The organism is Luteimonas sp. 100069, assembly GCF_003813845.1.
In the GTDB taxonomy this organism is placed as follows: Bacteria; Pseudomonadota; Gammaproteobacteria; order Xanthomonadales; family Xanthomonadaceae; genus Luteimonas; species Luteimonas chenhongjianii.
This window is the reverse complement of sequence record NZ_RPFN01000001.1, coordinates 1,029,516-1,085,891: the sequence shown is the minus strand read 5'-3', so window position 1 is coordinate 1,085,891 and position 56,376 is coordinate 1,029,516. Positions and strand designations below refer to the sequence as shown.

The following is a 56,376-nucleotide window of genomic DNA, read 5'->3' as shown; positions in this document are numbered from 1 at the left end:
CGCTCGACCAGACGGGTGAAATCGGGCAGCCCGCTGACCAGGGGCGCGGCGGACGTCGATGACACGCTGGCTGCGGTATCGGCAGGCGTCTGCGCAGCGGACTGCGCGACGGCATCAGGCATGAGGAAAGCAGTCGTCGCGGCCGACAGCGCAGCGACGAGGGACATCGTGAGCAGGGACTTTTTCATCGAGGTCATGCTGGACTCGGTGGAATGTGGAATGGGACGGAATCACGCTCGCGGGAGGCGCGCCGGCGCACGCCACCGTGAGCTTTCAGGGAACTCAGGGCAGCATCTGCGACGCGCCGGGAACGGACGCGGCATCGGCGGGATCGACCGGGAACCGTGGCAGTACCGTACTGGTCTGGGTTTCCCGCGCATCCCACGACGGCGCAGCGAACCGTTCGCCCTGACGGACGGAGAAGCTGCTGTTGGCGGAAAGGGACGACGCCCTCGGCCACGGGCGGGCAACGGCCGGCACGTCGGAAAAGCCCGGTTCGGCCGCTGCGGCGCCAGCCATGGCCATGGCCACGCCGACGCCGGCATGTGCGCCAGCGCCCTCGCCAGCACGCGTCGCGGGAGACGAAGCGACCGCGCGCGTCTCGGCCGGCTGAAGGCCCTGGCCGACACGCACCGCGGCGCGCTGCGACTGGCCGCGCGAAGCACGCTCGGTGGCGCCGCGGGGTGCTGCTGCGGCGACCGCCGCCGGCGCACTTTCCTGCAGGTCCGCCACCTGCATGGACGCATCCGCGATCGCGTCGACCGCGACCGGAGCAGGCGTCACCGGCGCGGCATTGGCCACCGCCGGCGTCGCAGTCACGGGCGCATCGACCGCACCCGGGCGGCCGACGAACAGGGCCACCAGTGCGACCGAAGCCACGAGCGCAGCCCCGCCGCCCCAGCGCAGCAGACGCGGGCGCCTGGCGTCCGCGATGACCACGGAGACAGTGCCGTCAGTGGCGATGCCACGCGCCACGCGTTCGGCGAAGTCGGGCGGCAACAGCGAGACATGGCGACCGCGCAGCACATCGCCACAGACCTGCCACCGCTCGAAGCAGCCCGAAAGTTCAGCGTCGTGTTCGAGCCGGCGGCGCAGGAAGCGCGCCTGGTCGTGCGACAGTTCAGCGTCGAGCATCGCCGACAGCTGCTGGCGGTGGAAGCGCTCGAGCTTGTCGGGATCGGGACCGGGCTGCAGGATTTCGATATCGTCGACTGTGTTCATCGGGTCACGCGCTCCACTTGTCTCTCGTTGTCCATCAAAGGCCGCAGTTCGCGATCGATCGCCTCGCGGGCCCGGAAGATCCTTGAACGCACGGTGCCGATCGGGCAGCCCATGCGTTCGGCGATCTCTTCGTAGCTCAGGCCGTCGACCTCGCGCAGGCTGATCGCGAGCCGTAGTTCCTCGGGCAGAGCTTCGACCGCGCGCATCACCGTTTGTTCCAGCTGCTGACGCATCAGTTCACGCTCTGGCGTGTCGCTGTCGCGCAGGCGGATGCTGCTGTCGAATTGCTCGGCATCCTCGACGTCGATGGCGTCGGTCGGCGGGCGCCGGTTGTGGGCAACCAGGTGGTTCTTCGCCGTGTTGACCGCGATGCGATGCAGCCAGGTGTAGAACTGGGAATCTCCGCGGAAGTTCGCCATCGCCCGGTAGGCGCGGATGAAGGTTTCCTGTGCGACGTCCTGCACTTCGCCCCAGTCCGAGATGTAGCGACCGATCAGTGCCGCGATCCGGTGTTGGTATTTGCGCACCAGCAGATCGAACGCCGCGACATCTCCGCCCTGCACCCGTTTGACCAGTTCCTCGTCCAGTTCAGTTCGCTCCCGGCTGTCGCTGTGCTCGGCCATCGGACCGGATCTCCTCAGAAGAAGCCCGGCCTGGCACGGGCAGTAAGACAGGCCGCTGCGCGAAAAGTTCCTCACAGCCGGTGTGGCAGTGTTGCCGCGCACCAACGCATGGTCTGGGGGCGATGCCCGCGTATGCCAAGTCGCAGGCGGTGCCCCGATGACACGCTTTCCGCTGATCCAGTCGGCCGCTGTTTTCAAACGCCGATTTGACGGCGCCGAAGCAACCTCGGGATCATAGGCGGATTCCCATACTCCAAAGAATGGTGCCGTATGTTCGCAGGTCTCGACGGGCTCCGCTTCAGTCACTGGCAAGCCGAATCGCGCGACGACGGCGTGCTCGTCCTCGCATTCGACCGTGCCGGCGAATCGGTCAACACCTTCGCGCAGGACGTGTTGATCGAACTCGATGCGTTGCTCGAACGCCTTGCCCTCGATCCGCCGCGTGCGCTGGTCATCCGCTCGGCCAAGGCCAAGGGCTTCATTGCCGGCGCGGACATCCGCGAGTTCCAGGCGTTCGATGCCAAGGGCACGATCGGCGATTCGATCCGTCGCGGACAGATGGCCTTCCAGCGCCTGGCCGAGCTGCCCTGCCCCACGGTGGCGGCGATCCACGGCTTCTGCATGGGTGGCGGTACCGAAATCGCGCTGGCCTGCGATTACCGCGTCGCCAGCGATGTCCCGTCGACCAGGATCGGCCTGCCCGAGGTCAAGCTGGGCATCTATCCGGGCTGGGGCGGCAGCGTTCGGCTGCCGCGGCTGGTCGGCGCGCCGGCGGCGTTCGACATGATGCTGACCGGCCGCGCGCTGTCGGCGAAAGCCGCGCGCGGCATCGGCCTCGTCGACAAGGTGGTCGATCAGGCGCTGCTCGTAGATGCGGCAATCGCGCTCGCGCTCAAGGGTGCCGAGCGTCCTTTCAAGCAGCGTTTCATGGGCTGGGCGACGAACATCTGGCCGGTGCGCCAGGTGCTGGCTCCGGTGCTGGTCAAGCAGGTCGCGCGCAAGGCGAAGAAGCAGCATTACCCGGCCCCGTACGCGATGATCGAAACCTGGCGCCGCGCGTCGGGCGATACCCGCGCGAGGCTGGCGGCCGAACGCAAATCGGTCGTCAAGCTGGCCGGCACGCCGACGGCGCGCAACCTCACCCGCGTGTTTTTCCTGATGGAGCGGCTCAAGGGGCTCGGCGGCAAGGCTGCGGGCGGCCAGGCTCCGATCCGGCGCGTGCACGTCATCGGCGCCGGTGTCATGGGCGGAGACATCGCGGCATGGTCGGCCTACAAGGGCTTCGACGTGACCCTTCAGGATCGCGAGCAGCCGTTCATCGACAAGGCGCAGGCACGTGCCGCAACGCTCTTCGAAAAGAAGGTCAAGGACACTGCCAAGCGGCCCGAGGTGGCAGCGCGCCTGCGCTCCGACCTCGCCGGTGATGGCGTGGTGGACGCGGACCTGGTGATCGAGGCCATCATCGAGAACGCCGAGGCCAAGCGCAGCCTGTACGCGGATATCGAACCCCGCCTGCCCGCGGACGCGCTGTTGACCACCAACACCTCCTCGATCCCGCTCGACGAACTGCGTAGCGGCATCGCCCGGCCCGGGCAGTTTGCCGGCCTGCACTATTTCAATCCCGTCGCCTCGATGCCCCTGGTGGAGATCGTCCACCACGACGCCGTCGACGAGGCGACCACGCAGCGCCTGGCTGCGTTCTGCAAGGCGATCGACAAACTCCCCGTTCCCGTCGCCGGCACCCCCGGCTTCCTGGTCAACCGTCTGCTGTTCCCCTACATGCTCGAGGCCGCGAGCGCGTACGCCGAGGGGATTCCCGGCAAGGCAATCGACAAGGCCGCGGTCGACTTCGGCATGCCGATGGGGCCGATCGAACTGATCGATACCGTGGGCCTGGACGTGGCGTCGGGCGTCGGCCAGGAACTCGCGCCGTTCCTGGGCCTGCGGATTCCGGCGTCTCTGGCATCGCCACCCGAAGCGGGCCGGCGCGGCAAAAAGGACGGCCAGGGCCTCTACACCTGGACCGACGGCAAGGCGCAGAAGCCCGAGCTGCCGAAGAACTATCGCGCGCCCGAGGATCTGCAGGACCGGCTGATCCTGCCGCTGCTCAACGAAGCCGTAGCCGCGCTGCACGACGGCGTGGTCGCCGACGCCGATCTGCTCGATGCGGGTGTGATCTTCGGCACCGGCTTCGCGCCGTTCCGTGGCGGCCCGATCCAGTACATCCGCGAAACCGGCGCCGATGTCATCGTCGAACGCCTGCGCACGCTGCAGGCGCGCCACGGCGATCGCTTCGCACCGCGTCCGGGCTGGGACAATCCGGCGCTGCAGCCGGTGCCGCGTACCGCCTGATACGCGCATGGCGCGACGCCCTGTCGCGCCGGGCCCTGAACCCTGGATAGTCGTTCGGGGCCACTGAATCCGGGCCCACCGCACCGGTAATCCGATCCGATCCGCGCGCGGCTGCGTCGCGCCGTGGGGACGCCCCTCAGCCGGGATGCCGCGCCGCCAGCGCGGCGGCGCGCGTTTCCAGTGCTTTGATGAGCGCCTTGCGCTCGGACGCGGTCAGATCGAGCATCTCGAAGGTATCGCCGAAGAACAGGCCGTCCAGGGCCAACGTCAAGATGAGCGCGTCGACGAAATCCGGGCCTAGCGCACGCAGGCGTTCGATATGCCCCCGCGCCTGCTGGCGGGGCGAGTCCATCAGTTCGGGCGCATTGACCGCCGCGGCGATGAGGGACTGGGTCGCCTTCGGTCCGTGCAGTTTGGCTTCCATGCCCTGACGCTGGGCATGCACGAAGGCCTGCAGGTAACCGCCCGGACCCGATGGAAACATCGCTTCGGCGGTCTCCAGATTGCTGCGTTGCTGATCCATCTGGTGCTCGACCACACCCTTGAGCAGCAGATCCTTGCTGGCGAAGTGGTACAGCACGCCGCCCTTGCTGACGCCTGCTTCGGCCGCCACCGCGTCGAGCGTCAGATGCGCCGCGCCCACCCGATCGGATACGGCAAGCGCCGCATCGAGAATGCGCCCGCGGGCGTTGCTGGCTGGCTTTCGGTTAGCCATGACACGCACCGTGACGACGATCGGGGAGTTCCGGTTTATACCTCCCGGCCGGTTTGGAGAACCTGAGGATCCGCATCCAGGCCCTTCCAGGTCCGCCACAGCGCGAATCGCTCAGGGTAGCCTGCGGTGCCGGAGGCCTATGCAGCCATGGGCCGGATCAAGAAGCTCTCCCGACCGGCGCGTCCGCGATCCAAGAAGGCGATCCAGGAAGAGCACGACGAGTCACTGCCCACGGCTGAGAGGACGAACTGCTGCGTCGCGTTGGGTCTGCGCGGGGGCTACCTGTTCCATCTCGTGGAAATCCGGCACCCCGCCTTGCGCGCGATGCGCGACGACGCGCGCTGAGCGCATCGTCCCTGACACGCGGCCCGCGCGATGCGGGCGGCGACCGACTCACATCGTGTGGGTCGGCTTCTCCGACTGCAGCGTCCCGGCGAGCAGCGTCTCGATCCGGTTCTTGACCGCCTCGCCTTCCGGGGTGTCGGCAAACTGCACGCCGACGCCTGCGGTGCGGTTGCCCTGCGCGCCGACCGGCGTCACCCAGACCACCTTGCCGGCGGCCGGCAGGCGATCGCTGGACTCGGGCAGGGTCAACAGCAGGAAGACCTCGTCACCGAGGAAATAGCGCTTGGAGGTCGGCACGAAGATGCCGCCCTGCTTGAGATAGGACATGTACGCGTTGTACAGCGCGGCCTTGTCCTTGACGGCGAGCGACAGGATGCCCTGACGTGCGCCTGCGGCGGTTGCGCTCATGGCTTGCGATTCCAGCGAAGAAGTCAGTTGCGGGCGATGGCGCCGCGCCATGCGAGCAGCAGCTCGGCAATGGCGAGGTCCGCACGCACCGTGGTCCTGAGCAGGTCACGGGTGCGATTGGCGGAATCGAACCACGCGGCCAGCTTCCCGATTCCCGCGACATCGGTCAAGCCGGATGCACGGGCGAGCGCGAGATCGGCAGCGTGCGCGACGCGTTCCGCGGCATCGTCGCCATTGGCCCAGCGCTGTGCGGTGGCGACGATGGCAAGCTCGCCCTTGGTCACGCCGGCAAGATCCTTGGCCACTTCCCGGCGCAGCGCCATGCCACCGCTCTCCAGCCAGTCCGCAGCGAGGCCTGGATGTCCGCGGGCAGCGTCGAGCGCTTCGACGGCATCGGCGTCGCGATGTCCCAGCCCGCGCAGCCACGCCAGCGCCTCCTCGCGTGGCGGCAGGCGGAACTCGATGCGCTGGCAACGGCTGCGGATCGTCGCGGGCAGACGCAGCGGATTGCCCGCGACCAGCCAGAGGTGGCGCCCGGGCTGCGGTTCCTCGAGGGTCTTGAGCAGCGCGTTGCAGGCGGCGGTGTTGACCGCGTCCGCGGGATCGACGATCGCGACCTGGGCGCTGCCGTACTGCGGCGTCAGCGACAGCTTGGCCGACAGTTCGCGGATCTGCTCGATGACGATCTCGGTCCGCAGCTTGGTGCCGTCCTTGGTCGGCACGAACGAGACCGCATGGAAATCGGGATGGGTGCCGGCAGCGAGCAGCTGCGCGCTGCGCACTTCACGATCCAGGCCCAGAACATGCGCGGCGAGCGCATCGGCGACCGCGCGCTTGCCCAGCCGCGCCGGCCCGCAGAACAGCAGGGCGTGGCCGAGCCGACCGCTGTCGAGCGCCGCGCGCACCTGCTCGTGGATGCGTGCCTGCCAGGGCGCGAAGGCGACTTTCGCGCTCATGCCCTGCCCCGCGCCGCGGTGAGCGCGCGTACGGCGTCCTCCGCGACAACGTCTGCGGGGCGCGTGGCGTCGATCACGTGGACACGCTGCGGCTCGGCCTGCGCGCGGGCCAGGAACGCACGTCGGACGCGCTCGAAGAACGCGTCCTGCTCCGCCTCGATCCGATCGGGAAACGCATCGCGTCCGCGGGCGCGTTCGCGGCCCTGGGCGACGCCCAGATCGAGCAGCAGCGTGATCGCCGGCGCGATCCCGACATGCGCCGCTTCCAGCGCGGCGATACGCGCCGGGTCGATGCCACGTCCGCCGCCCTGGTAGGCATAGCTGGAGTCCGTGAAGCGGTCGCTGACCACCCAGGCGCCGCGTTCGAGCGCGGGCAGGATGGTCATCCGCACGTGCTGGGCGCGCGCGGCGAACATCAGCAGCAGCTCGGTGTCCGGCGCCGCCGGCTCGTGCCCGGGATCGAGCAGCAGGCCACGGATCAGTTCGGCCAGCGGTGTGCCGCCGGGCTCGCGGGTACACACGACGTCGTCGCCGCCCGCCGACAGCGCCTCGCGCAGGGCGTGCAGCACCGTGGTCTTGCCCGCCCCTTCGCCGCCTTCGACCGTGACGAAGCGCGGATACGTACGCAATGCGCTCACTCGCTGTCGTCCGCGCCGATGGCGGCTTCCACTTCGACCTCGTTCGGCGCTTCCTCGGCCGCTGCGGCAGGGCTGCTGCCCGCGTTGCCGCCACCGTGGCGCGCGCGGTAGCGGCGCACGTAATCGCGCACGGCGACGTTGTGTGCGGCGTAGGTCGGCGAGAACACATGGCGCCCGCTGCCGTCCCCGACGGCGACGAAGTACAGCGCGTCACCGTCGGCGGGATGCGTGGCGGCCTGGATCGCCGCGGCGCCCGCCATGGCGATCGGCGTCGGCGGCAGGCCATCGCGGGTATAGGTGTTGTAGGGCGTGTCGGTCTGCAGGTCGCTGCGGCGGATGTTGCCGTCGTAGGCGGTGCCCATGCCATAGATCACTGTGGGATCGGTCTGCAGGCGCATGCCAAGCTTGAGGCGGCGGTTGAACACGCCCGAGATCGCAGGGCGTTCTTCTGCGATGCCGGTTTCCTTCTCGATGATCGAGGCCAGCACCAGTGCCGCTTCGCGATCTTCGAGCTTCAGTCCCGGCGCGCGCGTCTCCCAGGCCTGGTCGAGGGTGGCTTCCAGCGCGGCGTTGGCACGCCGCAGCAGGTCCACGTCGCTGTCGCCCGTGGTGTAGAGATAGGTTTCGGGCAGGAAGCGCCCCTCCGGATGCACGCCCGGCTTGCCGAGCGCCGCCATCAGCTCGGCATCGTCGATGTCCTGCAGGGTCTGCACCAGCGGCGTCGCGCGGGCCAGCGCTGCGCGCAGTTCGCGGATGTTCCAGCCTTCGACGATCGTGAAACGGTGATGGATGACCTTGCCGTCGCGCATCCGGATCAGCAGCTCACGCGGCGTCATCGACGGGGCCAGCGGGTACTCGCCGACCTGGATCCGGGAATCGGCGCCCAGCTCGCGTGCGAGCACGCGCCATTCCAGTTCATGCCCCTGGGTCGCGCCGGCCTCGCGCAGGCGTCCGAGCACACGCTGGAACGAGTCGCCGCGCGCGACCACCAGGGTGCCGGCATCGGCCAGCCCGGTCATCGGTCCATCGGCAAAGCGGGTGTAACGCGCGTGCAGCAGGAACGCGGCGACGCCGGCGAGCAGCGCGATCACCACGACCCCGCTCAGCAGGACGGGCAGGATGCGGCGGCGGGCGCGGGGCGTTGCGGAATCGGTCATGGGCGGCGGTGGCCGTCACTGTGGAAGCGGGCGGGCAGGATACCGTGGCAGGCCGGCGGCCATACAGACACCGCCGCGACCGGGCGGCCTGCGCCCGTCGCCCTGCGATCAGCCCGACAGGCCGAGTGCGCGCAGGGTGCCGCGCGCCTTGGCGCGGGTTTCCTCGAGTTCGCGATCGGGATCGGAGTCGGCGACGATCCCGGCCCCGGTGCGGAAGCGCGCGGTATCGCCCTCCACCTCGGCGCTGCGGATCAGGATGTTCAGGTCCAGGTCGCCATCACGGTTCAGCCAGCCCATCGCGCCGGTGTAGGCGCCGCGTCCCTGCCCTTCGAGCTCGGCGATGATCTGCATGCAGCGGACCTTGGGACAACCGGTGATCGTGCCACCGGGGAACACCGCGGCGATCGTGCGGCCGGGCGTGGTCCCGGGCCGCAGCCGGCCACGCACGTTGCTGACGATGTGGTGCACGTGGGCATAGCTCTCCACGCACATCAGTTCATCGACCTCGACGCTGCCCGGCACGCAGACCCGGCCCAGATCGTTGCGCTCCAGATCCACCAGCATCACATGTTCGGCGCGTTCCTTCGGATGGCCGACCAGTTCCTGCACACGCGCCGCGTCATCGTCGCCATCGAAGCGCGCGCGGGTGCCGGCGATGGGTCTGGTCTCGGCCAGATCGCCCCGCACCGAAACCAGCCGCTCGGGCGATGCGCTGGCCACCGCCCAGCCGTCCCCCTGCAGCAGGCCGGCGAAGGGCGCCGGATTGTGCTCGCGCAGCCGCGCATACAACGCCGCAGGATCCAGCGGGCCGGCGAAGCGGGCCCGCCAGCCGCGGGAGAGATTCGCCTGGAAGACGTCGCCGGCGGCGAGGTAGTCGAGCACGCGCCGCACCCCGCCCGTGAAGCGTTCAGGGGCGTCCTCGTCGAGCGCGACCGGCGCCTGCCAGTCGGGCGCGGCAGGGACCGGCTGCCCGGCTGCGGCCACGAGTGCCGCCAGGAGCGTCTCGGCGCCGGCTTCGGCGACCGCGATGCACTCGCCACTGGCATGGTCGCGCAGGATCGCCGCGGGGCAGCGCCAGGCGACCGCGACCGGCAGCCCGCCACTTGCGTCCGGCAGCGTCAGGACCGGCTCGACCTGGGCCGCCAGCTCATAGCCCAGATACAGCGCCCAGCCGCCCCGGAACGGCCAGCGCGGCTCCTCGCGGGGCTGGCGCAGTGTCCGCCATTGCGCATCGAGAGCGTCCAGAAAGCCGCCATCGAGCGGCGCACCGGCCGCGTCACGGGTCACCCCGTCGGGGTCGAGCTGCAGACGCGTGCCGTCGGTGGCCAGCAGCAGGTCCCAGCGCGCATGCGCTGTGCCGTGGGCCACCGATTGCAGCAGCAGCGGGTGTCGCGTCGGCGCCGCGCGTTGCAGCGCCAGCAGGTCGGTCCCGGGGGCAAGCGGATGGGTGATCAGCACGGCGGGATCCTGTGGGCTGCGGTCATGCTGACGTGCGCGGACGCCCGGCCGCTTCAGGCGTCGAGTTCGGTCCAGCGCTGGTATGCGGCGTCGAGCGCTTCCTGGGCTGTCCGCAGCTGTTCACCATGCGCGGCGATCGCGGCCGCATCGCGCTGGTAGAACGTGGCGCCCTGCATCTCGCTGGTCAGGCGGGCGATCTCCGCCTCCAGTTGCTCGATGCGACCCGGCAACTGCTCGAGTTCGCGCTGATCCTTGTAGCTGAGCTTGCGGCGGGTCGCGGTTGCGTCGGCCGGCGCCGCGGTCGTGGCGGCCTTCGGTGCCAGCGTGGTGGCCGGCAACGCGGTGCCGGGTTGCGGGCGCTGCCGCAGCCAGTCCTCGTAGCCGCCGATGTATTCGCCGACGTGGCCGTCGCCTTCCATCACCAGCGTCGAGGTCACCACGTTGTCGAGGAAGTCGCGGTCATGGCTGACCAGCAGCAGGGTGCCGGGATACTCGGCCAGCAGCTCTTCCAGCAGCTCCAGCGTCTCCACGTCGAGATCGTTGGTGGGTTCGTCCATCACCAGCAGGTTCGACGGCTGCGCGAACAGCTTGGCCAGCAGCAGGCGGTTGCGCTCGCCGCCCGACAGCCGGGTGATCGGCGCGCGCGCGCGTTCCGGCGTGAACAGGAAATCCTGCAGATAGCCGATCACGTGCTTGCGGGTGCCGTTGATCTCGACGAAATCCTGGCCTTCGGCGACGTTCTCCAGCGCGTTCCAGTCCTCGCGCAGCGTGGCGCGATACTGGTCGAAGTAGGCGATCTGCAGCTGGGTGCCGGCCTTCACTTCACCGGACTGCGGCTGCAGCTCGCCGAGCAGCAGCTTGAGCAGCGTGGTCTTGCCGGTGCCGTTGGCGCCGATCAGGCCCACCCGGTCGCCGCGGAAGATCGTGGTCGAGAAGCCATCGATCAGGCGTCGCTCGCCGAACGCGAACGACACGTCCTTCAGTTCGATGACCTTCTTGCCCGAGGCATTGGCCTGCGCGGCGGCCATGCGCACGTTGCCGGTCAGATCACGGCGCTGGGCCCGTTCGTTGCGCATCGCCTCGAGCCTGCGCACGCGGCCTTCGTCGCGCGTGCGACGGGCCTTGATGCCCTGCCGGATCCAGGTCTCCTCCTGGGCCAGCAGCTTGTCGAAACGGGCCTGTTCCTGGGCCTCGGCATTGAGCCGCTCCTCGCGCCGGCGCACGTAGTTGTGCCAGTCGCCGGGCCAGCTGGTCACCTTGCCGCGGTCGATCTCGACGATCCGGGTCGCCAGCGCACGCAGGAAGCGCCGGTCATGGGTCACGAACACGATCGCGCCGGGCCACTGCTTGAGGAAGCCCTCGAGCCAGTCGATCGCGGCGATGTCGAGGTGGTTGGTCGGCTCGTCGAGCAGCAGGATGTCCGGCGCCGACACCACGGCGCGCGCCAGCAGCACGCGGCGCTTCATGCCGCCCGAGAGGCGGGTGAACTCGGCATCGCCGTCGAGCTGCAGGCGCTCGAGCACCTCGGTCACGCGCTGATCGATGCGCCAGCCGTCGAGCGCTTCGATGCGCGCCTGCACGTCGGCCAGCGCGTCGTAATCCTCGGCATGCAGCAGCCGGTGATATTCGGCCAGCGCGGCGCCGGCTTCGCCCAGCCCCCCGGCGACCACGTCGAACACGCTGCCGTCCGCGCCGGCGGGCACTTCCTGCTCGAGGCGGGTGACGCGCACGCCCTGCTCGCGGCGGATCTCGCCGTCGTCGGGTCGGATCTCGCCGTCGATCAGGCGCATCAGAGTGGATTTTCCGGCGCCGTTGCGGCCGATCAGCGCGACGCGCTCGCCGCGCTCGATCGCCAATTCCACACCGTCCAGCAGCAAGGGTCCGCCGACGCTGTAGTCGACGTCATTCAAGGTCATCAAAGGCATCGGAGGATTCTACCGGGTCTGGACGGCTGCGGCTGCGTGGGCGAACGCCCGCGCTTGCGGCGTCTTTAAGCCCTCCCCCGCCTGCGGAGAGGGCTGGCGGGGGCGAAGCCTCCGTGTCGAAGCAACCTCAAGGCGGTCGTCGGTGGGACACCCTGACACCAGACATCCCGGGGCGGGCCGATGGCCCTCCTCCCAAGCCTCGCCCGCTATGCCTCCCCCGCCATGCAGGGGAGGGCCTCGATGGGCGTCGCTCGCGAGGGCGTGGGAGGAATTCCGGGAAAGCCTGCCCTCACCCCACCATCGGCGTCCGCCGATGGTCCTCCCCTCTCCCGTGGGGAGAGGGGCGTCGGTGTTCCGCCTGCGGCGGAACGCGACTTGTCACGAACTACACGACAGCATCGAACAGCCGGCCTTCGTGCGCGCCCAGTCCGGACGCCTGGCGGCAAACGCCTCACGACCCGGCTGCTCGTCGTAGGGGCGGCGCATGACATCGAGCAGTTCCGCGATGGCGTCGGGGTCGCCGGCCTCTGCCCGGTCGATCGCCTGTTGCGCAAGATAGTTGCGCAGCACGAACTTCGGATTGGCGGCGTGCATCCGCGCGCGCCTGTCGGCGGCCGGCTCGCCGGTCTCGCGCAGCCGCGCCGCGTACTGCTGCAGCCACGCCTCCAGCCGCGTGCGGACTTCGTCGCGCGCAGCCTCGTCGTAGAACGCGTCGGCGACGACATCGAGCGTGGGCGCCTGCGGATCCAGATCGGCGAGCCCGCGGAAGAACAGGGTCATGTCGACTTCGCCCGCCTGCAGCAGCCCCTGCAGCGCACGCATCGCATCGCCGTCGCTGTCGCGGAAGTCCGGCAGGCCGAGTTTGGCGGCGGTGGTCTCGCGCTCGAGCCGCGCGTAGGTTTCGGCATAGGCATCCAGTCCGGCCTGCAGCGGCGCGACGTCGTCGAACAGCGGCGACAATGCCTGCGCAAGCCGCCCCAGGTTCCAATGCGCGACCCGTGGCTGCCAGCCGAAGCGGTAGCGGCGACCCTGGGCATCGGTGGTGTTGGGGGTCCAGTCGGGATCGTAGTTGTCCACCCAGCCGTAGGGGCCGTAATCGATGGTGAGCCCGAGAATCGACATGTTGTCGGTGTTCATGACGCCGTGGACGAAGCCCACCCGCATCCAGCCGGCAATCATTTCCGCGGTCCGGGTGCAGACTTCGGTAAACCACGCGCCGTACAGCGCCTCGCCGTCACCTTCGAGATGGGGGAAATCGCGCGCGATCGTGAAGTCCGCGAGCGCGCGCAGCAGATCGATGTCGCCGCGCGAGGCCGGCAGCTCGAAATGGCCGAAGCGGATGAACGAGGGCGCGACCCGGCACACGATCGCGCCGGGCTCGGGCGCGGCATTGCCGTCGTAGAACATGTCGCGCACGACCGCATCGCCGGTTGCCACCAGCGACAGCGCACGCGTGGTCGGAATGCCGAGATGGTGCATGGCCTCGCTGCACAGGAACTCGCGCACCGACGAGCGCAGCACCGCGCGTCCGTCGGCCGTGCGCGAGTACGGCGTCGGACCGGCACCCTTGAGCTGCAGCTCCCAGCGCCGCCCGTCGTCCGCCACGCCTTCTCCGAGCGTGATCGCGCGTCCATCGCCAAGCTGACCCGCCCAGTGCCCGAACTGGTGGCCGCCGTAGTTGGACGCGAACGGCATCATGCCCGGGGCCAGCGCATTGCCGCCGAAGACCTCGGCGAACATGGGTGAGGCGACCGTCTCGGCGTCGAAGCCGAGCGCGCGCGCCATTTCCGCCGAGTGCGCGAGCAGGCGCGGGCGCGCGACCGGCGTGGGCAGCACCGGCGACCACGCCGCGCCCTCCACCTGCCGGCGCCGGCTGCCGGACTCCGTATCGCCGGGCAGCGCGTGCACGAAGCGGTTGTCGAAGCGCAGCCCGTGGGCCAGCGCAGCGGATGCCGGGCCGCTCACCGGCCCAGCTCGAACGGCCCGCCGGCCTCGACCGCGCGCAGGTATGCGGGGCGTGCGTGGATCCGCTCGACGAACCGGCGGATGTTCGGACCGACCAGGTCCGGAGCGCGTGCGACGGCCGCTTCCAGGGGAAAGCTCATCTGGATGTCGGCCGCGGTGAAGCGGTCGCTCGCGAACCACTGGTAGGCGCCCAGCTCGCGATCGATGTACTGGAGGTGGGTCTGCAGCTGCGGGGCGATGAAGGCCTGCGTGACCTTGTCGGCGATGCCGCGGGCAACCGGCTTCACGAAGAACGGCATCGGCGCGCTGCGCAGGCGGGAAAACACCAGCGACAGCAGCAGCGGCGGCATCGCCGAGCCTTCCGCGTAATGCAGCCACTGCCGGTAGCGCAGACGTTCGTCTTCATCCTCCGGGCCCGGAGAAATCGCGTGTTCCGTATCGAAGCGCTCGATCAGGGCCTCGATGATCGCGCCGGATTCGACCAGGCGGCGCCCTTCCAGCTCGACGATCGGCGCCTTGCCGAGCGGATGCACGTCGCGCAGCTCCCGGGGCGCAAGCATCGTCTTCGGGTCACGCGCGTAGCGGACGACCTGGTAGGGCTGGCCAAGCTCTTCGAGCAACCACAGCACACGCTGCGAACGCGAGTTTTCCAGATGGTGGACGCGGATCATGAGGGGGTTTCCGGTGCGATCCTGTTGCAGATGGGGACGCGGCCGCACGAACCGAAGGGTCGCGCCGCTTCGCCCCCAGGGACGTGAACGGCAGCCATCGCGGTCGCGTGACGGCGCCGTGATCGAATCCTTCGCCCGCCCGCCCGGTTTAGACTATGCGGTTCCCCGCCCGGCCCTGCGCCGGCGCTATGAGAGACCGCACTATGAGCGCCGAGACGCCCATCACGCCCGACGAATCCCCCAAGTTCACCGACCTCAACCTGCCCGAGCCGCTGCTGCGCGCGCTTGCCGCGGTGGGCTACGAATCACCCTCCCCGATCCAGGCCGCGACGATCCCGCCGCTGCTGGCCGGCCGCGACGTGCTGGGCCAGGCCCAGACCGGCACCGGCAAGACCGCCGCGTTCGCGTTGCCGGTCCTGGCCCGCATCGATCCCGCGCAGCGCAAGCCCCAGGCGCTGGTGCTGGCGCCGACCCGCGAACTTGCGATCCAGGTGGCCGAGGCCTTCCACAAGTACGCGGCGTTCATGCCCGGCTTCCAGGTGCTGCCGATCTACGGCGGCCAGGGCTATGCCCAGCAGCTCAGCGCGCTCAAGCGCGGCGTGCAGGTGATCGTCGGCACGCCGGGACGCGTGATCGACCATCTCGAGCGCGGCTCGCTGGACCTGTCCGAACTGCGCGCGCTGGTGCTCGACGAAGCCGACGAGATGCTGCGCATGGGCTTCATCGACGACGTCGAGGCCGTGCTGAAGAAGACGCCCGAGTCGCGCCAGGTCGCACTGTTCTCGGCGACGATGCCGCAGCAGATCCGCCGCATCGCCCAGACCTACCTCAAGGATCCGGTCGAGATCGCGATCAAGTCGACGACGACGACCGCGGCCAACATCCGCCAGCGCTACTGGATGGTCAGCGGCGTCAACAAGCTCGACGCCCTGACGCGGATCCTCGAGGCGGAGCCCTTCGACGCGATGATCATCTTCGCCCGCACCAAGCTGGGGACCGAGGAACTGGCACAGAAGCTGGCGGCGCGCGGGCTGTCGGCCGCGGCAATCAATGGCGACCTGGACCAGAAGCAGCGCGAGCGTGCGATCCAGAACCTCAAGGACGGCCGTCTCGACGTGCTGGTGGCGACCGACGTGGCCGCCCGCGGCCTGGACGTCGACCGTATCAGCCACGTGCTCAATTACGACATTCCATACGACACCGAGAGCTACGTGCACCGCATCGGCCGCACCGGCCGCGCGGGTCGCAGTGGCGAGGCCATCCTGTTCGTCGCCCCGCGCGAACGCGGCATGCTCGGCGCCATCGAGCGCGCCACGCGGCAGAAGATCGAGCAGATGCAGCTGCCCAGCGTCGAGACGGTCAATGAGGCGCGCGTCGCCAAGTTCCTCGAGAAGATCACGACCGCGCTGGAGAGCAGCGACCTGGGCATCTTCCGCGACTTGATCGAACGCTACGAGCGCGAACACAACGTGCCCGCGGCCGAAATCGCGGCCGCACTGGCCAAGGTGGTCCAGGGCAGCACACCCCTGCTGCTCGAGCCGCCGCGCAAGCCGGAAAAGCCGGCATTCGAGCGCGAATACGTCGAACGTCCGGGTGGCCGCGAAGCGTCGCGTTCGGCGCGCGAACCGCGTGAGCCCCGCGAACCGCGCGCACCGCGTCCGGACACCGGCCCGCGCGACCCGGACGTCGGCATGGAGACCTTCCGCATCGAGGTCGGCTACGTGCACGGCGTGCAGCCGGGCAACATCGTCGGCGCGATCGCCAACGAAGCCGACCTGGAGAGCAAGTTCATCGGCCGCATCGACATCCGCGACGACTACAGCCTGGTCGACCTGCCCGAAGGCATGCCCAAGGAGCTGCTCGAGCACCTGAAGAAGGTCCGCGTCGGCGGCCAGCCGATCCGCATCCGCCGTGCCGAAGACGCCGACATGACCGCCGCGCCGCCGCGTGCCAAGCGCCCGTTCGGCGCCAAGCCGCCGGGGAACAGGCCGGGGGGCTTCAAGCCGGGTGGCCCGCGCAAGGGACCGCCGCGTCGCGACCCGCGCTGAGCGAGTAAGCGGTAAGCGGTAAGCGGTAAGCGAATCTTCGAATCCGGCGGGGCGGATGCCCTGCCGGTCGCTGCGGCAGGGCGCGGGCCGGCCGCAGCATATGCGCCCGAGGACCCGTAGCGCGGTCTCCGGCACAGTCGAGTCGCATCCACCGTCGCGGCGCATGCCGCGACCCGGATGCATCGGCAGCGGCGCAGCTTCAAGAGCTGCACCTTCGGCGTCCTGCACGCCAGCGAATCGACGACACGCGATCAGGCAACCTGCGCGGCCGCCTCACCTGCTCCCTCACTTGAACGCCAGCCCGGCGCGCGACCGCGCGTTGCCGGGGCCGATCATGCCCGGCAGCCCGGTGCATGTGGGAGCGCCCTCGACTGGCCCTCATGCCCGCAGCGGGAATGTCCTGCGATCAGCGTCCTGCCCGTGCAGCTCCGACGACTGCGGCAGAGCCGCTTCACGGCAATGCACGCGTGGCCGGACCATTTCCCGCGGCGTCGCCGTGTGCGCCTGGCCGCCGGGATCAGGGCAGGCCGAGTTCCGGCAGCGCGATGTCGGGCACCCGCACATCGGGCCCCAGCACATGGAACAGCTCGCCCAGGGTCGGCCAGCCGAAATACGGGGCCAGCCACCAGTAGGCCGCGATGACGATCAGCACCGTCACGATCAGGCGCAACACCACGCCGGCCACCTTGAAGGCCAGCCAGATGCCGAGGATCACCAGCACGAAGCCGAGCCAGCTCATGCGGCGACGCCATCCTGCAGCGGACGCAACTGGGGATCGAGTGCCACGCGCGCGTCGAACACGAAACAGCGGCCGTCGTAGCCGAAGCCGCCAATCTGCTCGAAATAGCCCAGGATGCCGCCGTCGAGCTGCAGCACGTTGTCCATGCCGTCGGCGCGCATCCACAGCGCCGCCTTTTCGCAGCGGATGCCACCCGTGCAGAAGCTGACCACGGTCGCATCGCGCAGTGCCTCGCGGTGCGGCGCCAGCGCGTCGGGCAGCTCGGTGAAATTGTCGATCGGCAGAGTCAGCGCGCCCTCGAACGTGCCGTGAGCGAATTCCTCGCGGTTGCGCGTGTCGAGAAGCACGAGTCGCCGGCCGGCATCGTCGTGGCCCTGGGCGATCCAGCGCGCCAGCACCGCGGGCGCGACCTCGGGCGCCCGCGCGGGCGCGGTGAGCGGCATGGCTTCAGGCTTGCGGAAGCTGATGATCTCGGGTTTGACCTTGACCTTCAGGCGGCCGAAGGGCTGCACCGCACTACCGCTGAGCTTGGCCTGCAGCGTCCCGAAGCGGACATCGGCGCGCAGCGCGGCGAGCAACGCGTCGATCGCCTCCGGCGCTCCGGCCAGGAACAGGTTCACGCCTTCCGGCGCGACGAGCACGGTCCCCAGCAGGCCGCCTTCCACGGCGAGACCGTGCAGCCACGCGGCGACGTTGTCGGGATCGTCGATCGCGACGAAGTGATAGGCGGCGAGGTTCTGGATCATGGCGCCATTGTAAGGTCGGGATCGCCGCAGCGATCCGCGACCCCGCAGCGGTCGTCAGCGCTCGTGGTTGTCGCGGACGAAACGGTCGAAGAGGCGCACGCCGTAACCCGAAGCCCCCATCGGAACCGTCGATACCTCGCTGCCGTCGCGCCAGGCCATGCCGGCGATGTCCAGGTGTGCCCAGGCACGGCCGGCATCGACCCACTCGCCGATGAAGTGCGCCGCGGTGCCCGAGCCCGGACGCCCGCCGCCATTGCGCAGATCCGCGATCGGCGACTCCAGCATCTTGCCGTAGCCCGGATGCATCGGCATGCGCCACACCGGCTCACCGGCCGCCTCGCCTGCGCGCTGCAGCTGCGTGGCCAGCGCGTCGTCGCGGGTGAAGAGGCCGGCATAGTCGTTGCCCAGTGCGGTGACGATAGCGCCGGTCAGCGTGGCGATGTCGACGATCACGGCCGGGTTGTCCTGGCGCTGCACGTACCAGAGTGCATCGACGAGGACCATGCGGCCCTCGGCGTCGGTGCTCATGATCTCGTAGGTGCGGCCGGAGGCGGTGCGCACCACGTCGCCCGGGCGCGAGGCGGTAGACGACGGCATGTTCTCGGCCAGCGCCGCGACCGCGACCGCGTTGACCCGCGCGCCACGGCCGGCAAGCGCGAGCACGGCGCCCGTGGCGCTCGCCGCGCCGGCCATGTCGTACTTCATCCGCCACATGTTCTCGCTGCCCTTGATCGAAAGGCCACCCGAATCGAAGGTGATGCCCTTGCCGACGAAGGCCACCGGCGCCTCGCCGCGCGCGCCACCGTTGTAGCGGACGAGCATCAGGCGCGGCGGCCGCACACTGCCCTGGCCGACGGCCAAGAGGCTGCCCATCCCCAGGCGCTCCATCGCGGGCACGTCCAGCACCTCGATGCTGACGTTCGGCTTGCCCGCGAACGCAGCGCGCGTACGTGCGACGAATTCCTCCGGATACAGCGCGTTCGCCGGCTCGGTCACCAGGTCGCGCGCGAACGCGACGCCTTCGGCGACCGCCTGCCAGTCGCCATCCCAGCTGCGTGCGGCCGCGGCGCCTTCCGGGCTGCGCACGACCAGGCTGCCCTGCCCCGCCGGCGAATCCTCGCGCTGCTTGCGGTAGGTATCGAAGCGGTACTGACCCAGCGTGGCGCCGAAGGCCAGCTGCGCCGCGGCGCCGGGCTCATTTCCGTCCCAGACCACGTCGACCTGGGGCGCGCGGCTGCGCGCCGCAAAACGCCCGACATGGCCGCCCACCTGTTCGATGCGCTGCGCATCGGCGGGCCCGCTGCCGGCACCCACCAGGAGGATATGGTCGTACCCGGCCATGCCGGGCAGCTCGAGCTGGCTGCCGAGCTTTCCGCTGAAGCCTGCCGACGCCGCCGCGCGGGTCAGCGCGCCATTGCTGGCGGCATCGAGCCGGGCGAATGTACCCGCGCGAGACGCGCCCTCGGCCACTTCCTCCACCGCCAGCACGAGGGTGCCGGTGGCCGGTGCGCCATGCGCATCGAAGCGGACGTCACGCTGCGCAGCGGCTGGCAGGGAAAAGGTGGCGATCAGGCTGGCGAGCAGCAGGGGCTTGAGCGGGCGGAACGAACGCATGGCAACTCCAGACAACGGCGGGACGTGCCCCGGGGCGGGCACTGGCAACCCGCGACCATAACAACGCCTGCTCGCGCGCGGGCCTGCCGGAGGTCATGGCGGTGGAAGGTCAACCATTCGCTGCGCCACCCCGGCTGGCGCAGACATCGGTGACTCGCGGCAAGGGGCGTTCCGTCCACGGCTGCGCGAAACTGGCCGCCGATCGTGCGCGGCGTACGCAGCGCGAGGTAGCTGCCCTTCGGGCGCGAACGCAGCAGCAGAGCCAGCTCCCGGGCATCGCCCATCCACGTTTGCTCAGGTGTCCGCGAGCGGGCGGCTGAGATCGGAACGCAAGCGCCGGCTTCGTCCGGGCTGTCGCGGATTGGTCGCGGTCATCAAGGACCGGCGCGCGATCGATAGGCGCGGCTGCGAGACCGCGGATCTGCGCAGCAGACGCAACGCGGACCGCCAGGGCGTCTCAGCGCGAGAGCATGTAACCGGGAACCGCCATCAGCCCGATCAGGAAGATGATCGCCAGCACGATCATGACCAGCCGCACCGGATCGGCGCGCGCGATATCGGCAAACGTCTCCGTGGTGCCCTCGCGCTCGGCACGTTCGCGCGCTGCGCGTGCCCGCGCCTGGCGCCCGCGCTGGTACTCCGCCATCAGGCGCTTGGCCTCGGCGAAATCCTCGTTGTTGCGCAGCCAGATGCCGCCATGCGAGATACCGAACGGGCTGGGTCTGGTCTGGTACCACTCCATGCCGGCGGCATCGAGGAAGTCGCGCACGTCGGCGGCTTCATCCTCGGGAACGTAACGCAGATTGAGCAGCAGCTTGGCCATGTGGCGATGATAACGCGGGGCCGCGCGGCCCAGCCCTGTGTTCAACGCTTGGTGGTCACCGCGCGTCGCAGGTTGTGGCGGGCCTGGGCGTCGAAACGCGCATGGAACCCGTCGTCGAGGAAGATCCGTTCGCGGGCCAGCAGGCCCTTGAGGAAGCGGCGACGGCCCAGCGCATACGTCCAGCGCGGCACATGCCGGTATTCGGCGGCGATGCCGCGGTCGTAGGCATCGAACGCCGCGGGCGACGCGCCAAGAATGGCCATGTCGCAATCGAGGAACCGGCGGGTGTCGTCGCCGCGGGGATCGCGGGGAAAATCATCGGCGACGAGCTGGCCATGCCGCGCCGTCAGCTCGATGAGCTCGGCCACGCGTGGAATGTCGATCCCCGCATCCGGCAGCCAGCGCGCAATCTCCGCGGCGGCCATCGCCGCCGAGCGCGCCTCGTTGTCGTCCCGGCGCGCGTCGTAGATGGCGTCATGGAACAGCATCGCCAGATAGACCTCGCGCGGCTGCGCCCAGCCGGGGCCCTCGGCCACCTCGTCGTAGAGACGCAGCAGCGCTTCGATGTGATCGAGCGAATGGTAGGCACGCGGCGGATTCCCATAGGCGTCGACCAATGCCGCATCCAGGGGCTCGGGCAGTACGAGCGGCGAGCGCGCCGGGACCAGTGCACTCACGCCGTGCCCCACGGACGCACCACGAGCAGGGCACCAACGCAGACCAGCGCCGCGCCTGCGAGGCGCACCGCATCGACGGGCCGCGGCGTCGACAGCACGCCGAGGTGGTCGACCACGAGCGAGCCTACGACCTGGCCGAACACGATCAGGCAGATCAGCGAAGCCGCGCCCAGGCGCGGCACGAGGAGGGTGCCGCAGAACACGAAGACCGCGCCGATGATTCCGCCAAGCCACAGCCCGGGCGGCAATGCCGCCAGCTCGCGGAACGACGGCCAGGCCGTGCGCGCCACCACCAGGACCATCGCCAATACCAGCGTGCCCACCGCGAACGACACGAAGGACGCGAACAATGCGCCTGCAGTGAGGGCGCCGAGCCTCGCATTGAGCAGCGCCTGCAGCGGCAGCACCATGCCGACGATGGCAGCCAGTGCCGCGCTGCCCAGCAGCCAGAGGTTCATCGCGGTCTCCCGCCAGACAAGAAGAAGCCCAGTCTAACGCCGGGCGAAAACGCACTCGCCGCCAGTCTGGAGCTGCACGCTGGGCGGCCTGCGAGCGTCCGGGGCCGCCATATCAACAGCGCCTGTGACCTCGATACCGCCCTGCACCACGCGGTGCGCTCGCCTACCCGGCTCAGCGTCCACTGCATGTTCCAGCTGACGCGGATGCCCCGCGGCGATCCGATCTCCGGCGGATCTCGGCCGGGGTCGCAAGAGCCCAGCGCGAATGACGTGCGCCGCGCCGTGGCCGACGCCAGCGGCAGCGGCAGCGGCAGCGAAAAACCCATGCTCGCGCGGCGGTGGTTTTCACTCAGCCAGCGTCGGGTTCACGCAGGTCGGCCGGGTTGCCGACGCCGTCGATGGCCCGCAACGCGGCCTCGCCGAGTACCGACTCGCGCGACCAGCCGGCCAGCGACGCCGCCGCATCCACCGCGTGCGCCCAGGTGCAGCGGTTGGCGAAAAGCATGCCAGGCACATCGAGCGTGCCACCGCGGCTGATGTAGCCCAGCGCGGTCATCCTGGCCGGCCCCTCGTCGATCCGGCGCAGCACGCCGAGCATGGGTTCGGGCCGGGTGTGGCTCAGCAGCACGCGCGGCAGCCCCGGCGGGAACAGCGCCTGCAGCGCGGCGTCGTCGAGCACGAACCCGGCCTCGATCGCATCGCGCGGCGCGCGCAGCCGGCCCGGTTCCAGCACCACGGTCACGCAGGCACGGCGACCGTGCGCGGCCAGATGCGCATGGGCCTTCATCGCTTCGTCCAGCTGGTAGGCGCCGATCGCGACCAGTTGCACCTCGGCATTGAGCGGGCTGCCGATGGCGACAGCGGCGCCGCGTGCGACGGCCATCTGCGCCGCATCTGCGGCAAAGTGCTGGACCACGTCGCGCTTGGACACCACCACGCACGCCACCTCGCCGCGGCCGCCGTAGATCGCGCGCAGGCCCGCGGTGGCGGTATTGCCGTCGACCGGAAACAGCACGCGCGCGGTGTCCGACATCTCGCCCAGCAGTGCCTCGCCGATCGTGGGGTCCTGGTGGGATTGCTCGTTCTTGGAGTTCTCCCAGGTATGCGACGTGACCACGAGCGGCACCGATATCCAGCCCGGCGACTGCCCCAGCTCGCGCTGGCGCCGCGCGAACACCACCTCCTGGCGCAGCAGGCCCAGCATCTTCATCGCGAAGGCCTCGTAGCTGACGATGAGGTTCAGCCCGCCCTTGTTGCCGAGCGCGGCCGCGGCGACCGCTTCCTCGTTGAGCGCGGTGATCACTGCCCCGTGCAACGACTCCGCCACCCCCGGCTCCGGGACGTTGACCCGGTGCTTGAGCCGCGCGAGGGTGCCACCCATCTTGTTGCTGGCCAGCTCGTCCGGGTTGCCCACGCGTACGCGCAGGCCCGGGTTGGCCTCCACGAGCGCCACGAACCAGTGATCGATCGAGACCATCGCACTCCCGATGGCGCGCGGCGTCTCCCACTGCGGCTCGGGCAGCAGCGGCGCCGGCGGTCGACGATGCGCCATGGCATGGGCACTTTCGGGTGGCCGATGCTGGCGCCGATGCACGGACAGGGTGTCGAGTGCCGCGTCCAGCTCGGCGGGCGCGACATGCAGCGCCTGCGCGCCTGCATTGAATGCCGCGCGTGCGTGCGCATCCGCGTGCGGATTGCTGGACAGCGGCAGGTTGTGCGCGGCATTGGTGCCCGCACCAGGGAATCCGAAGCCCTTTTCGGTCTCGGCTATGACATAGGGCAGCGGGGCCGGATAGCGACGCTCGTGCTGCTCGGCGAATGCCTGCAGGGCGGCCTCGGCCTCGATGATCGCGCAGGCGATGGCCGCCGGATCATGTCCATCGACGATGACCGGCGCGAAATCGTTATGACGCAGGTCCTCCGACAGCCAGGTCGCGCCGCCCTCCTGCACGATCTGGGTGCGCTGCTCGATGCGCCGGCCGTTGAGGATCATCACCGGCACGGCCATCCCGCAGTCCTCGGCACGCCACCATCGCGGCGCCCAGTCCGAGCCACGCTGCTCTTCGAACGCACCATCGCTGAGGAAGGCCACCAGCCGCTCGCCCGGCAGCGGCATGTGCACGTACTGGAGTGCGGCGAAGCCGAGGTAGCCGCCCTCCGACACCGCGCCTGCGGTATTGGGGCCGGCGTGACTGCCGACGGGCACCGCGGACCGGCCGTCGGCGCCGATGGCGTAGGAGTAGAAGTCGCAGATCAGCTTGGACAGACTCGCCTCGCTGCGGTCGTAGCGGCCCCGTTGCGTCGCCGAAACGTCGCCGGTCAGCGCATTGACCGCCTCGATCGCGGCGACGCAGTGGCCCTGCCCCATCAGCCACCCGCGCGTGGTCGAGGTCAATGCGTTCGCCAGCAGGTAACCGACGAACGCCGGCACCATGTTCAACGCACCGCCGGTGTGGCCTTCGGGCACCGGCTTGAAGTCGATCGCCTCGAGCGGTGCGCCGGACAGGTCGATCCGACGTGCATAGGTCATGTGCGCGACCACGCTCATCGCCACGCAGGCCACCCGGTCGGCCGCCGCCAACAACGCCCGGGCCGAGGCGAGGTCCTCGATGCGGCCTGCGGCATGCAGCCGTATCAGCAGCCGTTCGACGCGTTCGATGGTCTCGGGGCGATGCACGATGGGGCCGTGGCCGTCGTGCCAGCTCGGTTGCAGGGGGGCGTTCGAGACCATCGGGAATCCTCCAGGGGAACGTTCGATCCGAATTGCGGTTTGCGAACCGGCCGCGGGCTGTCCCGATCCGGCGTCTCGCCCTGCGCGCCAGGCGCACGGTTGCCGGTCAGTCAGCCACGCAGCCTGTAGGACGGCCTCCGGCGGCGCTGCGGACTGCAGGGTGCGGCGCTGCCCTCTTGGACATGCTGCGCGCGCGGACCGTGCCGGAGCGCGAAGGAACCCGCCGCAATCGCATCGCTATGACCGGGCCGGTGAGAGACCTGTGCGCGGGCGGGCGGCCCTCCGCCCGGAACGCGCGCCGAGCCGCCCCCGGCCGAGTCCGGGAGTTCATACACCGGCGCACCCGCCGTTCGCCCGGCACGTCTGCTGCCGGATACAGACAACAGGGGCGGCGGCGTGCGCGCTTTCATCCCGTTACCAGTCGCCGCGCATGGCTCGCGGCAATCCATTCTTCGTTGGTCGGCTCGACGCCGACGATGACCGCGCTGGATGGCGCCGAGATCGTGGTCGCATCGGCTGCATTGGCCACGGGGTCCAGCGCCACCCCCAGAAATGCCAGGCCATCGCAGACCCGCTTCCGGATCTCCGCGCTGTGCTCGCCGACGCCCGCGGTGAACACCAGCAGGTCGAGCCCGCCGAGCACCGCCACCTGCGCGCCGATCTCGCGCACGATGCGCCGCACGTACAGCGCCAGCGCATCGCGCGCACGCGATGCTTCCGGCTCGTCCCCTGCCTCCAACGGCAGCAGCACGCGCGGCTCCGACGAGATGCCCGACACGCCCAGGAGTCCGGACTGGTGGTAGAGCACATGCGCCACCTCCTGGAGCGAGAGCTTCTCGATCTCCATCATGTAGAGCAGCGCCCCCGGGTCCAGAACGCCGGTGCGCGTGCCCATCATCAGCCCGTCGAGTGCGGAGAAGCCCATGGTTGTCGCCACGCTCCGCAGTTCGCGCATGCCGCACAGGCTTGCGCCACTGCCGAGATGGGCGACGATGGTGCGGCCGCGCGCGAGCGCGCCATGGCGCTCGGGCAATGCGACCGTCATGTAGGCGTACGACAGGCCGTGGAAGCCGTATCGACGCAGGCCGCGCTCCCAGGCCGCATACGGCAGGGGCAACTGTCTCTCCACCTTGTCGAGGGTGTGGTGGAACGCGGTGTCGAAACACGCAACCTGCGGAATATCGGGGCGCTCGCGCAGCAGGATCTCCATCGCTTCCAGCGCGAAGGGCTGGTGCAGCGGCGCGAGCGGCACATAGGAAATCAGATCCGCGAGCACCGCCGCGTCCACCCTGATCGGCGCTGCATATTTCACCCCGCCATGCACCACGCGATGCGCCACGGTGACGATGCGCCGGCCTTCGAGACGGACGGCAAGACGCTCGCTGATGATCTGCAGCGCCGCGCGATGGGGGTCGCTTGCGTCCAGCGTGACCGCGAACGGTGGCACGCCGGTTTCACCGAAATCCGGCGTCGAGCCGCCGATGCCCTGGACCTTGCCATTCCAGGCCGGTACGCGCGCCGGTGGTCCCTCGCCGGCTTCGAACACGGCGAACTTGATGCTCGACGAGCCGCAGTTCAGCACGAGAATCAGGTCGGATCCGTGTCCGCTCATCGTCGTCGGCTCAACGTGCCGTGTAACCGCCATCGGCGAGCACCGCGCTGCCGGTCATGAAACTGGCGCCCTCGGACAACAGGAAGGCCACCGCGTGCGCGATCTCGTCGGGGGCGCCGAGCCGGCCGATCGGATGCTGACCGACCAGCGCGTCGCGCGTTTCCGGATCCAGGCCATCGAGAATCGCTGTATCGACGTAGCCCGGATGGATGGAATTGATGCGGATGCCCTGCGCCGAATACGCCAGCGCCGCCGAACGCGTCAGGCCGGTCACCCCGTGTTTCGCAGCGACGTAGGCCGGTGCATTGGCATCGCCCACTACCCCGAGGATCGACGACATGTTGACGATCGCCCCGCCGCCCGCTTCGAGGATCGCCGGCACCTGGTACCGCATGCCGTACATCACACCGCTCAGGTTGATGTCGATGACGCGGCGCCAGTCTTCGGGCGACAGTTCGCCTACCGGGGCGAGCGTGCCGCCGATGCCGGCGTTGTTGAAGGCGAAGTGCAGCCCGCCATAGGTCTGCGTAGCGCATTGCACCGCGGCTTCCAGATCGGCTTCGCGCGAGACGTCGGCGACGTTGGCGACCGCCCTGCCCCCTGCGGCTTCGATCTGCGCCACGACCCGCGCCACCGGCTCGGGGCTCACGTCCGAAGCGACGACAGCGAGACCATTGGCAGCGAGCAGACGGGCCGTGGCCGCACCGATGCCGGAACCCGCGCCGGTGACCAGAACCACGTCGCCTGAAAATGTGTATTGCATGGGAAGCTCCTGTGTCGGGAAACGATGGCGCGCCGCCAGGGCGGCTCGCACCAGCAGTGGATCAACAGCAACGCGTTCACCCATGAGGCGATGCGATTCATGGTGGCCGGCGCGGCTGGTCTTCACGAACAACCCGGCTCGGGCGCAGGCCAGCATGCCCCGCCGCGACGCGGCAGCCGCGGCTGACACCGCCCCGGGATCGGACGCACAGCTCGCGCGACTCATCGCGCACCGTCCGGGCGGAGTTCTTCGAACACATCGAGACGGCGCAGCAGCCATTTCTCGAGTTCCAGCACCAGCAGCAGAGCGACACCCACCAGCACGATCACCACTCCTTCCAACAGCGGCACCGGTCGGGTGTCGAAGGCCATCTGCATCCACGGCAGATAGGTGAAGGCCAGTTGGGCCACGACCACGCCAGCCACTGCCCACAGCACGGCAGGCGTGCCGCGCAGCCCGCGCAGCGAGAAGGAACTGGCATGCAGATAGCGCAGGCTGAAGAGGTAGAAGATCTCCAGCACGCACAACACGTTGACGACCATGGTGCGCGCAGTGGCGACGTCGTGCCCACGTGACTGGGCCCAGCTGAAGATGCCGAAGGCGCCCGCACAGAACAGCAGCGACACGAGCACGATACGCCACAGCATGAAGGGCGAGACCAGAGGCGCATCGGCGTGACGCGGCGGCCGTCGCATGACGCCGGCTTCGGGGGGCTCGAAGGCCAGTGCCAGCCCCAGGGTGATGGTGAGCACCATGTTCACCCACAGGATCTGCGGCGGGGTCATCGGCAGTACCCAGCCGAAGGCGATCGCCATCACCACCGCCAGGGCCTCGCCGCCATTGGTCGGCAGGGTCCAGGCGAGCACCTTGCGGATGTTGTCGTAGACCGCACGGCCCTCGTACACGGCCGCGGCGATGGACGCGAAGTTGTCGTCGGCCAGCACCATGACGCTGGCTTCCTTGGCCGCTGCGGTGCCTTTTCGACCCATCGCGATGCCGATGTCGGCCTGCTTGAGCGCCGGCGCGTCGTTGACGCCGTCACCGGTCATCGCCACCGTATGCCGACGCGACTGCAGGGCACGCACGATACGCAGCTTGTGTTCGGGCGTGGTGCGGGCGAACACGCTGGCCGCCTCGGCGAGTTCCGGCAGCTCGTCATCGGACACGCTGTCGAGCGCCTGGCCGGTGACCACGCGCACCCGGTCGGCGAGCTTCAATTGACTGGCGATCGCGGCCGCCGTGGCAGCGTGGTCGCCGGTGATCATCTTCACCGCGATGCCGGCGCTGCGGCATTCGGCCACGGCGCGCACGGCCTCCTCGCGGGGCGGATCGATGAACCCGACGAAGCCGGCGAACACCAGCCCGTGCACGTCCTCCAGCGCGAAGCGCGACGGTAGGCCGCCGAGACGCCGCCATGCGAAGCCCAGGACGCGCTGCCCCTCGACACCGGCGACATCGATGGCGCGCTGCCATAACCCGGTGTCGAGCGGCGCCTCGGAGCCATCCGCCGCCGCTTGGGCCCGACTGAGCAAGAGCACCTGTTCCGGCGCACCCTTGACGCAGATGAGGGCGCCATGACCGTCCGCCTCGGCGTGCAGCGTCGCCATGAAACGATGCCCGGCGTCGAACGGCACCTCGTCGATTCGCGGGTACCGGCGGGCCATGGCGGCAGCATCGAGTCCGGTCTTGCCGGCCAGGGCCAGCAGCGCCCCCTCCATGGGATCCCCGACGATGCGCCAATCCGTCTCCCGGCCATACAGGCGGGCGTCGTTGCACAGCAGTCCGAGGGTCGCGACCCGCGTTCCGGCGGTCAGTGCCGCACCGCCGCCGGTCTCGGCCAGCACCTCGCCCCGAGGCGCATAGCCACTGCCGAGGACCCGCAGGCGGCCGGCGCTGGTGCCGATGCTGCGCGCGGTCATCTCGTTGCGAGTCAGCGTGCCGGTCTTGTCCGAACAGATCACCGTGGTCGCGCCCAGCGTTTCCACCGCGGGCAGGCGCCGCAAGATGGCATCCCGGGCCGCCATTCTGCGCACGCCGATCGCCAGCGTGATGGTGATGACCGCCGGCAGGCCTTCGGGCACCACGCCGACCGCCAGCGCCACCACCACCAACAGCGCATCCATCCACGGGTAGTCGCGCACGGCGACCGCGAACACGAACAGGACGACGGCCGCGACCAGGGCGACCGCAGTGAAGCCCCGGCTGAAGCGGGCGATCTGTCGCAGCAGCGGCGTGCTCAGCGTCTCGACCTGGCCGAGCAGCGCACCGATGCGACCGATCTCGGTCGCGGAGCCCGTCGCCACCACCAGTGCGGTGGCCTGCCCCGCCGACACCAGGGTGCCGGAATAGAGCATCGACGTGCGACTGCCCAGGTCCGCGCTCCCGGCCACTGGCGCAGCGGATTTTTCCGCAGGCACCGATTCGCCGGTGAGTACCGACTCATCGACGCGCAGCCCGCGCGCGTGCAACACCCGCGCGTCGGCGGGAACGCGGTCTCCAGCCTCGAGCATCAGCACGTCACCGGGCACCAGCGTGCCGACTCCCACCTGCACGCGTCCGCCGTCGCGCAGCACGCAGGCGGACGGCGCGAGCATGGTACGCAGCACCGCAAGCGACTGCTCGGCGTTGCCCTCCTGCACATAACCGACCACCGCGTTGACGGTGACCACCACGACGATGACCACCGCGTCCACCACCTGACCAACGAGCAACGCGATCAGCGCTGCAGCCAGCAGGACCAGGATCAACGGATCGTTGAAATGTCGCAGGAAACGGCGCCAGCCTGGAGTCGGCGTCGGTGGCGGCAACGCATTTTCCCCGTATCGACGAAGCCGCGCAGCGGCGTCTGCACTCGCCAGACCTTCAGTGGTGGCAGCGAGCAACCGCAGGCAGGCCTCCGCGTCCAGCGAATGCCAGGGCGTGACCGTCGCCCCGGCCGGAGACGGCGCCGATCCGGGTGTTTCAGCCATCATGCTCACGGTCTCTGCCGACCGCGCCAAGCGGTTGAGCGGAGACCGGAATCTCCTTCCAGGGTTCGGACATCGCGTGCCGGGTCAATCCGGGAGTGGCGTTGACGGCGGCGAGCGCTTCACTGCCCGCGCGCTCCCCGGTCCGCCCCGCGGTCGCGAGGCCGATGGCGAACGCCTTCTGCACGATCGTCGCGGCCCGGGCCAGGCCCTGGCCGTCGCCGAGCCGCCTCTGTACCTGCCGATACGGCGCGCTGGCGGTAAGCGAGGTCAGGGCGTGCCAGTCACCGCTGCCGGGTAGTTCGCGGACCTCGCGGTCGAGCGCAACGATTTTCTCCCCGATCACGTGGGCCGCGAACTCTGCCCAATGCTTTCCGCCCTGATGTCGCAGGCGCGCCAGCTGCGGAGGGAGTTCGGGATTGGCGTGCAGGAACTGGAGCGGCAGTGCAGCCTGATCGGACATGTCCTTGCCTCCGGTTCGAACGATTGGCAGGCGCGGTGCCTGGCCGGAGGACGGTCGCAACCGCCCGGTCGTGCGCGGAGCCCGCTGCGCGTGCGCCTCAGGCGCATCCATCATAGCCACGCCCGGTGAGGCATGGACGCCCTTCGCGATCGCCCGTGCAGCCGACCTGCGCCCCGCGGGCCGGACATGAGAAAGCCCCGGCATCTGCCGGGGCTTTCCATGGATCGACGAGAGTGCGCTATGGGCACGGTGTTGCCTGTGCACCGGGCGCAGCGCCTGGGTCAGCGCGCGTTCTTCATCGCGAGCTTGCGGGAGCGCATCACGTCGTGGCATGCGCGCACCTCCGGCATCAGACGCACGACGATGTCACGCGCCGCAGGCGGCGTGTCCGCATCGCGCGAAACATGGTCGAAGGCTTCCAGCAGACGGTCTTCCGACTCCTCCAGCTCGGCCACATAGCCGTATTCCTTGTCGCCGAGCGCGGCGCGGATCTTGCCGTACATGTGCTGCATGCTGCCGACGAACGTGCCCGAGTCCTCGGGCTTGCCGCCGGCCGCCTGCACCGCGCTGGACAGCTCGTTGACGATCTGAGCCTTGGTCGTCGCCATGCGTGCGAACAGCGTACGCAGTTCGGTGTCGTCGACCTTCTGCGCGGCCTCTTCGTAGAACTCCTTGCCGTCGCGGGCAATGGCGATCAGGTCGTTGAGGGTGTGTGCGGTCTTGTTGGACATCAGGCTCTCCAGTTGGAAAAAGTTGGCGGCGTGATCTCAGCCGTATCGACCGCCTGCATGCATCCTGCCGTCGGAATCTGGCGGCGTGCGCGGCGGAAATCGATGAGGGGACCTTATCGGCGCACTCGGCAACGACGCGTGATGCGGAGGCGACGATCCCGTGAACAGCTGCGGCGTACGCGCAAACCATTCCCGGGTCAGTCGTCGTGGCTGTTTCGGCGAGCGGGTTCAGCTTCGCCAGGCCCTCGGCAGGCTTCCGACTGCGCTGGCCAAGTTCACAATGAGGCGATGTCGGCTGGAGGATTTACTACGTGGCTTACGGGTCTCCACAAGGCGACCCCCTCGCCACGACCGGCATTCAACCCTGAAACCTGCCTCGCCTGCCCCCCGATTGCCGATGCAGCCGCGTCAGTTCAACCGCGCATCCCGTCCAGCAGACGCCAGACGATCAGGACGAAGCCATCGTGGATCAGCAACGTGGCGATCGTCTCCAGGGCCAGCGCAATCACCACCACCCAGCGTACGGGCAGGCCCAACGCGATTGTGAACCCGAGCAGGGCGAAGGCGGTGTCCGCGAGCGAATTGAGCACGCTGTCGCCGCGATAGTCGGGCGCGGCGTTGGCCGCGTTGTTCAGCACCAGGACTACCCAGGGCGTGTTCTCGATCATCTCCCAGATGGTGCTGCTGATCAGCGCGAGCAGCGCCCGGTCGATGACTGGCCATCGCGGGCGAAGCCAGGAGAAGACGAGATAGAGTCCCATGCCGAAGGCGACGTGCAGCGACGAGTACGCGTCGGCGATCTGCTGGGAGTTCTGCGAGGGATCCGCTCCGGATTGCCACAGCGAGACCACCCCGCACGGGCAGGTCAGGCTGCGTCCCATCCATAGCAGCCACCACACATGGACCGCGAGGGTCGCCGCCACGACCACTCCGACATGGCGAAGCCAGCGCAGCCGGGGAAAGGCGAGTCGCGCGTCCCTGTGCCAGCCGGAACGTCGCGTCATGCGGGAAGACGCCGCATGGGCGCCGCCGCGCACGTGCCACCGCAGGGTCGCCCTGCGCTCGGTGGCACCGCCGGCCTCGCCCCGATGCGGGCCCACCCTGCTGGGGCGCGCGCCGACGCGGCAAGGCCTTTCATATCGCGCTGACGCGGTGCTTCATGTGCGCTGCGTATCATCCTGCGTCCGCTGTCGGTGTCGCCCATGTCCATTCTGACGAACGTCGCGGTTTTCCTGTGCAGCCTGGTGGCGATGGAGCTGGTCGCCTGGGGCGCGCACAAGTACATCATGCATGGCTGGGCCTGGGGCTGGCACCGCTCCCACCACGCGCCGCGACGCGGCTGGTTCGAGAAAAACGATCTCTTCGCGCTGGTGTTCGCAGGTCTGGCCATCGCGTTGATCTACCTTGGCAGCCGCGGCTGGCATCCACTGGAGTGGGTGGGCGCCGGGATGACCGCCTATGGGTTGCTCTACTTCGTCGCGCACGACGGGCTGGTCCATCATCGCTGGCCGTTGCGCTACGTGCCGCGCAAGGGATATCTCAAGCGTCTCTACCAGGCCCATCGCATGCACCATGCGGTGGATGGCAGGGAGGGCTGTGTCTCGTTCGGCTTTCTGTGGGCGCCCTCCGTGGAGCGGCTCAAGACCGAATTGCGCCGGATCCACGGCGGGCCCATCCGCAGGCCCGGCGCCGGAGCTTCAGGCGAACGCGACTGACGGCCGTTGCCACAGCTGCGCGGGCCTCGGTGCCGCGGCCTGCCACCTGGAGCGCAGCGCCATGCCGGTGGCGCGTGCCAGCAGTCGCAGTTTTGCGGCGCCGGAAGTGGTGACGCGGCGATCCCAGGCGTGCGTGCCCTGCGCCCGGACCCGCAGCCCGATTTCCCGGTAGACCCCATGTGCCGCGCCCACCGCCCAGGCGGAGCGGAGCGGCAGCGCGGCGAGCCCGCCGTGAGCGGACGCGTAGTAAGGCTCCGCAGCGTCGATCAGCTGCGCCGCCAGTACCGCGAGCGCGCCGCGATGCGGAGGCGCGTCGAATCCGCGCCTGGGCAGGCCACGCGCGTCGAGCCAGCTCTCGGGCAGATAACAGCGGCCGACCGCCGCGTCGTCGACGATGTCGCGCGCGATGTTGGTGAGCTGGAAGGCGATCCCGAGGTCACAGGCACGATCGAGCGTGGCCTCGTCGTCGACCCCCATGACGCGCGCCATCATCAGTCCGACCACGCCGGCCACGTGGTAGCAGTACTGCAGCGTGTCGTCGAAGGTGCGGTAGCGGTGGCCTGCGGTGTCCATCGCGAAGCCGTCGAGATGTGCCAGCGGCAGTTCGACAGGGATGCCATGCGCGTTCGCCACCGCCTGCAGCGCGGCGAACGCCGGCTCCGCCATCGGCTCGCCCGCACAGGCCTGGCGCGTCCGTGCGTACAACCGGCGCAGCCGGTCATCGCCGTCGGCGACCGGCGCCGGCGCCGGCGCCGTCGCCGTCGCCGCGAAGCCATGCTGCTGGCCATCGACGACGTCATCGCAATGACGGCACCAGGCGTAGAGCAGCACCGCGCTGCGCCGGGTCGCGGGAGCGAACAGCCGCGAGGCGGTCGCGAAACTCCGGGAGCCGACATCGATCGATCGATAGGCATGCTCGAGCAGCGCCGTGGTCACCGGCCGACCTCCTCGAGCATCAGCCCCGCGGTGGCCTTGGCGGAGCCGACGACACCCGGCACGCCGGCCCCCGGATGGGTACCGGCCCCCACCAGATAGAGATTGCGGATGTCCGCGTCGCGGTTGTGCGGGCGGAACCATGCGCTCTGGGTGAGCACGGGCTCCAGCGAGAACGCAGATCCGTGATGGGCGTTGAGCGTGTCGCGGAAATCGAATGGCGTGATGAACCGGCTGGTCACGAGGTCGCGGCGCAGGCCGGGCATGTAGAAGCGCTCGAGATAGTCGAAGATCCGGTCGCGATAACGCGGACCCTCGACGTCCCAGTCGATGTCGGCGTTGCCCAGGTGCGGCACCGGCGCGAGCACGTAGTGGCTGCCACATCCGGGCGGCGCGAGCGAGGGATCGGTCACGCAGGGCGCATGCAGGTACAGCGAGAAATCGTCCGCAAGCGCCGGCCCGCTGAAGATCTCGTCGATGAGTCCGCGATAGCGTTGGCCGAAGCAGACAGTGTGATGGCGCAGCTGCGCATGGTGCCGGCTCAGTCCGAAATAGAGTACGAACAGCGACATGCTGAAGCGCTTGCGCTTGAGCGTCGCGGCCTGGCGCGCGCCGCGCGGGTGGTGCCCGAGCAGCCGGTCGTAGGTGTGCACCACGTCGGCATTCGATGCCAGCACGTCCAGCGTGAACGTGCGCCCGTCGGCCAGAGCCACGCCCGCCGCGCGGTCCTCCACCACCTCGATCCGCGCCACATCGGCGTCGAGTTCGATGCGACCTCCCAGATCCGCGAACAGCCGCACCATGCCGCGCACCAGAGCGCCGGTCCCGCCGCGCGGAAACCACACGCCCCACTCCCGCTCCAGCGCGTGGATCAGCGTATAGATCGATGAGGTCCGGAACGGATTGCCGCCGACCAGCAGCGAGTGGAACGAGAAGGCCTGGCGGAGCTGCTCGTCCTGGATGAACCGCGAGACCATGCCGTAGACGCTCTTCCAGGCCTCGAGCTTCGCGAGCTTGGGGCCCGCCCGGAGCATGTCGCGGAACGACAGGAACGGGACCGCGCCCAGTTCGATGTAGCCTGCCTCGAATACCGACTTCGAATAGGCCAGAAACCGGCGGTAGCCGGCGACATCGGCAGGATTGCGGGCATGGATCTGGCGGTCGAGCGATTCCTGGTCGTTGACGTAGTCGAAGTGCGATCCGTCCTCCCAGCACAGCCGGTAGAACGGATCGACCGCCAGCAGCTCGACGTAGTCGGCCATGCGCTTCCCCGACAGGGCGAACAGTTCCTCCAGCGCCAACGGATCGGTGATCACCGTGGGGCCGGCGTCGAAAACGAAGCCCTGGTCTTCGTACACGTAGGCGCGCCCACCGGGCTTGTCGCGTTTTTCGAGCAGCGTGGTGTCGAAGCCGCCGGCCTGCAGCCGGATGGCGAGCGCCAGCCCGCCGAAGCCCGCGCCGATCACCACTGCGCGCTTGCGTGCAGTCATCTGGAATTCCTGGTCTGGACAGGGTCGGCGCGCATGGCACGCCATGCCTGACCGACCGGGACGGGGGGTTTGCCGGCCACGATCCTGAGCTTGTCGAGCAGCGTCAGGCGGTCGGCATAGAACCGGGCGATCAGGCCGTCGGACAGCCCGTAGAACCGCTGCATCACGCGCCAGCGATCCGCGGGCCGGCCGGCCATGAACAGCATGCGGTTGAGCAGGCGGAAATACCCCTGGCGGCGCCAGCTCGCGGCGGCTTCGTCGCGGGTCAGCGCATGCAACCCGGCCGCATCGAGCTGCATGCTGGCCGCGATCCGCTCGGCGAGACGGACCGCATGCGGCAGCGAATAACCGGTGGTGGCATGGAACAGGCCCGCGGCCAGCCCGGCGCGCGGCTGCTCACCACCCTCGCTCCAGAAACGGTCGAAATCGCCGCCGAGCACGATCGGCAGCACGCCATGCTCCTCGCGCAGCCACTCGGCGATCGCCCAGCCGTGGCCACTTGCATAGCCCGTGATGTTGGCGCCCAGCGCTTCGAAATCCGCTGGCGCCTCGTCGACGTAGTGGGTGTCCTCGATGAGCAGGACGTCTTCCGCGAACGGCAGCACGTAGACGAAGCGGTAGCCCTGCCCCTGCGTCACATCGGCGTCCATGATCAGCGGCACGTCCACGCCATGCGGCTGCGCAGTGCGCACGACACGGCCCAGGAATGCCTGGTAGCCCAGAGCGACATGCGGACTGGGGCGCGCGCCACGTCCGTCGATCACCGCGCCCGCGCTCAGCACGCGTCCGTCGCCGAGCGTGACGGAGGTCGGCGTGATTGCGCTGACGTCCGCTCCACACCACAGCGCATCGCCGAGCGTGGCCTGCAGCTCGGCAGCGAGATCGCCCGACAGCATGCTGGCGTAACCCCCGTCGAGCCGGCGCTGGCGCTGCGGAAAGCGCACCGCATGGGCAGGCCAGCGATGGCGGACCAGAGGTGCCAGCCACCGGTGCTGGGCGGGCGTGAGATCGGTCGAATGGAACGACCAGGTGTGCTCGCCACAGGGCTGCGCCGCGCGCTCGAGCATCAACAGTCGCATCCCGGGGCGCAACGCCCTGAGACGCAGCGCGATCAGTGCATTCGCCAGCCCGCCGCCGACGAGGATCAGATCGTACCGGGTGTCCATCAGGCCGCCGACGCCAGGACCGGCTGAGCGGTCCCGGCGACCGATTCGATGATGTCGGCCGCGCGCTCCGCGCCGCCTGCCGCAGCCACCGATCCACCCAGACTGCGCGCGCGCAGCGCGAATGCGGATTCGTCGAGCAGGCGCGTCAGGCGGGCCCGCAGCTGCCCTGCCGTCGCCAGCCGCGCCGATGCCCCCAGACCGATCCCGGCGTGGATCACGCGCGCGGCGACGCCGGGTTGATCGAACGCGATGGGCAGCGCCAGGATGGGCGTGCCGGCGACGCAGGCATCGAGCACCGTATTGAGGCCGGCATGCGAGACCACGGCATCGGCGCGCGCCAGCATCGCCCGCTGCGGGACCGACTCCACGACCTGGACGACGCCGGGCACCGCGAGCGATGCGACCTGCGCCGGGGTGAGCCCGCCGCAATGCGCGATCACCAGTTGCAGGTCCCGCTGCCGGCAGGCGCGGGCGATGCGGCGGAAGATCGACAGGCGCTGGCCCTGCAACGTGCCCAGCGATGCGAAGACGACGGGCCGGTCCGGCGCCAGCGGCAACGTCAGCGCGGGATCCGGCGCGCGGTCACGCAAGGGCCCGACATGATGGAAGTTCGGCGGCAGCTGCCTGCGCGGGAACTCGAGCTCGGCCACGGTCTGGCTGACCTGCGCATACGGCGACAGGCATTCGTGCAGGGCGCTGCGCGGCCGCAGGCCGAACACCGCAGCGTGGTGCGCGATGACCCGTGCATGCGGCGCCATCATGTAGTCGTAGACACGGCTGCTTGCCGCATAGAGGTGACGCGCCTGGTCGCTGTCCGCGAACCGCCATGGCATCACCGGCAGGGGAACGCCGGGCTCGCGATCGACCGGCAGCGCACAGGCCACCGAGATCCAGGGCAGATCCAGCGCTTCGGCAACCAGGCCCCCCGCGGCCTCCATCTGGTCGCTGACCACCGCCTCGATCCCAGCGCGGGCGAACGCGTCGGGCAGCGCTCTGCACAGCATGTCGGTCGCAGCCGCGACGTCGGCGATCACGCGCCGCAGCCCCAGCGGACCGCCCGGCCGCGCCGCGCGTTGCAGCACGCCCGCCAGCGCGCCGCGCGGATGGCTTGCCCTGCCGACCGCGCGGAACGCGATGCGCGGATCCTGCAGCAGCGAAGCCGCGTCGGCCTGGTGGAAGAAGGTGACGCGGTGACCGCGCTCGACCAGCACGCGCGCCACTGCCTGGAGCGCGCGCATGTGGCTCGGAAACGGGGGTGCGACGAAACCGAAGTGGGTCATGCCGACGGCGGCACCTGGATCGGAGGACGTCCGTGCAGCGTAGCGGTCCGCAGCGCCCGCAAGTCGGCGCTGCCGGTGCAGAAGCAGGCAATCCGCAGCTGGCGGATCAGCACGTCGAAGTGCGAGATGACCGATTCGGTGGACACCACCGCCTCGGCCAGCAGCGAGGCCGCCTGGCCGACAAGGTCCGCTCCCAGCGCGAGGGCCTTGGCCGCATCGACGCCGTCACGGATGCCGCCCGAGGCGATCAGCAGGGTATCCGGCAGGGCCGCGCGGGCATCGATCAGCGCCCGGGCGGTCGGAATTCCCCAGCCGGTGAACGCCATGGCCACGGCGCGATCGGCCGGATTGCAGGCACGTTCGCCTTCGACCGCGGCCCAGCTGGTGCCGCCGGCACCGGCAACGTCGATCACCGAGACGCCCGCCTCCACCAGGCGACGCGCCACCGCCGGCGACAGGCCCGCCCCGACTTCCTTCGCCACCAGCGGCACGTGCAACTGCCGCGCCAGCCGCTCGATGGCCTCGAGCACACCGCGCCAGTCCCGGTCACCGCCCTGCTGCACGGCTTCCTGCAGCGGATTGAGGTGCACGATCAGGGCGTCGGCATCGATCATCTCGACCGCACGGCGGGCCAGGTCCACGCCGCCCTCGCGCAGCTGCGCGGCACCCAGGTTGGCGAGGATCGGCACGTCCGGCGCGCGCCGCCGCAGCTCGCGCGTCAGGCCGTGGTCGGCGCCGGTCTCGAGCGCCACGCGCTGCGATCCGACTGCCAGGGCAATGCCCAGGGCCTGCGCCGCTTCGGCCAGATGCCGGTTGATGCCCTGGGCGCGCAATGCGCCGCCGGTCATCGAACTGATCAGCACCGGCGCGCGCAGGGCGCGTCCGAACAGGCTCGTGCCGAGCGCCACCGCATCGAGGTCGAGCTCGGGCAGCGCGCAGTGCTCGAAGTCGAACGCGGCGAAACCGGTCGTGGCCGTGGACCGGGCGCGGGTATGGTCGAGCACGATGTCGAGATGGTCGTTCTTGCGCGCGACCAGCGGAGCGCCCTCGGGCAGATTGGCCGCCAGCTCCATCAGTGGACTCCGAACAGACGCTGGCAATACGCATCCAGCAGCCCGTCCTCGCCATAGACCGACGCCAGCGCATCGCTCGCATTGCGCAGATGGGCTTGCAGCCGGTTCCGGACCTCGCCGATGCCCAGCACCGCGAGCAGGGTCGACTTGCCCACGTCCTTGCCCGAGTCCTTGCCGGTGCTCGCGCTGTCGTGGCGGTCGTGCAGATCGTCCTGGAGCTGGAAAGCCTGACCGAGTTCCAGCGCGGCCCGGCCCAGCGCCTTGCGCGTCGCCTCGTCCGCCTCGGCGAGCAGCGCGGTCATCTCCAGCGCCGCCGCGAACAGTGCACCGGTCTTGAGCGCATTCGTGTCGACGATCTCGTCCACGCCATCCGCCCCGGCGCCGCGCAGGTCCAGGCACTGTCCGCGCACCAGACCCTGCGGGCCCACAGCGCAGGCCAGCACCCCGACCAGCTGGGTACGCACGGCCGGCGCCACCTCGCCGAGCGCGGCGACGGTGGCGAACGCCTGGCTCAGCAGACCGACCGCTGCCAGGGCCGCGACATCCTCCCCGAAGCTGCGGTGGAGCGTCGGCCGGCCACGGCGGAGTTCCGCATTATCCATGCACGGCATGTCGTCGAGCACCAGCGAGGCCGTATGCACCATTTCGATGGCACAGCCCAGATCGAGCAGTGCAGGCGTGTCGCAGCCGAGTTCGCGGCCTGCGATGAGCATCATCTGCGGGCGGGTCCGCTTTCCGCCGGCCAGCGCACCCTCGCGCATCGCCATGGCCACCAGGTCACGATGGTCGGCGGGTCTGGGCAGCAGGTCCGCCAGACGCGCATCGATCCTGGCCCCGAGAAGCGCCGGCGTCAGGTCATCCCGCGGTGGAGTCGCCAATGCTCTCATGCAGGATCCTCGGGGCAGCAGGGTCGAACTGCGTGCGGGTTCGCACCCGGCCCAGAGGCTGCCGGGACGCCGGGCGATCTTGGCGCAAGCCGCGTAAAAGCGGCGCTCACACCGCGCGGCGCGTCGGCGCCGCAAGGGCCCCGCGGGTCTTGCACCATCGTAGCCCCCGCCCCTCGCAGGGCCCCCCCAGCCATCGGGCTGCCCAGCGCATCGCATCCAGGCGCGCCTGGCTCGGCAAGGCCCTGCCCTGCGGGCTTGCAATCGCGGCCGCTCCGGGCGCACGCATACCGGGGACAGATTGCGGTCCGGCAGACGGAAGGCCGTCGTGCGCGCGGCAAGGAGCGCCCTGATGATCGGCTGCACGCGCTCACCCGCCCCGGCCGCCACCCGGGTCGGACCGCCTCGATCGCTTGAACCGGCTGTCAGGCCACGCAAAAAAAAAGCGTCCGCCAGGGGCGGACGCTTTCGTGCGGTGCGGGATGCGGCGGTCAGGCCGTCTGCAGCTTCCGCGAGGTCGTGGAACGACGCGGACGGCTCGGGAACGCATGCCGCAGGATACGCCAGGCCACCTCGCCGAACTGCCTCGGCAACGACCCCGTGTTGTAGGGCTGCCCGTAGCGTGCGCAGATCTCGCGGACCTCGACCGACAGTGCGCCGTAGCGATGCGCGGGCACGTCGGGATAGAAGTGATGCTCGATCTGGTGGCTCAGGTTGCCGGTCAGCAGGTTCATCAGGCGCCCGCCACCGATGTTCGACGAACCGCGCAGCTGACGCATGTACCAGTGGCCGCGCGACTCGTTGCGGATCGATTCCTTCGGGAAGGTCTCGGCGTCCGCGGTGAAGTGGCCGCAGAAGATCACCACATAGGTCCAGACGTTGCGGATGCCGTTGGCGACCAGGTTGCCCAGCAGCACCGGCAGGAAGAAAGGACCGGCCAGCGCGGGGAACAGCACGTAGTCCTTCAGCAACTGGCGGCCCATCTTGCGGCCCACCGGCGCGAAATCGCGGCGCATCTTGCCCTTTGGCATCTTGCGGGCAACCCAGCGGCCGAGCTTGAGTTCCTGGATCGCCACGCCCCACTGGAAGTACAGCGCGAAGACCACCGCGATGAACGGCTGCAGCAGGTAGAACGGGCGCCAGCGCTGCTCGGGGAAGATGCGCAGCAGTCCGTAGCCGATGTCGTCGTCCATGCCGCGGACATTGGTGTAGGTGTGGTGACGGAAATTGTGCGAATGCCGCCAGTTGTCCGACGTCGCCACGATGTCCCACTCGTAGGTGTGGCTGTTGAACTGGGGGTCGGCCATGAAGTCGTACTGGCCGTGGATCACGTTGTGGCCCACCTCCATGTTCTCCAGGATCTTCGCCAGCCCCAGCATCAGCGCGCCCAGGATGCATGCCGGCCACAGCAGCCATGGCACGAAGGCGCCACCGATCGCGCCGACCATCAGCAGCGCGCGGCCGCCGAAGCCGATGAAGCGCATCCAGCGCACGACGTTGCGGATGTAGTCGGCGTCTACCTTGCCGACCTGGGCCATCGTGCGCGCACGCAGCGCATCGAGCTCGGCGCCGAAGGCATCGAGTTCCTGCGGGGAGAGGCGTCGCGTGGCAGTGAGCTTGGACATGTCGACTCCGGAATTGAAGACAGCGCGACCGGGGACGGGCGCACCTTGTAAAGAGGGATTCAAAGATCGAGAACGAGGTCGGACACGGCGCTGCTGACGCACAGCTTCAGCGCCGCCGTGGCTTCGGTGTGGGGGGTGCCGGTGCGCAGGTCGCGAGTGGCGCCAACCGCCTTGCCGCAGGCGCAGGTATTGCAGATGCCCATGCGGCAGCCGGATTTCGGCTTCAGGCCCTCGGCTTCGAGTGCCTGCAGCAGCGGTACCCCGCGCGGCAGCTGCAGGGCACGCCCGCTGCGCGCCAGGCGCACTTCAACCGTGCCGCTGTCATCGGTGGCCGGCATCGGAGGTGGCGTGAATGCCTCGCTGCGCAGCAGCGGGACGCGGCCCTCGACCAGTGCGGTCGCCGTCGCCACGAAACCGCCCGGGCCGCAGGCATACACCTGGCGCGCAGCAAGATCGGGCACAAGCGCATCGAGCAACGCGGCATCGATGCGGCCAGCCGCCTCGTCATCCGCGCTCGCCGTCTCGCGGGTCAGCACGAAACGCACGTTGAAACCGGGATGGCGCGCGGCCAGCGCACGCAGTTCCTCGACGAAGCACAGCTCGGCACGCGTGCGGGCCCAGTACACCAGCGTCACCGGAACCGGCATGCCCTGCCCTGCCAGCTGCCGGACCAGGGCCATCAACGGCGTGACGCCGCTGCCCGCAGCGAGGAACAACCAGGCGCCTTCGGGCTTCGCCGGCAGGACGAGATCGCCGAAGGCCGGTCCGATATCGAGCACGTCGCCGCGGCGCGCAGCGGTCAACAGGTGACCACTCATGCGGCCACCGTCGACGCCCTTCACCGTCACCGTCACCCGGCCATCGGCCGCAACCGGCGCATCGAGGCTGTAGCTGCGGGTGATCCGCACGCCGTCGATCTCGGCCGTCAGGTTGACGTGCTGGCCGGGCAGTGCCCCCGCCCAGTGGCGGTTCGGCTTGAGCGTGAGCGTGACGGCATTGGACGCCGCAGAAGCGACTGCGACCACGCGTGCAAGTGCGCGATCCCAGCTCCAGGTCGGATGCAGCCGCTGGGCCCAGAAATCGAATACAGGCGGCGCGACGAAAGGGGTGGCGAGCCTGCGCAGGTGACTGCGTCGGACGGATTTCGTGGGCTGGACGGTCGACATGGGAACGACTGTACACCCATCCGCACAGCCGTGTATACAGATGTACATTAATAGTCGCTGCTATGCTGGCAGCCCATCTCCCCGACGGCCGCCCGTGACCGCCAGCTCTCCCGAACCCGCCAGCGGCGTGCCTGTACCCGGCGTCGTCGACAGTCAGGCCGGACGCAAACCGACGATCGTCCGCGAGGATCTGATCGCCGCCGCGCTGCGCCTGACCGGGGCGCATCGCAGCGTGTCCACCCTGAGCCTGCGCGAGGTCGCGCGCGAGGCCGGCATCGCGCCCAACAGCTTCTACCGCCAGTTCCACGACATGGACGAGCTGGCGGTTGAGCTGATCGATCTGGCCGGTGAATCACTGCGCAGGATCGTCGGCGACGCGCGCAGGCGCGCGGTGTCGGGGCGCAGCGTCGTCCGCGGTTCGCTCGAGGCGTTCATGGAGCGCCTGCGCGCCGACGACAAACTGCTGCACGTGCTGCTGCGCGAAGGCACGGTGGGATCGGATGCGTTCAAGCGCGCAGTCGACCGGCAACTGCTGTTCTTCGAAGAGGAACTGCATGCCGACCTGGTGCGGATCGCCGCGGCCCAGGGCCTCGTCTTCCACGAACCCGGCCTGGTCGCGCGGGCGATCACCCGGCTGGTGTTCGCCATGGGCGGTACCGCGCTCGACTCGCCGCCCGATCGCGACGCGGCGCTGGTCGACGAGCTCTCGCACATGATCCGCATGCTGCTGCGCGGCGCCCACGCAATGGGCCGGGCGCGGCGCAAACGCTAGCCACGGGCCGGGCCCGGCCCACCCGCGCAGGCACGCGGCGGCTCGGTCGCGTTCAGCGGAGTTCGAACCTGTCTGCGTCCAGCATCGCCGGGAAGTGTTCCCGGTGCGCTGCAAGCTGTTCTGCCGACAGGGTCGTCGTCGAGACGACTTCCATGTCAGTCGATTCACTCAGCGGGTGCCCCAGCATGTCCAGTACCGCGCTGTCGCCGGCATAGGCCAGGCCGTTGCCGTCGGTGCCCACGCGGTTGACGCCGACGATAAAGCAGAGATTTTCGATCGCGCGGGCGCGCAGCAGGGTCTTCCATGCGTATGCGCGCGCGGCCGGCCAGTTGGCGACGAACAGCTGCAGGTCGAAATCCATGCCGCCGGGGCGTTCGACGTCGAAGCGGTTGCGACAGAACACCGGGAAGCGCAGGTCGTAGCAGACCTGCGGATTGATCCGCCAGCCCCTCCATTCCACCGTCAGGCGCTCGCGCCCGGCAGCGTAGCGCTTGTGTTCGTTGGCATAACGGAACAGGTGCCGCTTGTCGTACCACTGCAGGGCGCCATCGGGCGTGGCCCACAGCATGCGGTTGTAAACGCGATCGCCGTCGCGCAGCTGCACGCTGCCGGTGACGGCGGCATCGAGCGCCGCCGCCTGCGCGCGCACCCATGCGACCGTGGGGCCGTCCATGTCCTCGGCGCGGTCGATGGCCTCGTTGCTGAAGCCGCTGGTGAAGGTTTCCGGCAGCACCACCAGATCGGTCAGGCCGCGCAGTGGCGCGATCAGATCGCCGTAGTAGTCGCGGTTGCCCACCGGATCATGCCAAAGGGTGGCCCCCTGGACGGTCGAGACGCGAAGGTTCTGCATGAGTGTTCCGGGGGTGTTGGCGGCCTTCGATTCTCGTCCGCCGGCCCGTTCTGCTCAACCGGCCGCGATTGGCGCGGGCGCGTGGCTTCGCATGGACCGCCGCGCCCCTCAGGCTGCGCCCTTCCCAGCCTTTGCCGGCCGCACCGGTGCGGGAGCCGGTTCCCAGCCGAACACGCTGCGACCGCCGTAGCGATGCGAATTGCGGTGCTCCTCGTCCAGGAAGGCCGCCAATGACGGCCCGGTCGCACTGCCCTCGAGCGCACGCGATTGCGCATCGAGCCGACGCAGCGCGGCCATGCGCTCGTCGTTGCCGAGCTTGGCCTGCGTGACCGCATGCTTGAGTACCCCGATGGTGCGATCGAGCACGCGCGTAGGTACCGGGAACGGGTGCCGGTCCTTGCCCCCATGCGCCAGCGAGAACCGCGCCGGATCAGTGAAGCGGCATGGCGTCCCGTGCACCACCTCGGCGACCAGCGCCAGCGCCTGCACCGTGCGCGCACCGACACCCGGGACCTCGAGCAGGTGTTCGAAATCGCGCGGACCGGCCTCGGCCGCGGCGGCCAGTGCGCCGTGCAGGCGTCGCAACACGATATCGCCGGCGCGCACGTCGTGGTGGCCGGGCATCGACAGATGCGGCTGCAGGGGCGCGGCGAAGAGGTCGCCAGTCTGCGGCGCAGTCACCGCTGGCGCAGGCACGCCTTCCAGCTGCTGGATGGTGCGGGTGAGCCGGGTCGCGCCTTCATCCCGCAGCAGCGCGACCTGCGCCTCCCGGGCCGCCGCGGCGCGGCGATCCGCCAGGTTCACGATGCGCCCCTGCCCCGGCCCGTCGATGGCCGCGTGCGGCGCATCGACGAAGCTTTCCAGCCCGTCGGAGAGCCAGTGGTATCGGCGCGCCTGTTGCCGCGCGCCGTGCATGCCCTGCTGGATCACCACCCATTGCCCGTCGTCGGCGACGATGAAGCCGTGCAGGTAGAGGTCGAACCCGTCCTGCACCGCCGCGCTGTCGACCTTGGCCACCAGCCGGCTGGTGCGCGCCAGCGCCGCGCCGTCGAGCCCGGTGCGCATGCCCACTGCGTGCAGCTCGTCCGGCGTGGCCCGCGAATGCCGGCCGCGCCCTCCGCAGACATGGATGCCCAGTTCGTCGGACAACGGCGCCAGCCCGCGCTTGAGCGCGCCGATCACGCTGGTCGTGATGCCCGACGAATGCCAGTCCATGCCCATGACGGCGCCGAAACTCTGGAACCAGAACGGATGCGCCAGCCGTCGCAGCAGTTCGGCGCGACCGTACTCGAGCACGATGGCCTGGCACAGCACGGCGCCCAGCCGGGTCATGCGCTGTCCAAGCCACGCGGGCACGCGCCCGCCGTGGAGGGGAAGATCGGCGCTGCCGCTGCGTCGTGACATCGCCGGAGCATCGCGCAACCGCGTCTCGCCGGATGAGACGGCGCGGTTGCAAGCGGCAGATGGGACCGCGCCGATGCAGGGCTCTGCAAACTCTGCAGGGGCTTCCGCCTGGAACGGATATCCGGGACGCGGATGTCCGGCACCCGGAGATGCCGGACGCCCTGCCGTAGCGGCTAGGGCGCGGCGCCGCCCGTGGCTTTGCGCTCGGCGATGAAGCGCCGCACCTCTTCTTCGAGCACCGGCAGCGGGACCGAGCCGAGGCTGAGGATGGTGTCGTGGAAAGGCCGCTGGTCGAACGCCGGGCCGAGCTCGCGCTCGGCCTCCGCGCGCAGGTCGAGGATGGTCCGGTAGCCGATGTAGTACGACAGCGCCTGGCCGGGCCAGGAGATGTAGCGGTCCACCTCGGTCACCACGTCGTGGCGCGCCAGCGCGGTATGGCTGGCGAGATAGTCGATCGCCTGCTCACGCGTCCACCCGTACTCGTGCAGGCCGGTGTCGATGACCAGGCGGGCGGCGCGCCACATCTCGAACGTCAGCCGACCGAACTCCTCGTATGGCGTGCCGTAGATGCCCATGCGTGTGCCGAGCCACTCGGTGTACAGGCCCCAACCTTCGCCGTAACCGGAGAAGTAGGTCTGCTGGCGGAAGTCCGGCCGGGCAGGTGCTTCCAGCGCAAGCGCGGCCTGGAAGCTGTGTCCGGGCGCGCATTCGTGCAATACCAGCGCCGGCAGGTTGTAGAGCGGGCGCGACGGCAGGTCGTAGGTGTTGAAGTAGCACGCATCCAGTCCGCCACGGCCGGAGGTGTAGATCGGCGCGATGTCGTCGGCCACCGGCAGGATCGTGAAGCGGTAACGCGGCAGCGTGCCGACCAGATACTGCAGCTGGCCGTCGATCTTCTTGGCGATCAGCGATGCCTCACCGAGCAACTGGCGCGGCGTGGCGGCGTAGAACTGTGGATCGCTGCGCAGGAACTCGATGAACTGCGCGAGCGTGCCATCGAAGCCGGCGCGCTGCTTCACCGCCTCCATCTCCGCGCTGATGCGCGCGACTTCCGCCAGGCCCAGATCGTGTATCTCCCGCGCGCTCATGTCGCGGGTCACGTACTCGCGGATCTGGCTCTGATAGAACGCGCGGCCCTCGGGCAGTTCGCTGGCGGCGGTCGTGGTGCGCGTGCGCGGCAGGTATTCGCTGCGGATGAACTGCAGCAGCTTGGCGTAGGCCGGGATCGTCTGCATCTGCACCACCCGCCGGCCTTCCTCGCGCAGCCGGCTCCGTACCGGTTCCGGGATGCTGGGCGGAATGCGATCGAACGTCGCCAGCAGCGGGTTTGCATCGCCGCTCTGCACGTAGGGCTCGAGCGTGGTGTCGCGGCCGTCCAGCGTCACCCGCGGCACGCTCCATCCACGCGCCAGTCCGCGCTCCATGTTCGCGATCTGCTCGTCGAAGTAACGCGGTACGTCGGAAAGGCGGCCGATGAAGCGGCGCCAGTCGGCCTCGGTCTGGAACGGCTGGCTCGGATTGATGTAGCCCCAGAAGAAGCTGTCGCTGTTGAACGGCGCCTCGAAGGTGCGCCAGCGGGCATTGGCTTCGCTGGCCTCGAGCGACGCGCGGAACACGGCGGCGTTGATCCGTTCTTCGCGCCCGAGCTGGTCGAGGGGGATCGCGTCGAGCGCGTCGAGCGTTTCTTTCCAGTACGCCGCGCGCCGCGCCCAGGCTTCCGGTGTCACCGACGGCATGCGGCCACTGCTCTGCCAGCGCCCGCCCACCTTCTCGCGCATGAACTCCGTCTGCCGCCACTCCCATTCGCGCGTGTAGAGATCGCGCAAGGCGTTCTCGGCGACGTTCGCGGGCGGCGCCAGCGTCGGCGGCGGCGCCTCCTGCGCAGCAGCCGCGAGCGGCAAAACGCCCAGGGCAAACGACAACGACAGCACCAGACGGGACAGCGTCGGAAGACGACGCGCGGACAATGACATCAGCAACTCCTGCGGTTTTTCAGGGAATGGCCACACTCGGCGACCGGCCAGCATGACCGGATCGCAACGCCCGCGCATGTGGCAGTCGGCATACACGGCCCGCGCATCCGGCGTGCGTATCGGCCGGGTTCCCGACGCAGTACTCACGACCCGCACGCGACCCTCGACGCGAGCGTTTCCGGAGGATCCATGGCCCCATCGCCTTACCCCACTCGCGCACAGACGCGCTCCCCCCGCATCGGTCCGCAGCGCGGACACGCGCCGCAATGACCGTCCCGGCGGTAGTCGCAGTAGTTGCCGAGCAAGGCCGGGCGGTCGCTGATGCGGAATCCCGCCGACCCGCGCGGGCGGAGCCGGCGTGATGGCCGATGCCACCGACCCCTTGGCCTGCGGGCCGGGACGCTTTCCCGACGGCAATCCCGCCGCCGTGCTGCGCACAGCGCTCGACGCACTCCAGGCAGGTCGACGTCCGGTGCTGGCGATCGTCGTGGAGACCATGGGCTCGACCTACGCAGCCTGCGGCACACTCGCGCTGTTCGGGGATGCGCCGCGCACGGGATGGATCAGCGGCGGCTGCGTCGAACCGGACATCGCCCGGGCGGCTGCGGCCGCGGCGGACTCACGCACGATCGAATGGCTGGAGATCGACACCCTCGATGACGAGGCGATGTTCTCGGGATCGGCGCAGGGATGCCGGGGCCAGCAGCTCCTCGCGCTGCTGCCGCTGGCCGCGCTGCCGGGCGCGGAGCATGCGATGCAGGCCTGGCTCGGTGGTGCCTGCACCCTGCTGATGACGCTGCAGATGGACGGCGCCGTGCACCTGCGCCTCGACGGCCGCGCCTGGTCGTGGACACTGCGCCCCGGCAATGCCCCCGAGCGCGCACGACAGGACTGGACACTGGCCCTGCCGCGGGCGCCCAAGGCCCTGATCCTCGGCGCGGGCCCGGAGATGCCCGCGCTGGCGCCGCTGCTGCACTCGCTGGGCTGGCGGGTCATGGTCTGCGAGCATCGCGCACGCTGGCGCGAGGCTGCCGGCACGGGCTTTCCGATCCTCGACCTGCCGCCCGAGGACGCCGTGGCGGCGCACCCCGATACCGATGTCGCCCTCGTCATGCATCACGGCTTCGAGGCCGACCGTGATGCGCTGGCCACGCTGGCGGGTACGCCGATTCCGTGGATCGGCCTGCTGGGCCCGGAGCGCCGCCGCGCGGACCTGTTCAAGCTGCTGCGCGCGCCCGAGCGGGAGGCCCTCGCCGGACGGCTCCACTCCCCGGTGGGCCTGCCCGGCTGTGGTCGCGGGCCCGAAGCGATCGCGCTGAGCATTGCCGCGCAGTTGCAGCAGTGGCGCGGCGCACAGCAGCGGCCGTAGGCAGCGCGCGGCGTCCGGCGCGCGGACGCCGCATGGGTGGCTGCGTCGCATTGACCGGCTGCCAACACGCCTGCCGGCATCCTCGGTCGCTTGCACGCCCACGCACGCCAGCCCTCGAGCCAGCCCCAGGAGTGTCCATGTCGCCCCTCACCCGCCGCGAAGTGCTCAAGGCCGGCGCCACGTCAGCCGGCGCAGTCGCTCTGCCTTCAGTCGCCCAGGCGGCCAACTCCGCGGCCTCGCCCGCGCCTGCTCGCCCTCCGGTCCGGCAGCGCGTTGCACTCGAGGTCAATGGCCGACAGGTCGAACGCGAGGTCGACACCCGGACCACGCTGCTCGATCTGCTGCGCGAGGAGCTGCAGATCACCGGCACCAAGAAGGGTTGCGACCATGGCCAGTGCGGCGCCTGCACGACGATCGTCGACGGCAGGCGCATCAACAGCTGCCTGTCGCTCGCGGTGATGAACGAAGGTGCGCGGGTGACGACGATCGAAGGTCTCGGCACGCCGGGCCGGCTGCATCCGATGCAGGCCGCGTTCGTGAAGCATGACGGCTACCAGTGCGGCTACTGCACGCCCGGCCAGATCTGCTCGGCGGTGGCGGTACTCGACGAGATCCGCGACGGCATTCCGAGCCACGTCACCGCCGACCTCACCGCCCCGCCGGCGCTGGAGAGCGCCGAGATCCGCGAGCGGATGAGCGGGAACCTGTGCCGCTGCGGCGCCTACGCCAACATCCTCGATGCGATCGAGGACGTGGCCGGCAACACCCGCCGTGGAGCCGACGCATGAGGGCGTTCGGCTTCGAACGCGCCGCCACTCCGGCCGCCGCCGCGGCCGCCGCGGCGCGCAACCCGGGCGCGAAGTTCATCGCCGGCGGCACCAATCTGCTCGACCTGATGAAGCTGGAGATCGAGACGCCGGCGCACCTGATCGACGTCAACGCGCTCGGGCTCGATTCCATCGAATCGACCGACGAAGGCGGGCTGCGCATCGGTGCGCTGGTGCGCAACACCGACCTCGCATCCGACGAGCGCGTGCGCGCGGACTATCCGCTGCTGTCGCGCGCCCTGCTCGCCGGCGCGTCGGGTCAGCTGCGCAACCGCGCGACCACCGCCGGCAACCTGCTGCAGCGCACGCGCTGTCCGTATTTCTACGACACCGACCAGCCGTGCAACAAACGCCTGCCGGGCAGCGGCTGCGGCGCGCGCGACGGCTACAGCCGCCAGCTGGCGATCATCGGCCACAGCCCCGACTGCATCGCCACCCATCCGGGCGACATGCCCGTCGCCATGCGCGCGCTCGATGCGGTGGTCGAAACCGTGAGTGCGGACGGTGGCACGCGTCGGATCGCACTCCACGATTTCTACCTGGCGCCCGGCAATACCCCACAGCGCGAAACCGTGCTCGAGGCCGGCGAACTGATCACGGCGGTGCTCCTGCCGCCGCCGGTCGGCGGGCGCCAGGTCTACCGCAAGGTGCGCGACCGCGCGTCGTATGCATTCGCGCTGGTTTCGGTGGCGCTGATCCTGCAGGACGACGGCAGCGGGCGTGTCGCGGTAGGCGGCGTCGCGCACAAGCCCTGGCGACGGGCGGAGGCCGATGCCGAGCTGCCACGCGGTGCCGCAGCCGTGGCATTGCGCCTGTTCGAAGGTGCCGCGCCCACCGAAGACAACCGCTTCAAGCTGAGCCTCGCCGAGCGCGCGCTCGCTGCGGCGCTTGCCGATGCAGAGGCCAGCGCATGAAGTTCGACACGCCCGCAGGCGCCAACCCGATCGACCGCATGCGCGTGGTCGGCCAGCCGCTGGACCGTATCGACGGCCCGCGCAAGGTCACCGGCACCGCGACCTACGCCTACGAATGGCACGACGTCGCCGAGCGCGCCGCCTACGGTCACGTGGTGGGCGCCGGGATCGCCAAGGGGCGTCTCGCCTCCATCGACATCTCTGCCGCGGAGCGCGCGCCGGGCGTCATCGCCGTGGTCACTGCTGCAAACGCCGGACCGCTCGGCAAGGGCAAGAAGAACACCGCCAGCCTGCTTGGCGGCCCGCAGATCGAGCATTACCACCAGGCGATCGCGCTGATCGTCGCCGAGACCTTCGAGCAGGCGCGCGCCGCGGCCGGCCTGGTCCGCGTGGCGTATGTGCGCGAGCCCGGGCGCTATTCGCTGACACGGGAAACACCCCATGCAGTCACACCGCAGGAAAGCGAGATTCCACCCGATTCGGAAGTCGGCGATTTCGAAGGTGCGTTCGCCGCGGCCGAGATCACGCTCGACGCCACCTACACCACGCCCGACCAGTCGCATTCGATGATGGAACCGATGGCGAGCCTCGCGGACTGGGACGGCGACCGGCTCACGGTGTGGACCTCGTCGCAGATGATCGACTGGTGGCGCAGCGACCTCGCCCGCACCCTGGGCATCCATGCCGACAAGGTGCGCGTCGTCTCGCCCTATATCGGCGGCGGTTTCGGCGCCAAGCTCTTCCTGCGCGCGGACGCCGTGCTCGCGGCGCTGGGCGCACGTGCCGCCAAGCGCCCGGTGAAGGTCGCGCTGCACCGGCCGCTGATTCCCAACAACACCACCCATCGCCCCGCCACGGAGCAGCGCATCCGCATCGGCGCCTCCCGCGACGGCACCATCACCGCGATCGGCCATGAAAGCTGGTCCGGGGACCTGGCGGGCGGCGGCCCGGAGCCTGCCGTCCAGCAGACCCGCCTGCTCTACGCGGGCGAGCACCGCATGAGCAGGCTACGCCTGGCCACGCTCGATCTGCCCGAGGGCAACGCCATGCGCGCGCCCGGCGAGACGCCCGGGATGATGGCGCTGGAAATCGCCATGGACGAGATGGCCGACAGGCTCGGCATGGATCCGGTGGAGTTCCGCATCCGCAACGACACCCAGGTCGATCCCGAGCAGCCCGGGCGACCGTTCTCGCAGCGGCAGTTCGTGGAATGCCTGCGCCAGGGCGCGGCAAGGTTCGGCTGGGCGCGGCGCAAGCCGCACGGCAGCGTGCGCGAGGGCCGCTGGCTGGTCGGCATGGGCATGGCGGCCGGTTTCCGCAACGCGCCGGTGATGAAGTCCGGGGCGCGCGCGCGCCTGGACGGCGATGGCCGGGTCACCATCGAAACCGACATGACCGACATCGGCACCGGCAGCTACACGATCATCGCCCAGACCGCGGCCGAGACGATGGGCCTGCCTGTCGAGGCGATCGAGGTGCGGCTCGGCGACTCGGATTTCCCGGTGTCCGCCGGCTCCGGCGGCCAATGGGGCGCCAACAGCGCCACCGCAGGCGTCTACGCAGCCTGCATGAAGCTGCGCGAGGTCGTCGCCACGCGCCTGGAACTCGATCCCTCGACGGCCGAGTTCTTCGATGGGCGCGTGCATGCGGACGGGCGATCGGTGCCACTGGGCGAGGCGGCAGGCGACGGCCAGATCGTGGTCCAGGACGCCATCGAGTTCGGCGATCTCGACGAGTGCAAACAGATCAGCACCTTCGCCGCCCATTTCGTCGAAGTGGCTGTCGATGCGCTGACCGGCGAGACGCGCGTGCGGCGCATGCTTGCGGTCTGCGCCGCGGGCCGCATCCTCAATCCCAAGCAGGCGCGCAGCCAAGTGATCGGCGCGATGACGATGGGCGTGGGCGCGGCGCTGTGCGAGGAACTGGTTGTCGACGATGGCCGGGGCTTCTTCGTCAACCACGACCTGACCAGCTATGAAGTGCCGGTGCATGCCGACATCCCCGAGCAGGACGTCGTGTTCCTGGACGAGGCCGACGCGGACAGTTCACCGATGAAGGCCAAGGGCGTTGGCGAACTGGGCCTGTGCGGCGTGCCAGCGGCCATCGCCAATGCGATCCACAACGCGACCGGCATCCGCGTGCGCGACTACCCGATCACGCTCGACAAGCTCATCGATCACCTGCCCGGCGCCGCCTGATCCAGCGCTGAAGTGGTCGCGTGCGAATGCGTATGCACCGGCACTGCACCGCGGTGCCCTCGCCCGCCGGAGACAGATTGGCGCGAGGAGCGGCCATCGTGATCCAGCTCCGGGCCTGGTGCGCACCGGACCCGCCTGGCAGGACCACAAGGCGGGCTTCACACCGCGGGCAGCGGCAGGCTCAATCCACTGATCGGCGCATTCCGGGTCGACCGCGATGCTCGTGCCAAGCGCTGCGGCAGCGATCGCGCAAACCGCTAAAGCATCTCGACCGATGTCGCCCGGACGAGCACCTGGTCCTGCCGGAAGCGCTGCTCGAGCGTGCTGCGGTATTTGGCCCACCAGTCGCGGTCGACAATGTCGGTCATGGTCTCGAAAAGGACCACGTCATCGCGCTGGACCTCGCCATCGGCGTCTTCCCAGTCGCCGCGTGCCGGCGCACGGGCATAGGCCGTGGCCCCGCCGAAACGATCGGTCAGCTCGCGCCGCACGGTGTCGAACATCTCGCGTTCGAAACCTCTGCCGGCATTGTCGTAGAGGGGAAGAAACAACTGGATCAGGTGCATGGTGCAGCCCTCATGGCATCAGGCCCGGAACCTCGCCGCTGATCTCGCGGGCGAGAAAGCCCACCAGCCCCAGCCGTCGCGACAGCCGCGCGCCGGCCTTCGCGTGGAGATGCACGCCCCAGACGGCCGCCTGCTCCGGTGTCGCCCCGCGCGCAGCGAGACCGGCGATCAGCCCGGCCAGCACGTCGCCCGATCCGGATGTCCCCAGCCCCACACTGCCGGCGGTGTTGATCCACATGCGCCCGTCCGGCGCGGCGATATGCGTGGTCGGGCCCTTGAGCGCCAGCACGATGCCCCAGACCTGCGCGCATTCGCGGGCGATCCGCGCCGCGTCCGCCGCGATCGCGTCCTCGTCGGTGTCGAGCAATGCGGCCATCTCGCCTGCGTGCGGGGTCAGCACCAGCGTCGCGCTGCTGCGTCGGCGGCTCTCGCCACGCAGCGCGGCTAGATCGAGTGCGCCCGCGTCCAGCACCACGGTGGACGATGCCGCAGCCAGAACGGAGGCCACGACGCGACGCGTCGCCTCACTGGAGTCCATGCCCGGACCGACCAGCACCGCGCTGGCGTGTCGCACGGCCTCCGCGCCCTCCTGGCCCAGCGTACGGATATTGCCCGACGCATCGCTGGGCAGACCCATCACCTTGCCCTCCGGCAATGCGATCGCCATCGGCAGCGCCGCGTTGCGTGCCGTCGCCACCTGCAGTTTCCCGGCGCCGGCGCGGAGCGCAGCAATGCCCGCCAGCATGGCCGCGCCCGGGATCTGCACGCTGCCGCCGATGACCAGCACCCGGCCACGATCCTCCTTGCTGGTGGAGGCGCGCGGATCGGGCAGCGGCCAGCCTTTGAGCAAAGCGGCATCGACCCTGCGCGGGTCGCCGGTCGCGGCGCCGCGGAGTGCCGCTTTCATCGCGGGCCAGCCGGCGTATCGGACGCCGTGGTCACCGGCGCGCCGGCTTCCTCGAGCGGGAGGGCCAGATTCGCGGTCCGCAGCGTGAACCGGCCTTCGGGATCCTCGCGATCCAGCGCGTACTCGGTGATCGAACAATTGGGCACATCGGCGTTGCGATCGATCTCGAGGATCCGGGCCTCGTCCATGCATTCGAGCAGGTAGCGGAAGCAGTTCACGATGACCTGGTGGGCGACGATCAGCACCCGGTCGCCGACGTGATCGCGGCGCAGCACTTCGGTCACGCTGCGCAGGCGCAGGATCACGTCGCACCAGCTCTCGCCGCCGGGCGGACGGAAGTAGAACTTGCCCACTGCGGCGCGCTGCGCGGCGAGTGCCGGGAATGTCGCGAGGATGCCGGCCACCGTGTAGCGGTCGAGCACGCCGAACTCCTTCTCGCGCAGACGCTCGTCGACGAGGATGTCGCTGCGATCGATCCCGAGCGCATCGGCGACCGGATGCACGGTCTGCTGCGCGCGCACGAAGGTCGAAGTCATGATGACGTTCGGCCGACGCCCCGGCGGCAGGTCCGCGAACCACGCCGCCAGCGCCCGTGACTGGAGATGGCCGAGTTCGGACAGCGGCGTGTCCGCATCGCGGGTGTCGATGTCGATCAGGTGGGTCTGCGCGAGTTCAGCCGCGTCGCGCGCGACGTTCCCTGCGCTCTGGCCATGCCGGACGATCCACAGCTGGTCCGGCCAATCGGTATGGCGGAGACGGGCCATCGCTCAGCGCGGCCCATGCAAGCGATGCGACGTGTCCGAAGGCATCGCATCCGGGCCGGGGCCCTCGGCGCCGGCGGCGACCCAGGCCTGTTTCGCGCGCATGCGGGGTGGCGCGTGATCGAACTTCGTCATCGACATGTCCAGTGGGCGGCAGTGGAGCGTCGCGAGCAGATCGTCAAGGGCGTGCGAATCCCGGCCCGGCGCATGCACGGACGCAGGCGTGGCGGCGCAAGAGCGCCACGCGTCCGCAGCTTCAACCGCCTGCGAGTCCGCCACCTGCGCGGCCCGGCAGCGTGTCCTCGTCGTCATCGGCGTCCGGGTCGAGATCGCCGACTTCACTGTCGATGCCCGCTTTCTGGTCGGGTTCGGGGTGCGGCGCCTGTGTGTCCGGCTGCGGCTTCGTCTCGTCCTGTGGCTTCATGGCTGTGCCCTCGATACTGGGGGCACCGACGCTACCGCGCATGTCGTGAACGCAGCGCGGCTTGCGCGGGGAAACTCCGCGGGGGCCATGGGTCCGCGGCCGCGGCGCACCGCGGGGGGCATCGCCGAATCCTCAGCGCGGCGCCACCGGCCGTTGCAGCGCATGCGGCGCCATCAACTCGACGATCCAGTCGATGAACACCCGCAGCTTCGCGCTGACGTGCCGGTTCGGCGGAAACGCCACCGACATGGGCATCGGCGCGAGCGTCCACTCCTCGAACAGCGGCACCAGCGCGCCGCTGTCCACGTGCGGGCTGGCCATGTAATCGGGTAGCCACAACACACCCAGGCCGGCGAGGCCGGCGGCCAGATAGGCGTTGCCGTCATCCACGGCCACGACATATCGCCCGTGCACGTCGACCGCCTCCGCGCCCCGCCGCATCGCGAACGACAAGGGCCTGCCCGTGCGCTCCCACAGGAAGCCGAGGATGCGGTGCTGCGAGTCTTCGAGTTCGCGCGGATGCGCCGGCGTGCCCATGCGTTGCAGGTATGACGGCGCCGCATGCACGCGCAGCTGCAGATCGCCGACGTGCCGGGCGACCAGCGACTGGTCGGTAATCGTGCCGCCGCGCACCACGCAGTCGACGTTCTCGCCAAGCAGATCGATGCGCCGGTCGCTGACGCCCAGATCGAGCTGGATCTCGGGATAGCGCGCGTGGAAGTCCGGCAATGCCGGCACCAGGATCAACCTCGCGAAGGGGCTGGGCACGTCCACCCGCAGGCGGCCACGCGGCGCGCGCGCCGCGCTCGACAGGCTGGTCTCGGCATCATCGAGGTCGGCCAGCAAGCGCACGACGCGCTCGTAGTACACCGCGCCATCGGCCGTCACCGCCACCCGGCGCGTCGTGCGGTTGAGCAGCCTGACCCGCAGCCGCGCCTCGAGCTGCTGTACCAGCTGGGTCACCGTGGCGCGGCTGATGTGCAGCGTTTCGGCCGCCTTGGTGAAGCTGCCCGCCTCCACCACCCGGGCGAACGCCTGCATCGCGTCGAAACGGTCCATTCGGGGTCCAGCTGCGGGGATTGTTCGCATTCTACGAACAGTGCAGGACGGACCTCCATGTTTATCGCCGGCGCGGGGCGCAACAGACTGGATCGATCGCAGACACACGGGCCGCACCGGCCCCGAGGAGATATCCATGGCAACACGTGACGTCGTTTTCCCCGCTGACCGCCATGCGCTGTACGAGCGCCACCGTTATTCGCCAGCCGTCCGCG

The 56,376-nt window shown here is 69.7% G+C and carries 52 protein-coding genes (2 of these 52 running past the window's edge); 11 read left to right on the top strand and 41 right to left on the bottom strand.

Features of this window, described 5'->3' with window-relative positions; all coding sequences use genetic code 11:
• The 3 genes from EGK76_RS04810 to rpoE all read right to left on the bottom strand — a co-directional run.
• Nucleotides 1-122, bottom strand: the 5' portion of a protein-coding gene (locus EGK76_RS04810) for a Do family serine endopeptidase (protein WP_233580197.1). It extends 1,345 nt beyond the left edge of the window; only the first 122 of its 1,467 coding nucleotides appear in the window; the start codon lies at nt 120-122; its stop codon lies beyond the left edge, outside the window.
• 160 nt (nt 123-282) lie between these two features.
• On the bottom strand, nt 283-1,221 hold the full coding sequence (locus EGK76_RS04805; RefSeq protein WP_096298688.1) for an RseA family anti-sigma factor: 939 nt from the start codon (nt 1,219-1,221) through the stop codon (nt 283-285).
• Nucleotides 1,218-1,844, bottom strand: a complete 627-nt coding sequence (gene rpoE / locus EGK76_RS04800; protein ID WP_096298690.1) for an RNA polymerase sigma factor RpoE — start codon at nt 1,842-1,844, stop codon at nt 1,218-1,220. The genes EGK76_RS04805 and rpoE overlap by 4 nt, the downstream gene beginning before the upstream one ends.
• Before the next feature lie 270 nt (nt 1,845-2,114).
• On the opposite strand from rpoE, the gene EGK76_RS04795 reads away from it, so the two are divergent.
• On the top strand, nt 2,115-4,196 hold the full coding sequence (locus EGK76_RS04795) for a 3-hydroxyacyl-CoA dehydrogenase NAD-binding domain-containing protein (protein WP_123831812.1): 2,082 nt from the start codon (nt 2,115-2,117) through the stop codon (nt 4,194-4,196).
• Nucleotides 4,197-4,332: 136 nt separating this feature from the next.
• On the opposite strand, the gene EGK76_RS04790 is transcribed toward EGK76_RS04795, so the two are convergent.
• Nucleotides 4,333-4,911, bottom strand: a complete 579-nt coding sequence (locus EGK76_RS04790) for a TetR/AcrR family transcriptional regulator (protein WP_123831811.1) — start codon at nt 4,909-4,911, stop codon at nt 4,333-4,335.
• 147 nt (nt 4,912-5,058) lie between these two features.
• On the opposite strand from EGK76_RS04790, the gene EGK76_RS04785 reads away from it, so the two are divergent.
• Entirely contained in the window at nt 5,059-5,256 is a 198-nt protein-coding gene (locus tag EGK76_RS04785) for a hypothetical protein (protein WP_123831810.1), read from the top strand.
• 48 nt (nt 5,257-5,304) lie between these two features.
• Here the strand turns inward: EGK76_RS04785 and EGK76_RS04780 are convergent, their stop codons facing one another.
• From EGK76_RS04780 to EGK76_RS04745, 8 genes are all read right to left on the bottom strand, one after another.
• On the bottom strand, nt 5,305-5,664 hold the full coding sequence (locus EGK76_RS04780) for a PilZ domain-containing protein (RefSeq protein WP_096300575.1): 360 nt from the start codon (nt 5,662-5,664) through the stop codon (nt 5,305-5,307).
• Nucleotides 5,665-5,687: 23 nt separating this feature from the next.
• Nucleotides 5,688-6,620, bottom strand: a complete 933-nt coding sequence (locus tag EGK76_RS04775) for a DNA polymerase III subunit delta' (RefSeq protein ID WP_123831809.1) — start codon at nt 6,618-6,620, stop codon at nt 5,688-5,690.
• Nucleotides 6,617-7,258 carry a dTMP kinase gene (gene tmk, locus EGK76_RS04770; RefSeq protein WP_096298699.1) on the bottom strand — a complete coding sequence of 214 codons (642 nt, stop codon included), beginning with the start codon at nt 7,256-7,258 and terminating at the stop codon, nt 6,617-6,619. The genes EGK76_RS04775 and tmk overlap by 4 nt, the downstream gene beginning before the upstream one ends.
• A complete protein-coding gene (gene mltG / locus EGK76_RS04765; protein ID WP_123831808.1) occupies nt 7,255-8,415 on the bottom strand; it encodes an endolytic transglycosylase MltG in 1,161 nt (386 codons plus the stop codon). Before mltG ends, tmk begins: the two co-directional genes overlap by 4 nt.
• Before the next feature lie 108 nt (nt 8,416-8,523).
• Nucleotides 8,524-9,873, bottom strand: a complete 1,350-nt coding sequence (locus tag EGK76_RS04760) for an aminodeoxychorismate synthase component I (protein WP_233580155.1) — start codon at nt 9,871-9,873, stop codon at nt 8,524-8,526.
• Nucleotides 9,874-9,926: 53 nt separating this feature from the next.
• Nucleotides 9,927-11,798, bottom strand: coding sequence for an ATP-binding cassette domain-containing protein (locus EGK76_RS04755; protein ID WP_096298703.1), 1,872 nt, complete (start codon nt 11,796-11,798; stop codon nt 9,927-9,929).
• A 378-nt stretch (nt 11,799-12,176) separates the two neighbouring features.
• The gene (locus EGK76_RS04750) at nt 12,177-13,763 is read right to left on the bottom strand and encodes a YdiU family protein (RefSeq protein WP_233580154.1); all 1,587 of its coding nucleotides are present in this window, start codon (nt 13,761-13,763) and stop codon (nt 12,177-12,179) included.
• A complete protein-coding gene (locus EGK76_RS04745) occupies nt 13,760-14,434 on the bottom strand; it encodes a glutathione S-transferase (protein WP_123831807.1) in 675 nt (224 codons plus the stop codon). Before EGK76_RS04745 ends, EGK76_RS04750 begins: the two co-directional genes overlap by 4 nt.
• A gap of 203 nt (nt 14,435-14,637) precedes the next feature.
• On the opposite strand from EGK76_RS04745, the gene EGK76_RS04740 reads away from it, so the two are divergent.
• On the top strand, nt 14,638-16,482 hold the full coding sequence (locus tag EGK76_RS04740) for a DEAD/DEAH box helicase (RefSeq protein ID WP_123831806.1): 1,845 nt from the start codon (nt 14,638-14,640) through the stop codon (nt 16,480-16,482).
• Between the two features lie 517 nt (nt 16,483-16,999).
• Here EGK76_RS04740 and EGK76_RS04735 read toward each other — a convergent pair.
• The 9 genes from EGK76_RS04735 to EGK76_RS04695 all read right to left on the bottom strand — a co-directional run bounded on the left by EGK76_RS04735 (nt 17,000) and on the right by EGK76_RS04695 (nt 26,645).
• Nucleotides 17,000-17,221, bottom strand: coding sequence for a hypothetical protein (locus EGK76_RS04735; RefSeq protein WP_096298709.1), 222 nt, complete (start codon nt 17,219-17,221; stop codon nt 17,000-17,002).
• Nucleotides 17,218-17,967, bottom strand: a complete 750-nt coding sequence (locus EGK76_RS04730; RefSeq protein WP_123831805.1) for a sulfurtransferase — start codon at nt 17,965-17,967, stop codon at nt 17,218-17,220. The genes EGK76_RS04735 and EGK76_RS04730 overlap by 4 nt, the downstream gene beginning before the upstream one ends.
• 54 nt (nt 17,968-18,021) lie before the next feature.
• Entirely contained in the window at nt 18,022-19,581 is a 1,560-nt protein-coding gene (locus EGK76_RS04725) for a leucyl aminopeptidase (RefSeq protein WP_123831804.1), read from the bottom strand.
• A 457-nt stretch (nt 19,582-20,038) separates the two neighbouring features.
• Nucleotides 20,039-20,404: a DUF6164 family protein gene (locus EGK76_RS04720; RefSeq protein WP_123831803.1), complete on the bottom strand. Its 366-nt coding sequence runs from the start codon at nt 20,402-20,404 to the stop codon at nt 20,039-20,041.
• A 41-nt stretch (nt 20,405-20,445) separates the two neighbouring features.
• On the bottom strand, nt 20,446-21,072 hold the full coding sequence (locus EGK76_RS04715; RefSeq protein WP_096300581.1) for a hypothetical protein: 627 nt from the start codon (nt 21,070-21,072) through the stop codon (nt 20,446-20,448).
• 5 nt (nt 21,073-21,077) lie between these two features.
• A complete protein-coding gene (locus EGK76_RS04710; RefSeq protein WP_123831802.1) occupies nt 21,078-21,539 on the bottom strand; it encodes a DMT family transporter in 462 nt (153 codons plus the stop codon).
• Nucleotides 21,540-21,888: 349 nt separating this feature from the next.
• Nucleotides 21,889-24,270 (bottom strand): xylulose 5-phosphate 3-epimerase, encoded by a 2,382-nt coding sequence (locus tag EGK76_RS04705; RefSeq protein WP_123831801.1) that lies wholly within the window; start codon nt 24,268-24,270, stop codon nt 21,889-21,891.
• A 406-nt stretch (nt 24,271-24,676) separates the two neighbouring features.
• Complete coding sequence (locus EGK76_RS04700; RefSeq protein WP_123831800.1) at nt 24,677-25,882, bottom strand: acetate/propionate family kinase; 1,206 nt, start codon at nt 25,880-25,882, stop codon at nt 24,677-24,679.
• 10 nt (nt 25,883-25,892) lie between these two features.
• The gene (locus tag EGK76_RS04695; protein ID WP_096298722.1) at nt 25,893-26,645 is read right to left on the bottom strand and encodes an SDR family oxidoreductase; all 753 of its coding nucleotides are present in this window, start codon (nt 26,643-26,645) and stop codon (nt 25,893-25,895) included.
• A 24-nt stretch (nt 26,646-26,669) separates the two neighbouring features.
• Between EGK76_RS04695 and EGK76_RS15355 the strand changes: the two genes are divergently transcribed.
• Entirely contained in the window at nt 26,670-26,831 is a 162-nt protein-coding gene (locus EGK76_RS15355; RefSeq protein ID WP_158613447.1) for a hypothetical protein, read from the top strand.
• Between the two features lie 35 nt (nt 26,832-26,866).
• Here the strand turns inward: EGK76_RS15355 and EGK76_RS04690 are convergent, their stop codons facing one another.
• The 4 genes from EGK76_RS04690 to EGK76_RS04675 form a co-directional block, all read right to left on the bottom strand.
• Nucleotides 26,867-29,614 (bottom strand): HAD-IC family P-type ATPase, encoded by a 2,748-nt coding sequence (locus EGK76_RS04690; RefSeq protein ID WP_199730850.1) that lies wholly within the window; start codon nt 29,612-29,614, stop codon nt 26,867-26,869.
• A complete protein-coding gene (locus EGK76_RS04685) occupies nt 29,607-30,074 on the bottom strand; it encodes a hypothetical protein (RefSeq protein ID WP_123831798.1) in 468 nt (155 codons plus the stop codon). Before EGK76_RS04685 ends, EGK76_RS04690 begins: the two co-directional genes overlap by 8 nt.
• Before the next feature lie 281 nt (nt 30,075-30,355).
• Nucleotides 30,356-30,805, bottom strand: a complete 450-nt coding sequence (locus EGK76_RS04680; protein WP_123831797.1) for a PA2169 family four-helix-bundle protein — start codon at nt 30,803-30,805, stop codon at nt 30,356-30,358.
• A gap of 413 nt (nt 30,806-31,218) precedes the next feature.
• Nucleotides 31,219-31,809, bottom strand: coding sequence for a DUF2585 family protein (locus EGK76_RS04675; protein ID WP_123831796.1), 591 nt, complete (start codon nt 31,807-31,809; stop codon nt 31,219-31,221).
• Between the two features lie 198 nt (nt 31,810-32,007).
• On the opposite strand from EGK76_RS04675, the gene EGK76_RS04670 reads away from it, so the two are divergent.
• Nucleotides 32,008-32,520, top strand: a complete 513-nt coding sequence (locus EGK76_RS04670; RefSeq protein WP_123831795.1) for a sterol desaturase family protein — start codon at nt 32,008-32,010, stop codon at nt 32,518-32,520.
• Here EGK76_RS04670 and EGK76_RS04665 read toward each other — a convergent pair.
• The 8 genes from EGK76_RS04665 to EGK76_RS04630 all read right to left on the bottom strand — a co-directional run bounded on the left by EGK76_RS04665 (nt 32,503) and on the right by EGK76_RS04630 (nt 42,137).
• Nucleotides 32,503-33,456: a phytoene/squalene synthase family protein gene (locus tag EGK76_RS04665; protein ID WP_123831794.1), complete on the bottom strand. Its 954-nt coding sequence runs from the start codon at nt 33,454-33,456 to the stop codon at nt 32,503-32,505. The genes EGK76_RS04670 and EGK76_RS04665 overlap by 18 nt on opposite strands.
• Nucleotides 33,453-34,943, bottom strand: a complete 1,491-nt coding sequence (locus EGK76_RS04660) for a phytoene desaturase (RefSeq protein ID WP_123831793.1) — start codon at nt 34,941-34,943, stop codon at nt 33,453-33,455. The genes EGK76_RS04665 and EGK76_RS04660 overlap by 4 nt, the downstream gene beginning before the upstream one ends.
• The gene (gene crtY, locus EGK76_RS04655; protein ID WP_096298738.1) at nt 34,940-36,109 is read right to left on the bottom strand and encodes a lycopene beta-cyclase CrtY; all 1,170 of its coding nucleotides are present in this window, start codon (nt 36,107-36,109) and stop codon (nt 34,940-34,942) included. Before crtY ends, EGK76_RS04660 begins: the two co-directional genes overlap by 4 nt.
• Nucleotides 36,109-37,389, bottom strand: a complete 1,281-nt coding sequence (locus tag EGK76_RS04650) for a glycosyltransferase (protein ID WP_096298740.1) — start codon at nt 37,387-37,389, stop codon at nt 36,109-36,111. Before EGK76_RS04650 ends, crtY begins: the two co-directional genes overlap by 1 nt.
• Complete coding sequence (gene fni, locus EGK76_RS04645; protein ID WP_123831792.1) at nt 37,386-38,462, bottom strand: type 2 isopentenyl-diphosphate Delta-isomerase; 1,077 nt, start codon at nt 38,460-38,462, stop codon at nt 37,386-37,388. Before fni ends, EGK76_RS04650 begins: the two co-directional genes overlap by 4 nt.
• The gene (locus EGK76_RS04640) at nt 38,462-39,349 is read right to left on the bottom strand and encodes a polyprenyl synthetase family protein (protein ID WP_096298744.1); all 888 of its coding nucleotides are present in this window, start codon (nt 39,347-39,349) and stop codon (nt 38,462-38,464) included. Before EGK76_RS04640 ends, fni begins: the two co-directional genes overlap by 1 nt.
• Before the next feature lie 488 nt (nt 39,350-39,837).
• Nucleotides 39,838-40,971: an acyl-CoA desaturase gene (locus EGK76_RS04635; RefSeq protein WP_096298746.1), complete on the bottom strand. Its 1,134-nt coding sequence runs from the start codon at nt 40,969-40,971 to the stop codon at nt 39,838-39,840.
• A gap of 59 nt (nt 40,972-41,030) precedes the next feature.
• Nucleotides 41,031-42,137, bottom strand: a complete 1,107-nt coding sequence (locus tag EGK76_RS04630; RefSeq protein ID WP_096298748.1) for a ferredoxin reductase — start codon at nt 42,135-42,137, stop codon at nt 41,031-41,033.
• Nucleotides 42,138-42,264: 127 nt separating this feature from the next.
• On the opposite strand from EGK76_RS04630, the gene fabR reads away from it, so the two are divergent.
• Complete coding sequence (fabR, locus tag EGK76_RS04625; RefSeq protein WP_233580196.1) at nt 42,265-42,909, top strand: HTH-type transcriptional repressor FabR; 645 nt, start codon at nt 42,265-42,267, stop codon at nt 42,907-42,909.
• A gap of 52 nt (nt 42,910-42,961) precedes the next feature.
• On the opposite strand, the gene EGK76_RS04620 is transcribed toward fabR, so the two are convergent.
• The 3 genes from EGK76_RS04620 to EGK76_RS04610 all read right to left on the bottom strand — a co-directional run bounded on the left by EGK76_RS04620 (nt 42,962) and on the right by EGK76_RS04610 (nt 47,136).
• Nucleotides 42,962-43,759 (bottom strand): amidohydrolase, encoded by a 798-nt coding sequence (locus tag EGK76_RS04620; protein WP_123831790.1) that lies wholly within the window; start codon nt 43,757-43,759, stop codon nt 42,962-42,964.
• Between the two features lie 108 nt (nt 43,760-43,867).
• A complete protein-coding gene (locus tag EGK76_RS04615; RefSeq protein WP_123831789.1) occupies nt 43,868-45,163 on the bottom strand; it encodes a DUF763 domain-containing protein in 1,296 nt (431 codons plus the stop codon).
• 173 nt (nt 45,164-45,336) lie between these two features.
• Nucleotides 45,337-47,136 (bottom strand): DUF885 family protein, encoded by a 1,800-nt coding sequence (locus EGK76_RS04610; protein ID WP_096298756.1) that lies wholly within the window; start codon nt 47,134-47,136, stop codon nt 45,337-45,339.
• Nucleotides 47,137-47,497: 361 nt separating this feature from the next.
• On the opposite strand from EGK76_RS04610, the gene EGK76_RS04605 reads away from it, so the two are divergent.
• The 4 genes from EGK76_RS04605 (at nt 47,498) to paoC (ending at nt 52,444) form a co-directional block, all read left to right on the top strand.
• Complete coding sequence (locus tag EGK76_RS04605) at nt 47,498-48,505, top strand: XdhC/CoxI family protein (RefSeq protein ID WP_123831788.1); 1,008 nt, start codon at nt 47,498-47,500, stop codon at nt 48,503-48,505.
• A gap of 137 nt (nt 48,506-48,642) precedes the next feature.
• Nucleotides 48,643-49,293 carry an aldehyde dehydrogenase iron-sulfur subunit PaoA gene (gene paoA, locus EGK76_RS04600; RefSeq protein ID WP_123831787.1) on the top strand — a complete coding sequence of 217 codons (651 nt, stop codon included), beginning with the start codon at nt 48,643-48,645 and terminating at the stop codon, nt 49,291-49,293.
• Nucleotides 49,290-50,246 (top strand): xanthine dehydrogenase family protein subunit M, encoded by a 957-nt coding sequence (locus tag EGK76_RS04595; protein WP_123831786.1) that lies wholly within the window; start codon nt 49,290-49,292, stop codon nt 50,244-50,246. The genes paoA and EGK76_RS04595 overlap by 4 nt, the downstream gene beginning before the upstream one ends.
• Nucleotides 50,243-52,444: an aldehyde oxidoreductase molybdenum-binding subunit PaoC gene (paoC, locus tag EGK76_RS04590; protein WP_123831785.1), complete on the top strand. Its 2,202-nt coding sequence runs from the start codon at nt 50,243-50,245 to the stop codon at nt 52,442-52,444. The genes EGK76_RS04595 and paoC overlap by 4 nt, the downstream gene beginning before the upstream one ends.
• Before the next feature lie 257 nt (nt 52,445-52,701).
• Here paoC and EGK76_RS04585 read toward each other — a convergent pair whose 3' ends face one another.
• The 5 genes from EGK76_RS04585 to EGK76_RS04570 form a co-directional block, all read right to left on the bottom strand.
• Entirely contained in the window at nt 52,702-53,010 is a 309-nt protein-coding gene (locus EGK76_RS04585) for a hypothetical protein (RefSeq protein ID WP_096298766.1), read from the bottom strand.
• A gap of 10 nt (nt 53,011-53,020) precedes the next feature.
• Nucleotides 53,021-53,917: an NAD(P)H-hydrate dehydratase gene (locus EGK76_RS04580; protein ID WP_096298767.1), complete on the bottom strand. Its 897-nt coding sequence runs from the start codon at nt 53,915-53,917 to the stop codon at nt 53,021-53,023.
• On the bottom strand, nt 53,914-54,681 hold the full coding sequence (locus EGK76_RS04575) for a histidine phosphatase family protein (protein ID WP_096298769.1): 768 nt from the start codon (nt 54,679-54,681) through the stop codon (nt 53,914-53,916). The genes EGK76_RS04580 and EGK76_RS04575 overlap by 4 nt, the downstream gene beginning before the upstream one ends.
• A gap of 253 nt (nt 54,682-54,934) precedes the next feature.
• Nucleotides 54,935-55,102 (bottom strand): hypothetical protein, encoded by a 168-nt coding sequence (locus EGK76_RS15350; protein WP_158613446.1) that lies wholly within the window; start codon nt 55,100-55,102, stop codon nt 54,935-54,937.
• Between the two features lie 132 nt (nt 55,103-55,234).
• Nucleotides 55,235-56,161, bottom strand: a complete 927-nt coding sequence (locus tag EGK76_RS04570) for a LysR family transcriptional regulator (RefSeq protein WP_123831784.1) — start codon at nt 56,159-56,161, stop codon at nt 55,235-55,237.
• 136 nt (nt 56,162-56,297) lie between these two features.
• On the opposite strand from EGK76_RS04570, the gene EGK76_RS04565 reads away from it, so the two are divergent.
• On the top strand, nt 56,298-56,376 hold the 5' portion of the coding sequence (locus EGK76_RS04565) for a RidA family protein (protein WP_123831783.1). 326 nt of this gene lie beyond the right edge of the window; only the first 79 of its 405 coding nucleotides appear in the window; the start codon lies at nt 56,298-56,300; the stop codon falls past the right edge of the window.

Excerpts from the sequence above, each read along its gene's own strand:
- EGK76_RS04805 (WP_096298688.1), bottom strand. The coding sequence starts at position 1,221 with ATGAACACAGTCGACGATATCGAAATCCTGCAGCCCGGTCCCGATCCC.
- rpoE (WP_096298690.1), bottom strand. The coding sequence starts at position 1,844 with ATGGCCGAGCACAGCGACAGCCGGGAGCGAACTGAACTGGACGAGGAA.
- EGK76_RS04795 (WP_123831812.1), top strand. The coding sequence starts at position 2,115 with ATGTTCGCAGGTCTCGACGGGCTCCGCTTCAGTCACTGGCAAGCCGAA.
- EGK76_RS04790 (WP_123831811.1), bottom strand. The coding sequence starts at position 4,911 with ATGGCTAACCGAAAGCCAGCCAGCAACGCCCGCGGGCGCATTCTCGAT.
- EGK76_RS04785 (WP_123831810.1), top strand. The coding sequence starts at position 5,059 with ATGGGCCGGATCAAGAAGCTCTCCCGACCGGCGCGTCCGCGATCCAAG.
- EGK76_RS04780 (WP_096300575.1), bottom strand. The coding sequence starts at position 5,664 with ATGAGCGCAACCGCCGCAGGCGCACGTCAGGGCATCCTGTCGCTCGCC.
- EGK76_RS04775 (WP_123831809.1), bottom strand. The coding sequence starts at position 6,620 with ATGAGCGCGAAAGTCGCCTTCGCGCCCTGGCAGGCACGCATCCACGAG.
- mltG (WP_123831808.1), bottom strand. The coding sequence starts at position 8,415 with ATGACCGATTCCGCAACGCCCCGCGCCCGCCGCCGCATCCTGCCCGTC.
- EGK76_RS04755 (WP_096298703.1), bottom strand. The coding sequence starts at position 11,798 with ATGCCTTTGATGACCTTGAATGACGTCGACTACAGCGTCGGCGGACCC.
- EGK76_RS04745 (WP_123831807.1), bottom strand. The coding sequence starts at position 14,434 with ATGATCCGCGTCCACCATCTGGAAAACTCGCGTTCGCAGCGTGTGCTG.
- EGK76_RS04740 (WP_123831806.1), top strand. The coding sequence starts at position 14,638 with ATGAGCGCCGAGACGCCCATCACGCCCGACGAATCCCCCAAGTTCACC.
- EGK76_RS04735 (WP_096298709.1), bottom strand. The coding sequence starts at position 17,221 with ATGAGCTGGCTCGGCTTCGTGCTGGTGATCCTCGGCATCTGGCTGGCC.
- EGK76_RS04730 (WP_123831805.1), bottom strand. The coding sequence starts at position 17,967 with ATGATCCAGAACCTCGCCGCCTATCACTTCGTCGCGATCGACGATCCC.
- EGK76_RS04725 (WP_123831804.1), bottom strand. The coding sequence starts at position 19,581 with ATGCGTTCGTTCCGCCCGCTCAAGCCCCTGCTGCTCGCCAGCCTGATC.
- EGK76_RS04720 (WP_123831803.1), bottom strand. The coding sequence starts at position 20,404 with ATGGCCAAGCTGCTGCTCAATCTGCGTTACGTTCCCGAGGATGAAGCC.
- EGK76_RS04710 (WP_123831802.1), bottom strand. The coding sequence starts at position 21,539 with ATGAACCTCTGGCTGCTGGGCAGCGCGGCACTGGCTGCCATCGTCGGC.
- EGK76_RS04705 (WP_123831801.1), bottom strand. The coding sequence starts at position 24,270 with ATGGTCTCGAACGCCCCCCTGCAACCGAGCTGGCACGACGGCCACGGC.
- EGK76_RS04700 (WP_123831800.1), bottom strand. The coding sequence starts at position 25,882 with ATGAGCGGACACGGATCCGACCTGATTCTCGTGCTGAACTGCGGCTCG.
- EGK76_RS04695 (WP_096298722.1), bottom strand. The coding sequence starts at position 26,645 with ATGCAATACACATTTTCAGGCGACGTGGTTCTGGTCACCGGCGCGGGT.
- EGK76_RS15355 (WP_158613447.1), top strand. The coding sequence starts at position 26,670 with ATGGCGCGCCGCCAGGGCGGCTCGCACCAGCAGTGGATCAACAGCAAC.
- EGK76_RS04690 (WP_199730850.1), bottom strand. The coding sequence starts at position 29,614 with ATGGCTGAAACACCCGGATCGGCGCCGTCTCCGGCCGGGGCGACGGTC.
- EGK76_RS04685 (WP_123831798.1), bottom strand. The coding sequence starts at position 30,074 with ATGTCCGATCAGGCTGCACTGCCGCTCCAGTTCCTGCACGCCAATCCC.
- EGK76_RS04680 (WP_123831797.1), bottom strand. The coding sequence starts at position 30,805 with ATGTCCAACAAGACCGCACACACCCTCAACGACCTGATCGCCATTGCC.
- EGK76_RS04675 (WP_123831796.1), bottom strand. The coding sequence starts at position 31,809 with ATGACGCGACGTTCCGGCTGGCACAGGGACGCGCGACTCGCCTTTCCC.
- EGK76_RS04670 (WP_123831795.1), top strand. The coding sequence starts at position 32,008 with ATGTCCATTCTGACGAACGTCGCGGTTTTCCTGTGCAGCCTGGTGGCG.
- EGK76_RS04660 (WP_123831793.1), bottom strand. The coding sequence starts at position 34,943 with ATGACTGCACGCAAGCGCGCAGTGGTGATCGGCGCGGGCTTCGGCGGG.
- crtY (WP_096298738.1), bottom strand. The coding sequence starts at position 36,109 with ATGGACACCCGGTACGATCTGATCCTCGTCGGCGGCGGGCTGGCGAAT.
- EGK76_RS04650 (WP_096298740.1), bottom strand. The coding sequence starts at position 37,389 with ATGACCCACTTCGGTTTCGTCGCACCCCCGTTTCCGAGCCACATGCGC.
- fni (WP_123831792.1), bottom strand. The coding sequence starts at position 38,462 with ATGGAGCTGGCGGCCAATCTGCCCGAGGGCGCTCCGCTGGTCGCGCGC.
- EGK76_RS04640 (WP_096298744.1), bottom strand. The coding sequence starts at position 39,349 with ATGAGAGCATTGGCGACTCCACCGCGGGATGACCTGACGCCGGCGCTT.
- EGK76_RS04635 (WP_096298746.1), bottom strand. The coding sequence starts at position 40,971 with ATGTCCAAGCTCACTGCCACGCGACGCCTCTCCCCGCAGGAACTCGAT.
- EGK76_RS04630 (WP_096298748.1), bottom strand. The coding sequence starts at position 42,137 with ATGTCGACCGTCCAGCCCACGAAATCCGTCCGACGCAGTCACCTGCGC.
- EGK76_RS04620 (WP_123831790.1), bottom strand. The coding sequence starts at position 43,759 with ATGCAGAACCTTCGCGTCTCGACCGTCCAGGGGGCCACCCTTTGGCAT.
- EGK76_RS04615 (WP_123831789.1), bottom strand. The coding sequence starts at position 45,163 with ATGTCACGACGCAGCGGCAGCGCCGATCTTCCCCTCCACGGCGGGCGC.
- EGK76_RS04610 (WP_096298756.1), bottom strand. The coding sequence starts at position 47,136 with ATGTCATTGTCCGCGCGTCGTCTTCCGACGCTGTCCCGTCTGGTGCTG.
- EGK76_RS04605 (WP_123831788.1), top strand. The coding sequence starts at position 47,498 with ATGGCCGATGCCACCGACCCCTTGGCCTGCGGGCCGGGACGCTTTCCC.
- paoA (WP_123831787.1), top strand. The coding sequence starts at position 48,643 with ATGTCGCCCCTCACCCGCCGCGAAGTGCTCAAGGCCGGCGCCACGTCA.
- EGK76_RS04595 (WP_123831786.1), top strand. The coding sequence starts at position 49,290 with ATGAGGGCGTTCGGCTTCGAACGCGCCGCCACTCCGGCCGCCGCCGCG.
- paoC (WP_123831785.1), top strand. The coding sequence starts at position 50,243 with ATGAAGTTCGACACGCCCGCAGGCGCCAACCCGATCGACCGCATGCGC.
- EGK76_RS04585 (WP_096298766.1), bottom strand. The coding sequence starts at position 53,010 with ATGCACCTGATCCAGTTGTTTCTTCCCCTCTACGACAATGCCGGCAGA.
- EGK76_RS04580 (WP_096298767.1), bottom strand. The coding sequence starts at position 53,917 with ATGAAAGCGGCACTCCGCGGCGCCGCGACCGGCGACCCGCGCAGGGTC.
- EGK76_RS04575 (WP_096298769.1), bottom strand. The coding sequence starts at position 54,681 with ATGGCCCGTCTCCGCCATACCGATTGGCCGGACCAGCTGTGGATCGTC.
- EGK76_RS15350 (WP_158613446.1), bottom strand. The coding sequence starts at position 55,102 with ATGAAGCCACAGGACGAGACGAAGCCGCAGCCGGACACACAGGCGCCG.
- EGK76_RS04570 (WP_123831784.1), bottom strand. The coding sequence starts at position 56,161 with ATGGACCGTTTCGACGCGATGCAGGCGTTCGCCCGGGTGGTGGAGGCG.